Annotated in this window: 52 protein-coding genes and 2 tRNA genes (2 of these 54 only partly in view); 36 read left to right on the plus strand and 18 right to left on the minus strand. The window is 45.8% G+C overall.

Annotated features, from left to right (window positions below):
- The 8 genes from BBC0122_RS05185 to BBC0122_RS05220 form a co-directional block, all read left to right on the plus strand.
- Positions 1-141, plus strand: the final stretch of a protein-coding gene (locus tag BBC0122_RS05185) for an MFS transporter (RefSeq protein ID WP_077991922.1). Its footprint begins 1,164 nt before the window's first position; only the last 141 of its 1,305 coding nucleotides appear in the window; the start codon falls outside the window, past its left edge; it ends in the stop codon at positions 139-141.
- Between the two features lie 50 nt (positions 142-191).
- Positions 192-1,358, plus strand: coding sequence for a M20 aminoacylase family protein (locus BBC0122_RS05190; protein ID WP_198240585.1), 1,167 nt, complete (start codon positions 192-194; stop codon positions 1,356-1,358).
- A gap of 480 nt (positions 1,359-1,838) precedes the next feature.
- A complete protein-coding gene (locus BBC0122_RS05195) occupies positions 1,839-2,633 on the plus strand; it encodes a thymidylate synthase (protein ID WP_077991924.1) in 795 nt (264 codons plus the stop codon).
- Positions 2,633-3,139, plus strand: a complete 507-nt coding sequence (locus BBC0122_RS05200) for a dihydrofolate reductase (protein ID WP_077991925.1) — start codon at positions 2,633-2,635, stop codon at positions 3,137-3,139. The genes BBC0122_RS05195 and BBC0122_RS05200 overlap by 1 nt, the downstream gene beginning before the upstream one ends.
- A gap of 112 nt (positions 3,140-3,251) precedes the next feature.
- A complete protein-coding gene (hflK, locus tag BBC0122_RS05205; protein ID WP_077991927.1) occupies positions 3,252-4,439 on the plus strand; it encodes an FtsH protease activity modulator HflK in 1,188 nt (395 codons plus the stop codon).
- A complete protein-coding gene (hflC, locus tag BBC0122_RS05210; protein WP_077991928.1) occupies positions 4,439-5,335 on the plus strand; it encodes a protease modulator HflC in 897 nt (298 codons plus the stop codon). The genes hflK and hflC overlap by 1 nt, the downstream gene beginning before the upstream one ends.
- Entirely contained in the window at positions 5,335-5,520 is a 186-nt protein-coding gene (locus BBC0122_RS05215; RefSeq protein WP_077991929.1) for a DUF2065 domain-containing protein, read from the plus strand. Before hflC ends, BBC0122_RS05215 begins: the two co-directional genes overlap by 1 nt.
- Positions 5,521-5,675: 155 nt before the next feature.
- Entirely contained in the window at positions 5,676-7,154 is a 1,479-nt protein-coding gene (locus BBC0122_RS05220) for a Do family serine endopeptidase (protein ID WP_225868154.1), read from the plus strand.
- A 430-nt stretch (positions 7,155-7,584) separates the two neighbouring features.
- Here the strand turns inward: BBC0122_RS05220 and serB are convergent, their stop codons facing one another.
- Entirely contained in the window at positions 7,585-8,484 is a 900-nt protein-coding gene (serB, locus tag BBC0122_RS05225; RefSeq protein WP_077991931.1) for a phosphoserine phosphatase SerB, read from the minus strand.
- A 14-nt stretch (positions 8,485-8,498) separates the two neighbouring features.
- Here serB and miaA point away from each other — a divergent pair, with 14 nt between their 5' ends.
- Entirely contained in the window at positions 8,499-9,368 is an 870-nt protein-coding gene (gene miaA, locus BBC0122_RS05230; RefSeq protein WP_077991933.1) for a tRNA (adenosine(37)-N6)-dimethylallyltransferase MiaA, read from the plus strand.
- 367 nt (positions 9,369-9,735) lie between these two features.
- Here the strand turns inward: miaA and BBC0122_RS05235 are convergent, their stop codons facing one another.
- The 3 genes from BBC0122_RS05235 to BBC0122_RS05245 form a co-directional block, all read right to left on the minus strand.
- Positions 9,736-13,491, minus strand: a complete 3,756-nt coding sequence (locus BBC0122_RS05235) for a vitamin B12-dependent ribonucleotide reductase (protein WP_077991934.1) — start codon at positions 13,489-13,491, stop codon at positions 9,736-9,738.
- A gap of 1,279 nt (positions 13,492-14,770) precedes the next feature.
- Positions 14,771-15,247 (minus strand): NUDIX hydrolase, encoded by a 477-nt coding sequence (locus BBC0122_RS05240; protein ID WP_077991936.1) that lies wholly within the window; start codon positions 15,245-15,247, stop codon positions 14,771-14,773.
- Positions 15,248-15,387: 140 nt separating this feature from the next.
- Positions 15,388-16,605, minus strand: coding sequence for a UbiH/UbiF family hydroxylase (locus BBC0122_RS05245; RefSeq protein ID WP_077991938.1), 1,218 nt, complete (start codon positions 16,603-16,605; stop codon positions 15,388-15,390).
- Between the two features lie 179 nt (positions 16,606-16,784).
- Between BBC0122_RS05245 and pcsA the strand changes: the two genes are divergently transcribed.
- From pcsA to BBC0122_RS05275, 6 genes are all read left to right on the plus strand, one after another.
- Complete coding sequence (pcsA, locus tag BBC0122_RS05250; protein ID WP_077994519.1) at positions 16,785-17,552, plus strand: phosphatidylcholine synthase; 768 nt, start codon at positions 16,785-16,787, stop codon at positions 17,550-17,552.
- Between the two features lie 130 nt (positions 17,553-17,682).
- Positions 17,683-18,732 carry an enoyl-CoA hydratase/isomerase family protein gene (locus tag BBC0122_RS05255; RefSeq protein WP_077991939.1) on the plus strand — a complete coding sequence of 350 codons (1,050 nt, stop codon included), beginning with the start codon at positions 17,683-17,685 and terminating at the stop codon, positions 18,730-18,732.
- Positions 18,732-19,148, plus strand: coding sequence for a DUF6163 family protein (locus BBC0122_RS05260; RefSeq protein WP_077991941.1), 417 nt, complete (start codon positions 18,732-18,734; stop codon positions 19,146-19,148). Before BBC0122_RS05255 ends, BBC0122_RS05260 begins: the two co-directional genes overlap by 1 nt.
- Positions 19,149-19,328: 180 nt before the next feature.
- Positions 19,329-20,618: a L,D-transpeptidase family protein gene (locus BBC0122_RS05265; RefSeq protein ID WP_077991942.1), complete on the plus strand. Its 1,290-nt coding sequence runs from the start codon at positions 19,329-19,331 to the stop codon at positions 20,616-20,618.
- 124 nt (positions 20,619-20,742) lie between these two features.
- The gene (locus BBC0122_RS05270) at positions 20,743-22,512 is read left to right on the plus strand and encodes a hypothetical protein (RefSeq protein WP_077991944.1); all 1,770 of its coding nucleotides are present in this window, start codon (positions 20,743-20,745) and stop codon (positions 22,510-22,512) included.
- A gap of 124 nt (positions 22,513-22,636) precedes the next feature.
- Positions 22,637-23,743: a COX15/CtaA family protein gene (locus tag BBC0122_RS05275; protein ID WP_149866730.1), complete on the plus strand. Its 1,107-nt coding sequence runs from the start codon at positions 22,637-22,639 to the stop codon at positions 23,741-23,743.
- Positions 23,744-23,895: 152 nt separating this feature from the next.
- Here the strand turns inward: BBC0122_RS05275 and argC are convergent, their stop codons facing one another.
- Positions 23,896-24,831: an N-acetyl-gamma-glutamyl-phosphate reductase gene (argC, locus tag BBC0122_RS05280; protein ID WP_077991946.1), complete on the minus strand. Its 936-nt coding sequence runs from the start codon at positions 24,829-24,831 to the stop codon at positions 23,896-23,898.
- A 384-nt stretch (positions 24,832-25,215) separates the two neighbouring features.
- Here argC and glyA point away from each other — a divergent pair, with 384 nt between their 5' ends.
- From glyA to nusB, 6 genes are all read left to right on the plus strand, one after another.
- Positions 25,216-26,523 (plus strand): serine hydroxymethyltransferase, encoded by a 1,308-nt coding sequence (glyA, locus tag BBC0122_RS05285; RefSeq protein ID WP_077991948.1) that lies wholly within the window; start codon positions 25,216-25,218, stop codon positions 26,521-26,523.
- Between the two features lie 20 nt (positions 26,524-26,543).
- Positions 26,544-27,029: a transcriptional regulator NrdR gene (nrdR, locus tag BBC0122_RS05290; protein ID WP_077991950.1), complete on the plus strand. Its 486-nt coding sequence runs from the start codon at positions 26,544-26,546 to the stop codon at positions 27,027-27,029.
- A complete protein-coding gene (gene ribD, locus BBC0122_RS05295; RefSeq protein WP_077991951.1) occupies positions 27,019-28,131 on the plus strand; it encodes a bifunctional diaminohydroxyphosphoribosylaminopyrimidine deaminase/5-amino-6-(5-phosphoribosylamino)uracil reductase RibD in 1,113 nt (370 codons plus the stop codon). Before nrdR ends, ribD begins: the two co-directional genes overlap by 11 nt.
- Entirely contained in the window at positions 28,116-28,724 is a 609-nt protein-coding gene (locus tag BBC0122_RS05300) for a riboflavin synthase (protein ID WP_077991954.1), read from the plus strand. The genes ribD and BBC0122_RS05300 overlap by 16 nt, the downstream gene beginning before the upstream one ends.
- A gap of 206 nt (positions 28,725-28,930) precedes the next feature.
- Positions 28,931-29,386 carry a 6,7-dimethyl-8-ribityllumazine synthase gene (locus tag BBC0122_RS05305; protein ID WP_077991958.1) on the plus strand — a complete coding sequence of 152 codons (456 nt, stop codon included), beginning with the start codon at positions 28,931-28,933 and terminating at the stop codon, positions 29,384-29,386.
- A complete protein-coding gene (nusB, locus tag BBC0122_RS05310) occupies positions 29,383-29,862 on the plus strand; it encodes a transcription antitermination factor NusB (protein ID WP_077991960.1) in 480 nt (159 codons plus the stop codon). Before BBC0122_RS05305 ends, nusB begins: the two co-directional genes overlap by 4 nt.
- A 148-nt stretch (positions 29,863-30,010) precedes the next feature.
- On the opposite strand, the gene BBC0122_RS05315 is transcribed toward nusB, so the two are convergent.
- A complete protein-coding gene (locus tag BBC0122_RS05315) occupies positions 30,011-30,523 on the minus strand; it encodes an outer membrane protein assembly factor BamE (protein WP_369805230.1) in 513 nt (170 codons plus the stop codon).
- Positions 30,524-30,744: 221 nt separating this feature from the next.
- On the opposite strand from BBC0122_RS05315, the gene BBC0122_RS05320 reads away from it, so the two are divergent.
- The 5 genes from BBC0122_RS05320 (at position 30,745) to BBC0122_RS05340 (ending at position 34,616) form a co-directional block, all read left to right on the plus strand.
- Positions 30,745-31,323, plus strand: coding sequence for a YceD family protein (locus BBC0122_RS05320; RefSeq protein ID WP_225868155.1), 579 nt, complete (start codon positions 30,745-30,747; stop codon positions 31,321-31,323).
- 133 nt (positions 31,324-31,456) lie between these two features.
- A complete protein-coding gene (gene plsX, locus BBC0122_RS05325) occupies positions 31,457-32,515 on the plus strand; it encodes a phosphate acyltransferase PlsX (RefSeq protein ID WP_077991964.1) in 1,059 nt (352 codons plus the stop codon).
- 59 nt (positions 32,516-32,574) lie between these two features.
- A complete protein-coding gene (locus BBC0122_RS05330; RefSeq protein WP_077991965.1) occupies positions 32,575-33,549 on the plus strand; it encodes a beta-ketoacyl-ACP synthase III in 975 nt (324 codons plus the stop codon).
- A 74-nt stretch (positions 33,550-33,623) separates the two neighbouring features.
- A complete protein-coding gene (locus BBC0122_RS05335; protein ID WP_077991967.1) occupies positions 33,624-33,935 on the plus strand; it encodes an integration host factor subunit alpha in 312 nt (103 codons plus the stop codon).
- 174 nt (positions 33,936-34,109) lie between these two features.
- On the plus strand, positions 34,110-34,616 hold the full coding sequence (locus BBC0122_RS05340) for a MerR family transcriptional regulator (protein WP_077991968.1): 507 nt from the start codon (positions 34,110-34,112) through the stop codon (positions 34,614-34,616).
- A gap of 1,034 nt (positions 34,617-35,650) precedes the next feature.
- Here the strand turns inward: BBC0122_RS05340 and BBC0122_RS05345 are convergent.
- Positions 35,651-35,725, minus strand: a tRNA-Val gene (locus tag BBC0122_RS05345).
- 102 nt (positions 35,726-35,827) lie between these two features.
- Positions 35,828-36,190 (minus strand): cell cycle two-component system response regulator CpdR, encoded by a 363-nt coding sequence (gene cpdR / locus BBC0122_RS05350; RefSeq protein WP_075870787.1) that lies wholly within the window; start codon positions 36,188-36,190, stop codon positions 35,828-35,830.
- 197 nt (positions 36,191-36,387) lie between these two features.
- Between cpdR and BBC0122_RS05355 the strand changes: the two genes are divergently transcribed.
- Both BBC0122_RS05355 and hisN read left to right on the plus strand, forming a co-directional pair.
- A complete protein-coding gene (locus tag BBC0122_RS05355; protein ID WP_077991973.1) occupies positions 36,388-37,266 on the plus strand; it encodes an N-formylglutamate amidohydrolase in 879 nt (292 codons plus the stop codon).
- Between the two features lie 155 nt (positions 37,267-37,421).
- Positions 37,422-38,258 carry a histidinol-phosphatase gene (gene hisN / locus BBC0122_RS05360; RefSeq protein ID WP_335617822.1) on the plus strand — a complete coding sequence of 279 codons (837 nt, stop codon included), beginning with the start codon at positions 37,422-37,424 and terminating at the stop codon, positions 38,256-38,258.
- Here the strand turns inward: hisN and BBC0122_RS05365 are convergent.
- Positions 38,248-39,117 carry an alpha/beta hydrolase gene (locus tag BBC0122_RS05365; protein ID WP_188318086.1) on the minus strand — a complete coding sequence of 290 codons (870 nt, stop codon included), beginning with the start codon at positions 39,115-39,117 and terminating at the stop codon, positions 38,248-38,250. The genes hisN and BBC0122_RS05365 overlap by 11 nt on opposite strands.
- A gap of 313 nt (positions 39,118-39,430) precedes the next feature.
- On the opposite strand from BBC0122_RS05365, the gene BBC0122_RS12975 reads away from it, so the two are divergent.
- The 4 genes from BBC0122_RS12975 (at position 39,431) to BBC0122_RS05380 (ending at position 46,774) form a co-directional block, all read left to right on the plus strand.
- Positions 39,431-39,580, plus strand: a complete 150-nt coding sequence (locus BBC0122_RS12975; RefSeq protein ID WP_188318087.1) for a hypothetical protein — start codon at positions 39,431-39,433, stop codon at positions 39,578-39,580.
- Positions 39,568-40,056, plus strand: coding sequence for an Hsp20 family protein (locus BBC0122_RS05370; RefSeq protein ID WP_077991977.1), 489 nt, complete (start codon positions 39,568-39,570; stop codon positions 40,054-40,056). The genes BBC0122_RS12975 and BBC0122_RS05370 overlap by 13 nt, the downstream gene beginning before the upstream one ends.
- A gap of 518 nt (positions 40,057-40,574) precedes the next feature.
- Positions 40,575-45,272, plus strand: a complete 4,698-nt coding sequence (gltB, locus tag BBC0122_RS05375) for a glutamate synthase large subunit (protein WP_335617826.1) — start codon at positions 40,575-40,577, stop codon at positions 45,270-45,272.
- A gap of 47 nt (positions 45,273-45,319) precedes the next feature.
- Positions 45,320-46,774, plus strand: coding sequence for a glutamate synthase subunit beta (locus BBC0122_RS05380; protein WP_077991979.1), 1,455 nt, complete (start codon positions 45,320-45,322; stop codon positions 46,772-46,774).
- 310 nt (positions 46,775-47,084) lie between these two features.
- On the opposite strand, the gene BBC0122_RS05385 is transcribed toward BBC0122_RS05380, so the two are convergent.
- Positions 47,085-47,161 (minus strand) — tRNA-Pro (locus tag BBC0122_RS05385).
- Positions 47,162-47,332: 171 nt separating this feature from the next.
- Here BBC0122_RS05385 and BBC0122_RS13090 point away from each other — a divergent pair.
- Positions 47,333-47,518 carry a hypothetical protein gene (locus BBC0122_RS13090; protein WP_077991984.1) on the plus strand — a complete coding sequence of 62 codons (186 nt, stop codon included), beginning with the start codon at positions 47,333-47,335 and terminating at the stop codon, positions 47,516-47,518.
- A 256-nt stretch (positions 47,519-47,774) separates the two neighbouring features.
- On the opposite strand, the gene BBC0122_RS05395 is transcribed toward BBC0122_RS13090, so the two are convergent.
- Positions 47,775-48,173, minus strand: a complete 399-nt coding sequence (locus BBC0122_RS05395; RefSeq protein WP_225868156.1) for a c-type cytochrome — start codon at positions 48,171-48,173, stop codon at positions 47,775-47,777.
- A gap of 175 nt (positions 48,174-48,348) precedes the next feature.
- Between BBC0122_RS05395 and BBC0122_RS05400 the strand changes: the two genes are divergently transcribed.
- Positions 48,349-48,720 carry an iron-sulfur cluster assembly accessory protein gene (locus BBC0122_RS05400; protein WP_077991986.1) on the plus strand — a complete coding sequence of 124 codons (372 nt, stop codon included), beginning with the start codon at positions 48,349-48,351 and terminating at the stop codon, positions 48,718-48,720.
- Positions 48,721-48,875: 155 nt separating this feature from the next.
- Here BBC0122_RS05400 and mazG read toward each other — a convergent pair whose 3' ends face one another.
- Entirely contained in the window at positions 48,876-49,700 is an 825-nt protein-coding gene (gene mazG, locus BBC0122_RS05405) for a nucleoside triphosphate pyrophosphohydrolase (RefSeq protein ID WP_077991987.1), read from the minus strand.
- 113 nt (positions 49,701-49,813) lie between these two features.
- Between mazG and galE the strand changes: the two genes are divergently transcribed.
- Together galE and BBC0122_RS05415 are read left to right on the plus strand one after the other, a co-directional pair.
- On the plus strand, positions 49,814-50,821 hold the full coding sequence (galE, locus tag BBC0122_RS05410) for a UDP-glucose 4-epimerase GalE (RefSeq protein WP_077991989.1): 1,008 nt from the start codon (positions 49,814-49,816) through the stop codon (positions 50,819-50,821).
- 23 nt (positions 50,822-50,844) lie between these two features.
- The gene (locus BBC0122_RS05415) at positions 50,845-51,054 is read left to right on the plus strand and encodes a TOBE domain-containing protein (RefSeq protein WP_077991991.1); all 210 of its coding nucleotides are present in this window, start codon (positions 50,845-50,847) and stop codon (positions 51,052-51,054) included.
- Positions 51,055-51,662: 608 nt separating this feature from the next.
- On the opposite strand, the gene BBC0122_RS05420 is transcribed toward BBC0122_RS05415, so the two are convergent.
- The 6 genes from BBC0122_RS05420 to BBC0122_RS05445 all read right to left on the minus strand — a co-directional run.
- Positions 51,663-52,595 carry a lipid A biosynthesis lauroyl acyltransferase gene (locus BBC0122_RS05420; RefSeq protein ID WP_077991992.1) on the minus strand — a complete coding sequence of 311 codons (933 nt, stop codon included), beginning with the start codon at positions 52,593-52,595 and terminating at the stop codon, positions 51,663-51,665.
- Positions 52,595-53,623: a zinc-binding dehydrogenase gene (locus BBC0122_RS05425; RefSeq protein WP_077991999.1), complete on the minus strand. Its 1,029-nt coding sequence runs from the start codon at positions 53,621-53,623 to the stop codon at positions 52,595-52,597. Before BBC0122_RS05425 ends, BBC0122_RS05420 begins: the two co-directional genes overlap by 1 nt.
- A gap of 50 nt (positions 53,624-53,673) precedes the next feature.
- Positions 53,674-54,951 carry a beta-ketoacyl-ACP synthase gene (locus BBC0122_RS05430; protein WP_077992001.1) on the minus strand — a complete coding sequence of 426 codons (1,278 nt, stop codon included), beginning with the start codon at positions 54,949-54,951 and terminating at the stop codon, positions 53,674-53,676.
- Between the two features lie 10 nt (positions 54,952-54,961).
- Positions 54,962-56,155, minus strand: coding sequence for a beta-ketoacyl-ACP synthase (locus BBC0122_RS05435; protein WP_077992003.1), 1,194 nt, complete (start codon positions 56,153-56,155; stop codon positions 54,962-54,964).
- A 9-nt stretch (positions 56,156-56,164) separates the two neighbouring features.
- Positions 56,165-56,452, minus strand: a complete 288-nt coding sequence (locus tag BBC0122_RS05440) for an acyl carrier protein (RefSeq protein WP_077992005.1) — start codon at positions 56,450-56,452, stop codon at positions 56,165-56,167.
- Between the two features lie 234 nt (positions 56,453-56,686).
- Positions 56,687-57,671: the 3' end of an NADP-dependent malic enzyme gene (locus tag BBC0122_RS05445; RefSeq protein WP_077992007.1), read on the minus strand. 1,331 nt of this gene lie beyond the right edge of the window; only the last 985 of its 2,316 coding nucleotides appear in the window; its start codon lies beyond the right edge, outside the window; the stop codon is at positions 56,687-56,689.

Here is a 57,671-nt window from a genome sequence, read left to right on the forward strand (position 1 = left end):
GGTGGCTTTTCTGCGGCAATATCTACCGCTCTTATCGGTATAACCGGAGACAATAGAGCAATCGCCTATTATATCATGTTCGCCGCTTTTGTGAGTATTATTGCGCTTTTCTATGCTGGTAAAATATTGAAAATGAAATAGGAGAAAAATCTGTTACGTTTTTTCATAAGGCGCAACAGATATAATCGAAAATGATAGAAGATAGTCGTGAAGTCGCCCATGCCATCAAGGCGTATTTGCCGGAAATGACCGAGTTGCGACATCAAATCCATTCTAACCCTGAAACAGGTTTTGAGGAAAAGGCTACATCGGCCATTGTCGGTAAATTGCTTCAGGAATGGGGTTATGAATTGTCGCACCTTGCCGGAACCGGCATTGTTGCGACTTTGAAAGCAGGCGAGGGGAAAAAAACGCTCGGTCTTCGTGCCGATATGGATGCTCTACCGGTCAATGAACAGACAGGATTGCCCTATGCCAGCAAAAATGCCGGAAAAATGCATGCATGCGGCCACGACGGGCATACGTCCAGCCTGTTGACGGCAGCGCGCTATCTTGCGCGCACAAAACAGTTTTCCGGAACGCTTCATCTTATTTTTCAACCGGCAGAAGAAGGCCTTGGCGGCGCGCGGCGCATGGTTGATGAAGGAATTTTCGACAAATTCCCGTGTGATGCCATATTCGGCTATCATAATGTGCCCGGTATTCCGGCCGGTAATTTCTGTTTTATACCGGGGGCTGCAACCGCCGCTTCCGACCGTGCAAGAATTATCATCAAAGGAAAAAGCGGACACGGAGCCCAACCCGAAACGGCGATTGATCCTATTGTTGTCGGTGCGGCTATTGTCAGTTCGTTGCAAACCATTGTTTCGCGCAACGTCTCGCCGTTGCAATCTGCCGTTGTGACAGTTGCAAGTTTTCATGCCGGTGAAGCCTATAACATTATTCCGGCAACGGCCGAATTGAAACTTACAATCCGCAGCTATGATGAAAAAATACGCAATCTTTTAGAAAAACGCATTAGGGAAATTGTCGAATTTCAGGCCAATGTGTTCGGTGCAAAATGCGAAATTGATTATTTTCGTCTCAATCCGGCATGCGAGAATGATAAAGCTTTAACAGAATTTGCACGCCGCGTTGCTGAAGAAGCATTCGGTAAGGAGGCTATAGAAGAACGTTCACAACCCTTTACGTTTAGCGAAGATTTTTCCTACATGCTTCAGAAAAAACAGGGCTGCTATCTCTTTATCGGCAACGGGAACACAGCAAATCTGCATAGCGACCATTATAATTTCAACGATGAATTGTTATTGCGGGCAAGCACTTACTGGGTTCGACTTGTGGAAAGTTATCTCTGTTGAGAAATTTCATTATCCATTAGCGTTCTATCGCCGATTTCAGAAATAGAATTCCAATCTCATTCAATGACAGAACGGCAGAAGGGTGTTCATTCGGTTATTCCGGTATTTTTAATCTCGAATGCCGGAATAATCGATTTTCTGTCGATCGAATAGATGCAACAACATACAGTGTTTTTTCAGCCGACTTATAGCGCTTTATTCCTGTCAGCATCGAAAGACTTCCCAACAATGAATATCCGGTCTTGATTTTTTGAAGCGTATTTTCTTGACGATAAACGATTGCGTTTCTGCTTCAATAAATTGAAAAATCAAAGAAATAGGCACGCAAAGCCCGTGAAAAATCGTGAACCGGCAAAATTTCCTTCCGGAGTTTTCGATTAGGAATAATAGCTTTTAAAGCGTTATTTATTGTTGAAACCGTGTTTCAAAGGCGCGGGATGTCTATTCCCTTGAGCGACAAGAATCTGTTATCAAAGCTTTATGAAAAACTATCTCGACCTTCTGTCTTATGTTCTCGTCAACGGTATTGACCGTTCCGATCGGACCGGAACCGGTACGCGTTCTGTATTTGGTTACCAGATGCGATTTAATCTTGCCGACGGCTTTCCGCTGCTGACAACCAAAAAGCTTCATGTCCGCTCGATTATCTATGAGTTGTTGTGGTTTTTGCGGGGTGATACCAATATCAAATGGCTGAACGAACACGGCGTATCCATCTGGAATGAATGGGCGGATGAAAACGGTGATCTTGGGCCGGTTTACGGTTATCAATGGCGGTCATGGCCATGCCCTGATGGTCGTCATATTGACCAGATAGCCAAGCTTGTCGATATGATTATCAAGACACCTTATTCGCGCCGTTTGATTGTTTCAGCCTGGAATCCTGCGCTGGTCGACGAGATGGCTTTGCCTCCTTGCCATTGTATGTTCCAGTTTTATGTTGCGGACGGAAAATTGTCTTGCCAACTCTATCAACGTTCGGCCGATATATTTCTCGGAGTACCTTTCAATATTGCTTCATACGCCTTGCTAACAATGATGATTGCCCAAGTCACCGGTCTGAAAGCGGGAGATTTCGTCCACACATTCGGCGACGCCCATCTTTATTCCAACCATTTCGAGCAAGCAAAGCTGCAACTCACGCGAAAACCCTTGCCATTGCCAACCATGAAACTCAATCCCGATGTCAAAGATCTCTTCAAATTTCAATATGAGGATTTTTCACTCGAAAACTATGTAGCCGCGCCACATATCAAAGCACCGGTGGCCGTGTAATGGCGAAGATCAGTCTTATTGTTGCTGTTGCGGAAAATGGCGTGATTGGTCGTGATGGAACAATGCCATGGCGCTTGTCGACGGATTTGAAGAGATTTAAAGCGCTCACCATCGGTCATCCGGTGGTTATGGGGCGTAAAACATGGGATTCTCTAAAAAAGCCACTGCCGGAGCGCGCCAATATTGTTATCACCCGCGATAAATCTTTTGCCGGAAATGGTGCAATTGTGACGCATTCTTTTTCCGAAGCCCGCCAAATAGCCGAGGCGGAAGCGGATAAAACAAAGACGGACGAAATTTTTATCATCGGAGGAGGGGCAATCTTCAAGGAATTTTTGCCCTTTGCCGATCGCATGTATATCACGGAAATACTTGCGGCTGTCGAGGGAGATACATTTTTTCCGACTTTTGATCCGCAAAATTGGCGCGCTTTGTCGAGTGAAATGGTACCGGAAGGGTCGAAAGACACATTTCCTACCAGATTTGTTGTCTATGAACGCCAATAAGTTTTAAAAAAAGGACAATTGGTCGATCATTGCGTTGAAACGTGATGTCGACATCCCTATAACAGTGGAACGATAAATATTGCGCAAATGTTGCGCTGAGCAAGAGGTGATTATGCCCTGGAGCAATCAGAATGGCGGCGGCCCCTGGGGAGGCGGCGGAAATAATGGTGGAAGCCCGTGGAGTGGTGGCGGAAACGACAATGGCAGCAATAAAAACCCGTGGGGGAAAAAGCCGCTCGGTTCGGGTGGCAATGGCGGCGGAAATAATGGCGGCAACGGTCCCGATATTGACGATATTTTACGCAAAGGTCAGGATACGCTCAAGCAATTCGGCGGTGGTGCCATTGTCCTTGTCATAATCATCGTTGCAATCATATTCTGGCTTTTTCAATGTTTCTATATTGTCCAGCAGAATGAGCAAGCTGTCGAATTGCGGTTCGGTGTGCCGAAACCCGGCATTATCAATGACGGCCTTCACTTCCATTTCTGGCCAATCGAAAATTATTTGAAGGTACCGCTCACTGAAAAGTCGATCGCAATAGGTGGCAAACCCGGCCAACCCCAGCAGAGCGACGGGTTGATGCTATCAAGCGACCAGAATATCGTTTATGTAAATTTTTCAGTATATTATCGCATTTCGGAACCTGATAGATACCTCTTCAATGTCAACGAGCAGGAAGGAACCGTTCGTCAGGTTGCCGAAAGCGCCATGCGCGAAGTTATCGGTCGGCGTCCTGTTGATGATGTTTTGCGCGATAAGAAGGAAGAGGTCGCGGATAATGTGAAAAAAATTATCCAGTCGACTGTTGATAAGTATCAGCTGGGTGTTCAAATCAATCGTGTTTCGATCAGTGAGGCAGCTCCGCCTACGAAAGTTGCTGCTGCGTTCAATTCTGTTCAGCAAGCCGAACAGGAACGGGGGCGCATGATTGAAGAAGGTAATCGGGTGCGTTTCCAGAAATTGGGACAAGCCAATGGTGAGGCCTCAAAAGCGCGCGAGGTTGCGAAAGGTGAAAAGGCGCAGACTGTGGAAGAGGCCAAAGGTCGTGCAGAACGATTTGAAGCGATTTCCCATGAAGCCGCGGTTTCACCGGAAGCAAGCCGTTATCGCCTCTATATGGAAACAATCGGAAATATTCTGAATGCGCCGAATAAACTTGTAATCGATCAAAAAAATGGTGGTCCTGTGTCTTATCTGCCTTTGAATGAATTGATGTCGGGGCAAAACAAATCGCCGGCAACTTCTAGCGCAACAAAGTCTTCCCCTTCCGACTCTGATAAGACAGGAGGTCAGCAATAATGCAACAAAACCGTTTGTTCATTGGCCTTGGTGTCATTATCGTCGTATTGTTGGCAATCTGGATGTCGGTGTTTATCGTCTATCCACGTCAACAGATTGCCGTCAAACGTTTCGGACAGATCGTAAGAGTTGAACAGGAACCGGGGCTATATTTCAAAACGCCCTTTATCGACCAGACAGTGATTATCGATAATCGTCTGTTGCGGTATGATGTCCCGACACAGTCTGTTCAGGTTCGTGGCGGTGCTTATTATGAAGTCGATGCCTTCTTCATCTATCGTATCACCGATCCCAAACTGTTCTTGCAACGCATCAGCTCCGGCCGTCCGCAAGTCGCAGCCGAAGAAAACCTTGCCCCGCGTTTTATAGATGCACTACGTGCAGTTTACGGAAAACGTGAGTTCAAAGCGGCTCTTTCTGATGAACGCGGAGCCATGATGGAAGAAGTCCAACAACAATTTTCTGCTGATGCCGGTTCACTCGGTATTACAATTGTTGATGTGAGAATTCGCAAGACCGATTTGACAGATGCCGTATCGGAAGATGTCTATCGCCAAATGGCGGCTGAACGCGAGGCTGCAGCTGAAAATATTCGCGCACGTGGCCAGCAGGAACGCGATCGCATTGTCGCGGAAGCCAATCGTGAATATGAAGAAATCGTTGCTGCTGCCAAGCGTGATGCCGAAATCACCCGCGGTGAAGGGCAGGCAGAAAGTATCCGTTTGTTACTGGAAGCAAGGAAAACCAATCCGTCATTTTATGATTTCTGGTTGGCAATGGAAAATTATAAGAAGTTGAAAACCACTCCGATGGTGATTTCGCCTAACGAGGATTTCTTCTATTATTTCCACAATCCGCTGGCTACCGGTAAAATTAATTCACCGGCAAACAACTAATGAGCTTGTTGGTTACGGCTTTCGGGCTTGTTCTGTTTATCGAGGGGCTTGTTTATGCAGGCTTTCCGGGACTTGTAAAAAAGATGGCGTCACAAATACATGTGACGCCTGAACATATTTTACGGATAAGCGGTTTTTGCGCGATGCTTATCGGTTTAATTATTGTATGGCTTTCGCGATCGTAAATGATAGGATAAAAGCCAAACATTATTAAAAGGGATAAAGGTTGTTTTAGGTAAAATTCGGTCTTTCCCCTTAGCTTGAAAATGTTTTAAACGGTTTGAGCCTCGTTGTTTTGGTCGCTCTCGGATGGGATGCTAATATGTTGTTAAAGCGCTTTATGCTAGCTGTCGTTCTTTGTTCGGCATTCGGGTTTTCTCATTCCGAAAGTTTTGCAGAAGTCGCGCTTGAACATAAAGCACCGGAATCGGTAGCAAATCTTGCTTCCGGATTACTTGATGCAGTTGTCAATATTTCTACGTCGCAGACGGTGAAAGGCACCGAGCAGGGTGACAAGACGGCTTTGCCCAAAGTGGAAGAGGGTGCACCGTTTCAGGAGTATTTCAACGACTTTTTTTCACCCAAAAATGACAAGAGCGAGTTGAATCAATCAAGGAAAGTTCAATCGCTCGGCTCGGGTTTTGTTATTGATGCCGAAAAAGGACTCATCGTTACCAATAATCACGTTATCGCCGATGCCGATGAAATCGAGGTCAATTTCACTGACGGCTCCAAGCTCAAAGCCAAACTCTTAGGCAAGGATGCCAAGACCGATCTTGCTCTCTTGCAAGTCGATCCAAAGGCAAAAAAGCTTACTGCGGTTTCGTTCGGTGACTCGGATAATGCGCGTATTGGCGATTGGGTGATGGCCATAGGTAACCCGTTCGGTCTTGGTGGAACAGTCACCGTGGGTATTATTTCCGCACGAAATCGCGATATTAGCGCTGGCCCCTATGATGATTTTATCCAGACGGATGCGGCCATAAATCGCGGCAATTCCGGCGGGCCACTATTTGATATGAATGGCAAGGTTATCGGCATCAATACCGCGATCATATCACCATCCGGCGGTTCGATCGGTATCGGTTTTGCTATTCCCTCCGATATGGCAACCAGTGTCCTTGACCAATTGAAAGAGTTTGGCGAAACAAGGCGCGGTTCGCTTGCGATAAGAATACAACCGGTAACACAGGAAATTGCTGATAGTCTTAAATTGCCGAAAGCCCAGGGCGCGCTGGTTGCCGGAAAAATCGACGACAAAACAGTCGATAACTCCCAGTTAAAAGATGGCGATGTTATTATCCGCTTTGGTAACCACGCTATCAAAGACGCCCGTGAACTGCCACGGATTGTTGCAGAAAGCCCTGTGGGCAAGATTGTTGATGTAACAATTCTTCGTAATGGTCAGGAAAAAAGTGTGAAAGTCAAGCTTGGTCGTTTGAAGGAAAAAGAAGTAGAAAGCGACTCGTCCGCAGACAATGACCATGAAGGCGGCAATAAGAAGGCCGATGAGGCGGATACCATCCATGCAATGGGCATGACGTTGTCGGAAATAACGGACGAATTGCGTAAACGCTACCATATCAAGGATGGTGTTAACGGCGTACTTGTCACAGCGGTTTCGCCGAATAGTGCCGCCGATGAAAAGCGTATCCGTGCAGGTGAGGTTATTGTAGACATTAACCAGCAGCTTGTTAAAACGCCAGAAGATGTTTCCAAGCAATTGGAGCAATTGCGCGCCAACGGTCGTAAAAACGCCTTGTTAATGGTTGCGGGTGAAGATGGTGAATTGCGTTTTGTGACCTTGCGGCTTGATTGAAAATCCGCTCTTGAGCAGAAATATCGGCAATTTGCATCACAATCGGTAAGCAACTGACCGCGACTTGGCCATCTCATTGACCGCTAGAATGATTGACAACAACCGGATTATAAAAATGGCTATACGGAGTTTCTTTTTCGGAAACTTCTAAGCATAAAACCCTGTTCGTATAGGGGTTAGATCAATATTTTTGAATTCAACAACACAAGTTCCGATAGGGTATATTTTGATTTATCGACAAAAAAGATGTTTTTGTCCCGCGTGCCTTACAAAATTCTGTCCGGTTTTGTTGAGTAAATTCAACGTGTTTTGGAAATATTTTACCAGATTGGATGAGGGGCGAGTTCAGTAATATACCCTAGCTGTTTTTAGTTGCCCGTTTTATCGAATAATGTCCAAAACATCGGATATGCGATAATTCAGCTTGCTTTCATTCGACAAAGTCCGATTTACGATAGCCTTGCAAATAAAGAAGGGCCGTCAGATCACCGTAATCAATGCGAATGGAAGCGGCTTCTGCAACAATCGGTTTCGCATGAAGAGCAACGCCGGAGCCTGCGCGTTGAAGCATTGCAAGGTCATTGGCACCATCTCCGACCGCCATCGCATCATCGGGCGAGATGTGTAACCGTTCACAGAGTTCTTCCAATTTTTCAAGTTTTGCTTGTTTGCCTAAAATAGGTTCGTTCACCCGTCCTGCGAGATGATCTCCTTCGACGACGAGTTCATTGGCATTATGTTCGTCAAAACCGATGGCACTTGCAATTTTCGAGGTAAAAAGTGTAAAGCCACCGGAAACAAGTGCTGTATAGGCGCCATTTTTACGCATGGTGGCAATCAGTGCTTTGCCGCCATTTGCCAGTGTGATGCGCTTTTCAATCACATCGTCTATGATCGACAATGGCAGCCCTTTTAATAAAGCGACACGTTCACGAAGCGCCGGTTCAAACGCAATTTCACCATTCATTGCACGTTTCGTTATGTCGGAAATATAGTCGCGCAAGCCCGCAACATCGGCTAGCTCGTCGATGCATTCCTGACCGATCATGGTTGAGTCCATATCGGCGATCAGAAGTTTCTTTCGCCTGTTGTCTTGTCGTTGAACAGCAACATCCACAGCTTCGCCGTGAAGGGTGTTTCGTAAAGTGGCTTGTGCTTCATCCGGCGCGATATTGTTATTCAACGGGATGTCGCAGGCTATTCCATCACAAAGCCAATAGACATTGCTTGCATTAATGCTATCAGTGGCTTTATCAACGAGCTGTGGTGTCAATACCGGTTTTTCGGGATTGGCGATCAACGTGGCTACAAGTAACTCGCTATGGGACATGGAAAACTCCGTTCATGAAGAAAAGAACAATTACTTTGATAGCGGGGCCTACGGCAAGCGGCAAGTCGGATTTTGCGCTGAAATTGGCACAAGAAAATGAAGCGGTGATTGTGAATGCCGATTCGATGCAGGTCTATAGCGTTCTGGACATTATTACAGCACGGCCAAGCCGTGAAGATATGGCACTTATACCACATTATCTCTATGGTTATATCGCACCCGACGAACACTATTCGACCGGCAAATGGTTGAAGGATGCTATTGCGATTCTTGAAAATATCGAGCTTCCGCTCATTTTTGTAGGGGGTACAGGGCTTTACTTTAAAGCTTTGACAGAAGGTTTGGCAGAAATTCCCGATATTCCTGATTGTATACGCGAAAAATGGCGTGACAAATTGAAAAATGAAGGCTCGCTAACCCTCTATAAGATGCTTGAGACGATTGACGAGCCGGTAGCTCGCAGGTTGAGCGATCGTGATGGGCAAAGAATTATTCGTGCCTTGGAAGTTTATGAAGCAACGGGAAAAACCTTGAGTTACTGGCAAAGTCGGAAGACCAGACCCGCATTCGAAAATGAAAATGTTGAAAAGTTGCTGTTACTCCCCGATCGCAACGTGGTTTATGAGCGTATCGAAAAACGTTTCGATAAAATGGTTGAAAATGGTGCTTTGAACGAAGCGCGGGCGTTGGATAAATTGGGGTTAGCCCCGTCAATGCCTGCAATGAAAGCGATCGGTATTCCGGAATTTATTGATGTTCTGAAAGGCCGAAAGACAATTCAGGCTGCAATCGAAGAAGCGAAAACCAATACACGCCGTTACGCAAAACGCCAAATGACATGGTTTAGACACCAATTAGGGGATGACTGGAAAAAAGTCCCGTAACTTTATAGAGAAAAAGTCCGGTAACTTTATGGAAATGACTGGCACATCTTTCTTAAAAGGGATTGGCAACTCTTTCTTGCCAGAGAAATGATATTCATTTTCGGGACATGATAGAACAGTCAAAACTCCAGAGTTTTATTGGTAAGCGGCAAAGAACAATTAGTCGGATTTGCTATTTTACCTCAGTGAGGAGAGGCATTTATATAGAATTTGGCGGGTTCAGGCTTTGTTTTTGTCCTAATTTTTATTCCGTATTTTGAATTTACCGCTTGATGAAACGGTTTTATTTATCAATGCTTCACGGCATTTAAAAAAAAACGGCTCCTGAAGAGGAGCCGCTTAAAAGATCAAATGACGTATAAAACGGTCAACTACATCCGCTTGTTGCACCACATGTGTCGCATTTCAGGCAAGTGCCGTTACGCACCATTGTAAAATTCTGACATTCCGAACACATGTCTCCGGTATAGCCTTGCATCATCGCTTGTTTTCTACGGTCGGAGGCAAGCTTTTTTGCTTCAGCCACTTCATTGGCCATTTCTTCGGCCTTGGCTTCATCCGAAGTGTCGGCATCGAACAAATTATTTATCTTGTTCTCTTCCTCGGACAAGTCGGGTTTCAAAGCCGTAGCACCATGTGTTTCCAGCGAGGGTGAGGCCTTTGCCTGAACTGACGCTGCTGTCTTCAATGTCGTAACATTCGACTTTGCAGAAGGTGTCGCAGAAGGCGTTGCAATTTTGGCAACCGGCCCTTTGGTTTCGGTAAGCTTCAACTTGTACCCGCGTGTCCAACCTGTTGAAATAAGATTGGTTTTTCCTTCCTTTACACCTTTGCCCAAGGCCGTATTTGAAAAATCCGACATATCGACATGGGCAAGATCATAACGTCCAAGATAAGAAACCGCGAGTTCACGGAATACATAGTCAAGAATTGATGTCGCGTTTTTGATTGCATCATTTCCTTGAACCATTCCTGCCGGTTCAAATTTGGTGAATGTAAATGCATCGACATATTCTTCCAACGGTACGCCATATTGCAGCCCCAGCGAAATAGCGATGGCAAAATTGTTCATCATAGCGCGGAAAGCAGCGCCTTCTTTATGCATATCAATGAAGATTTCGCCCAAACGGCCGTCGCCGAATTCACCCGTTCTAAGATAAACTTTATGCCCGCCAACAATGGCTTTTTGCGTGTAACCTTGCCGACGGTTGGGGAGTTTTTCACGTTCATGAATATATTTCTCGACAACCTTTTCGACGATCTTTTCGGTAACCTTCGCAGTACGGGCAGCAGCCGGTTGTTCAATCAGATTATCGACAGCATCGTCATCATCGTCATCGGCAATCAGGGATGCATTCAAGGGTTGCGATAATTTCGAGCCATCACGATAAAGCGCATTGGCTTTCAATGCGAGTTTCCATGACAACATGTAAGCATTGGCGCAATCTTCGACAGTTGCATCATTCGGCATATTGATCGTTTTGGAAATAGCCCCTGAAATGAAAGGCTGAGCTGCCGCCATCATGCGGATATGACTTTCAACCGAAAGATAGCGTTTGCCAATCTTTCCGCAAGCATTGGCGCAATCAAATACCGGATAATGCTCTTGTTTGAGATGGGGAGCACCTTCCAGTGTCATCGCACCGCAAACATGGAGATTGGCTGCCTCGATATCTTTTTTCGAGAAACCGAGAGCCGGTAACATCTCAAAAGAAACATCATCAAGCTGCTCTTCGGTAAAGTTCAAGACATTTTTGCAGAAATCTTCACCAAGCGTCCATTTGTTGAAGACAAACTTGATGTCGAAGGCACTTTTCATTGCCTCGTTCAAAACTTCTATCTTTTCGTCGGAAAAGCCTTTTGCTTTTAATGTCGTAGGATTGATAGCAGGAGCCTGATTGATATTTCCGTGGCCCACCGCATAAGCTTCGATTTCGGCGATCTGGCTTTCCGAATAGCCTAAAGTGCGCAAAGCTTCGGGAACTGCACGGTTGATAATCTTGAAATATCCGCCGCCAGCAAGCTTTTTGAACTTGACCAAAGCAAAATCAGGCTCGATTCCTGTCGTATCGCAATCCATAACCAGACCGATTGTTCCGGTCGGAGCGACAACTGTGGCCTGCGCATTGCGATAGCCATAGAGCTTGCCGAGTTCCAACGCTTTGTCCCAAGCCTTACGGGCGCGTTCAATCATCTTATGATCTGGACAATCTTTCTCGATTAAGGCGACCGGATTGACCGACAATCCTTCATAGCCGGTCGTTTCACCATAGGCAGCACGGCGATGGTTGCGAATAACCCGCAACATATTTTCCTTATTCGGCTTATATCCTTTGAATGCACCAAGTTCCTTGGCCATTTCGGCAGATGTCGCATAGGCAACGCCGGTCATGATCGCTGTAAGCGCTCCACAAATTGCGCGCCCTTTGTTGGAATCATAAGGAATACCGGATGTCATCAACAGGCCGCCAATATTTGCATAGCCCAGACCGAGTGTGCGATATTCATAGGAACGTTTGGCAATTTCTTTTGACGGGAATTGCGCCATCATGACCGATATTTCAAGAACAATCGTCCATAGGCGAACGCTATGTTCATAAGCATCAAGATCATAGGAGCCATCATGATTCCGATAGGTCAACAGATTGATAGATGCAAGATTACAGGCTGTATCGTCGAGGAACATATATTCGGAACACGGGTTCGACGCGCGAATCGGCCCCTCAGCCGGCGACGTATGCCAATCATTCATTGTTGTGTTGAAGTGAACTCCGGGATCAGCCGAAGCCCATGCTGCGTAGGAAATACGATCCCACAAATCACGGGCGCGCACTGTTTTGTGCACTTTTCCGTCTGTGCGGCGAATAAGGTTCCAATCGCTATCATTTTCGACAGCACGCAAGAACTCGTCCTTCAAGGAAACCGAATTATTGGAGTTCTGGCCTGATACTGTGAGATAGGCTTCTGAATCCCAGTCTGTATCATATGTGTCAAATTCCATATCCCGAAAGCCTTGGCGGGCAAACTGGATCACGCGCTGGATGTAGTTTTCGGAAACCTGATCTTTTTTGGCTGCACGGATTTCACGCTTCAAAGCCGGATTTTTATTAGGATCAAAACAATCTCCATTATCTGCCTCGCAATTGATGCAAGCTTTCATAATGGCCGTAAGATGTTTTTTGACAATCTTGGAACCGGTAACCAGAGCAGCAACTTTTTGCTCTTCATGCACCTTCCAGTCGATATAGGCTTCAATATCGGGATGGTCGATATCGACAACAACCATCTTGGCGGCGCGCCGTGTCGTACCTCCGGATTTGATTGCACCGGCTGCCCGATCTCCGATTTTCAGAAAGCTCATCAAGCCGGAAGATTTACCACCGCCGGAAAGCTTTTCTCCCTGACCGCGTAATTGCGAAAAATTGGAACCGGTTCCTGAGCCATATTTGAATAGACGGGCTTCACGCACCCACAAATCCATAATGCCACCTTCATTGACAAGGTCGTCGGCAACCGACTGGATGAAGCAAGCGTGAGGTTGCGGATGTTCATAGGACGATTTGGACCGTGTCAGCTCGCCGGTTTTCCAATCGACGTAAAAATGCCCCTGGCTTGGGCCATCAATACCATAAGCCCAGAACAGTCCGGTATTGAACCATTGCGGACTATTAGGTGCTACACGCTGGGTCGCCAGCATATAAGCGAGTTCATCGTGAAAAGCGAGAGCATCACTTTCAGTATCGAAATATTTGCCTTTCCACCCCCAATATGTCCATGTTCCTGCCAGACGATCGAAAACCTGACGCGCATCCATTTCCGAACCATAGCGACGGTCTTCTGCCAGCTTTGCAAGTTCTTTTTCATCGGCAACCGAACGCCAAAGCCACGAAGGAACACCGTTTTCCTCGACTTTTTTCAGAACCGCCGGAACACCCGCTTTGCGGAAATATTTTTGTGCCAGAATATCGGCCGCTACCTGACTGAACTGGCTTGGAACATCAATATTTTCGAGCCGGAAAACAATCGAACCATTCGGATTTTTTATTTCACTTGTCGCTTTATGGAATTCAATTCCTGAATAGGGAGATTGTCCCTCCTTGGTGAAATGGCGCGCGATTTTCATAGCCTGTCCTTATTCAATATGTTGTGTTTGTAACTGGTCGGCAAAATCCGCCCGATACAAATCTCTCCAAAACCTCTTCCATCACAAAACCGGATGGCAGAGACTAACCCCCAATTTCAACAACCGGCATGAGATAATGGCAAACAGAAACACTGTTCTGCCCCTATCCGATACCTGTCAAACATCTCGTATAAAAAAGATGCATGCACTACATTCTGTGGTGCTAACGGATAACTAACACAAAATATAGTAAATTTTTCATAAATTTTTAAGTTTTACACAACGCTTAGTGAACCTTTTTATGTGCACACAACAACAAAAATGCGAGCTATTCCTGCTCGCAATTACAACCTTTTGACTGCACACAAAACTACGCATGATTACAGATTTGAAACGTCCTCCATTTTTCAATGCAGGAGCAATTATGCATAAAAGAGCAAAACGCCATTGCCGTCAAGGAGTCGTTTGTTCAAATCACCAAACAACTAGATATGGTATGTTTCACAGTGGAAAAATGATGTGAATAACGGGGACGATATAATTCAACGCTTTATTTTTTTTCAAACAGCGTGACTCTATTCCGTATTAAAAATATGAACGCGATAGGAACATAATTTTAAAAAAATGCTGATAAAATGGTGACATAGGGAAACTCCCGAAACCGAATCAGCATGATTGACCGAATCACCGTGATTGGCCGGATGAATTTGCCGGATTGATTGCTTGACAGCTTCACCGATGAGTCCCGAGAAATTGGGGTGGGGCAGGGCATTTCAAATTTATCTTCACCAGCGCAGACAATAGTGGGATAACAACATTTATTAACGGGACCGGTATTATCTACGCGGACCGTGTTATCAACGCGAGCGGTAATCCAATAACAGTTTTTGAGTTGTGGTTCTCCGACTCGGGTTGCAGTTTCTTCGGGAGTAACCCGTTCAAGAATAGGCGGACGGTGTTATCAACGCGGGCGGTAATCGAATAACAGTTTTTTTGAGTTGTTTTTCCACGACCCGCTTTGCAGTTTCTTCGGGAGTAACCCGTTCAAGAATAGGCGGACGGTGTTATCAACGCGGGCGGTAATCGAATAACAGTTTTTTTGAGTTGTTTTTCCACGACCCGCTTTGCTGCTTCTTCGGGAGTAACCCGTTCAAGAATACGCAGACGGTGTTATCAACGGGGGCGGTAATCCAATAACAGTTTTTTTGAGTTGTTTTTCCACAACCCGCTTTGCTGCTTCTTCGGGCGTAACCCGTTCAAGAATAGGCGGACGGTGTTATCAACGAGGCCGGTAATCCAATAACAGTTTTTTCAGTTGTGGTTCCACAACCCGCTTTGCTGCTTCTTCGGGAGTAACCCATTCAAAAATACGCTGCCCCCGTTCCGGCCATTTTTTTTCTTGATGGGAATAAAGAACGGCAAATACGTCGACACTAAAATTCCCGTTTTCGCCTCCCGGCATGTCATTCTTGGTGTATTGATAGGATCCTATTGATGCGATTTCCACAATGCCGCGCACGCCCGCTTCTTCATATGCTTCCTGAAGGGCTGCCTGAGACAAAGTGCGACCCGGCATGGGCCAGCCCTTCGGTATAATCCAGCGGCCGGTACCTCTACTAGTAATGAGCAGAAATTCGACAGCCCCTTTTTGCAGGCGATAAACCAGTGCACCAACTTGCAAAAAATTGTTGCCGTCGACCACTATCTTCTTATCGGCAGCAACCAGATCACCATTGATACCGGCAGATTGAACCATGTGAAACCTTTTTCGCAATGAGCATTTTGAAAGTAATCAAAATAATTTTCGTATTGTGACAGAGAAAGTTCTTTATTTTCTGTCACTCATAGTACCTCGTTAAGTTTAACACAAAAACTTTTGATATTTTATTACAAAATCTATTTGGGAGACGGGCAAAAAGTCTTGACGATCGCGCGAATACCATTTCCCGGATACATTCCCTCACGCATAAAAATATTTCTGAGCGGCGCAAAATTTCTCAACAATTCGAGGCCGAGACTTCTGACCAGTTGTGCAGGCAACATATCGGAAAGAAGTGCTTTATTGAGAGCGTGGACAGAACCGGTACGAACCCAAATATCGGTTTTTCGATATTTATTGTAGTTTTCCATAACCCGATCACTCCCCGGATCGCTCACGTCGCTCTCTATGGCTTTGACCATATTGATGGCATCGCGAACGCCGAGATTGAGCCCTTGCGCACCGATTGGCGGAAATACATGGGCTGCCTCGCCAACAAGAATTGTTCGTTTTGTCGCAAAGGATTTCGGCACAATACCGGATAATGGCCACGCTTGAGCCGGCGTTATCACGGTCACTTTTCCAAGCATTGCCTGCATACGCTCTTCGATTGCACGGGCAAGTCCTTCCGGCCCAAGACCAAGAATTTTATTGGCGCGTTCGGGATTGAGAACCCAAACCAGACTCGATTTGTTGCCTGGCAACGGAACTTGTGTAAACGGCCCATCTTCCGTATGAAATTCGGTCGATATATTATTGTGTGGAAATTCATGCGAAAAGCTCAGAATAACCGCAGTTTGAGGATAGTTCCACTGGCGACAATCAATTCCGGCAGCAATACGTGCTTTTGAATTTCTTCCGTCGGCCGCAACGACAAGACCAACGTCCAATGTGGTATCGTCGTCAAGAGTGATCGTTATGTGGTCGTTAGAATGCACAACCGATTTTGCGGAAAGTTCCAATCTTTCGACGAGTTCACAGTCAAGAACGGCCTTATTGATTGCGCTATTCAAGGCCACATTCGGCATGTTGTAACCGAATGCGATTTCGCCGATTTCCGATGAACGGAAGCTCACGACCGGACTGCGGATGAGCCTTTTTGTCCCGTCAACGATTCGCATGGTTGAAAGTGCTGCCGCTTCATCTTGCAAATTTTTCCAGATATTAAGAGAATCGAGAATTTTGATAGCCGGCATCATCAAGGCAGTGGTACGTAAATCATTGGCATTTGTATCAGGGCCGATCAAAAACGATCGAAAACCTTTTTGCGCTGCTGCAAGCGCAGAAATCATGCCCGCCGGCCCCGCGCCGATGATTGCTATTGCCTTCTTGTTTTTATCTGCCGGAGCTGCCATTGCCAAGCCTTTCTGCTGGATTATGTTCGGGAACAATCACTTATCAGTGTTAACACAATATGTGGATCAATCCAGTAATTACAATCAATTGTTTCAATTTTTGTGATCGGTGATACAAAGAGCATAAAAATTCATGCAGGAATGTGATAATCACATTTGACAAGAGGGACTATACTGCTTTGAAAAACAAACTTGCCGGCAAAATAAAGAGTGGTGCTGAGAAGTTACGTCATAAAAAAGTAACAATGCCACAAGCACGGGCATTTTCTGTTCATCTTCTTACTGCATCGGGATCGTTTCTGGCTTTCCTGTCATTGGTTGCCGCTTCCGAGAAAGAATGGACAGCGATGTTCGGTTGGCTAGGCCTTGCGCTGTTGGTAGACGGCATTGACGGACCCATCGCCAGAAAACTGCAAGTCAAATATGTTCTTCCGACATGGTCGGGCGAGCTGCTCGACAATATTATCGACTATGTTACTTACGTCCTCATTCCTGCATTTGCACTTTATCAAAGCGGTTTTATGGGCGAAGGATTGTCGTTTCTTTCAGGCGCAATCATAGTCGTCTCTTCCGCGATTTATTACGCCGACACGGGCATGAAAACCAAGGAGAACTTTTTTAAAGGTTTTCCGGTTGTCTGGAACATGTTGATTTTCACCTTGTTTATTGTCAAACCCGGCGAATGGGCAGCGTTCAGTATCGTGGTCATATCGGCGATTATTTCATTTCTCCCGATCTATTTTCTGCATCCCGTCAGAGTGGTTCGTCTGCGCCCGCTTAACCTTACTATTTTTCTAATCTGGTGTGCGCTTGGTATTATCGGCATTTGTTATCGGCTTGATGCTCCCGAATGGGTGAAAATCGGCATGACAATTTCCGGTTTGTATATTTATCTTATCGGTGCGGTCATGCAATTGTTTCCAGGCTTGGGGGCGCGTAGAGCTTAAGCGCCAAAATTTACCAAAAATTAATTTTTGTCGTTTGCGTGCGTTCGGAACTGCCAAGGTCGATTGATTTTGATGTGCATAATGATTTAAATAGCGAAAGCCTTTCAGTTTTCCTAAGGAGTTTTGGGCGATGCAACTTGATTTTGGTGGCGGGAACGAGGTCACGTTTTTGAAAGAAGGTCGCGCCGGAATCATTCGGCTCACACGCCCCGAATCGTTGAATGCATTAAGTTTAAACATGGTGCTTGCCCTTGAAAAAGCGTTGCGCAGTTGGGAAACCGATGATGACGTATTGTGCGTGATGGTCGAGGGAGAGGGGCGAGCATTCTGTTCCGGTGGCGATGTTGTCTCGGCCTATAAAGAAGGCAAGGCAGGGCGTCCGGCATACAATTATTTTTCTTCCGAATATAAGCTTGACGGTTATATCGGACGTTTTCCGAAGCCGTATATTGCGATACTTGACGGGATTTGTATGGGGGGTGGCGCAGGTATTTCGGTTCACGGTTCTCATCGCATTGTTACCGAAAACACACTTTTCGCTATGCCGGAAAGTGCTATCGGTTTTTTCCCGGATGTCGGCGCCGGTGATTTTCTTTCACGCTTGGGAGGAAATTTCGGTATGTATTTGGCGCTGACAGGTGCCAGATGCAAATGGGGCGACTGTTTGCAAACAGGGTTGGCTACCCATGCTGTATCGCAAGAAAATCTGGAAGATTTGCGAGCCAGTATTATCGAACAAGGCAATCCACGTCCGGCTCTGGAAAAATATTCTGTCGAGGTCAATTTTGAAACAGGCGCCGAAACAAGATCGTTAATCGGTGAATGTTTCGGCACAGAGACACTTGAAGAATGTATCAACATATTGAAACAGAAAGCAGGCGAGGGGAACGAGTTTGCAAAAACAACGCTTGAAACTCTCTTGAAACGCTCGCCGACCAGTCTGGCTGTCATTTGGCGGTCGATGACGCAATGTAAGCCGCTGGGACTTAATGATTGCTTGAAAGTTGAAAACAGAATTGCCCATCATATGATGGACAACCATGATTTTTATGAAGGTGTGCGTGCAGTATTGATTGACAAGGACAATGATCCGCATTGGCAACCGGATAGTTTAGCCGGAGTAAGTGATGAAATTGTCGATTCCTATTTTCAGCCGGTCGAGAAAGAATTGGAGATTTGATGGATAACCAGTTGCGTCAAGTGGTTAAACCAAATCTGGTATTATCGGCTTATTCAATTTTTCTTCGCTGTATTGCTGTTATTGCTCTTTTATTTGCAATTTTTTATTGGATCCGACTTGTTGGCGTATTTCCCGGTGAATTGTGGCGTATCGACCGGATGCCGTGGCTTTGGCAAGTTTTGACCGTTGTTTTGTCGGTGATTTACCCGATTGCGGCACTCGGACTATGGATGGGGTCGCTCTGGGGAATTATTTTATGGTTTTTTGCCGCACTGACGGAATCATTGGCATTTACTCTCTATAGCGCGAACTTTGTTTTCTTTCCCTCTCTTGCGGTATTCCATTTCCTGATTCTGTTGCTATTTATTATGATGCAAGTTTTGCTCCACCTCAAAACTAACAAAAAGTTACTCTAGTTACCTATTTTTAACGGGAAGCTGTCTATATCATCGGAATGTTCAAGGTGTACTTTTCGTTAGACATGATAAAGACACAAAAATGTATCAAGCAAAGAAAACGCAACAATACTTCCATTAAATATTTTTTAGCATGGGTGTCGATATTTATCGGCAATGGTGTGCTTGGAAAAATCGGGAATGACACATAAAAATATGACATCTGCCAAAAACTCTCTTATCGGGCGAAGACTTTTTCTGAAATCTCTGGTCACTTTAACGGCTTTGTCCTGTGCACCGACAATTGCTCAGGCGAACAATATGTTGTTTGCCCAATCCGGACGCGCACGTTGGGACGACCAGTTTGACGCTGCCCCTTCCGCCGGAGCAAGAGTTGCTTCAAACCAGCCGGTGTTGAGTTCTGCAACTGTTGAATACACACAAAGGGCAATAGCGCAATATGAAGAGATCGTGAGCCGCGGTGGTTGGCAAAGAGTGCCGACAGAACAGGGGAAATTGCGAATTGGTGTAACACATCCTGCAGTTATTGCACTGCGTCAGCGCCTTGCTGCTTCCGGTGATCTTCAAAGCGGCATCGGGATGTCTCAATCTTTCGATACTTATGTCGATGCTGCCGTTAAACGCTTCCAAGCCCGTCATGGTTTACCGGCAGATGGTGTGACCGGTGAATCAACATATAAATCGTTGAATGTTGATGCCCAGACACGGCTGAACCAGCTTCACATCAATGTCGAGCGTTTGAAGCCGAAAGTCGAGATGACATCGAAAGAACAACGTTTTGTTATGGTCAATATACCCGCCGCTCAAATCGAAGCGGTTGAAAATGGCGTTGTCGTTCAACGTCATACGGCTGTCGTCGGCAAGATTGACCGGCAAACACCATTGTTGGACTCAAAAATCAGTCAGGTTATTCTTAATCCGTTCTGGACTGTACCAAAGTCCATTATCCGGAAAGATATTATTCCGTTAATGCAGAAAAACCCATCCTATCTTTCCGACAACAACATCCACGTCTTCAACAGTCGTGGTGAAGAGGTGTCGCCCGAAAGCATTGACTGGCATAGCGATGAAGCTGTCGGCATGATGTTCAGGCAGGATCCCGGCAAAATCAATGCGATGTCTTCGACGAAAATCAATTTTGCCAATCCTTATTCGGTTTACATGCATGACACGCCAATCCAGACGCTGTTTAACAGTCTGATGCGCTTTGATTCGTCAGGTTGTATCCGCATCCAGAACATTCGCGATCTCAATGTCTGGATTTTGAAAAATACGCCGGGTTGGGACAGAGAACGTATGGAGGCTGTGATTTCTTCCCGCCAGAATACGCCGATTAACATTCCGGATCCTATTCCGCTTCATTTTGTCTATATTTCGGCATGGTCGACAGGCGAAGGCGTGGTCCAGTTCCGTGACGACATCTATCACCTTGATGGCTCGTCACAATTGGCTCTTGATACAGCCGGTTGAGCAAAATTGATAATAAAAACATCAAAAACCGCCTTCAAGGCGGTTTTATTTTGTTTTTTTAAGGGGATAGTTACTCCTTCTGGTCTATCTGGAGCATAACAGCCTTTGTACCAGTTGAACGGGAATGACCAGAAAAGCCGGATCGGATAATTACTTCAAGCAATTTACGCCACAAAACATTGTCATGGTTTTGTTGGCTACAGTCGTTTGTTTTGTTATTGCTCTTCTTTACTGCCTGTCAAAGCCGGAAATCTATGATGCAAAAGCCGAATTTTCAATCCGGCAAAAAGCCGGTTTCATGACATCCGATGGCATAAAAGATAATGTGCCGCCAGTTTTGCCATCCGACACTGTTTATCAAAAAATGGCTCGTTTTTTAAAGGATGCTGCCGTTGGAAATGATCTAACAGCTTTCTATCACTCGCTTTCTGTCAAAGAATATCCCTATCATATCGAATTGGTTTTTTCTGATAAAAGTGGAACACGTGCCCGCTTGATGTTGCAAAATGTGTTGAACATTTTGACAAAAGAATTTTTAGACAGCGATCAGCGCGGGGACGCGAACGAGCTTTCCAAAATACGCAAGGAGCGCAACAAACATCTTGAGTCTGCTCTCGAAAATTTCAAAAACAATTGGAAAACGGACGATTATAAAGCTGGTAACGCAGAACTTTATGGCGCGCTGATTTCCGCAGTCAATAATCGCATTGCTTATATGGCTTCCATCGAAGCTCTGGGAAACTTGCTTGAGACCGGAAAATCGCCGCTCGATCTCGACTTTATTGCAAGAGATCCGGCTGTTCAAAATACAAGGGCCAATTTGAATAAATTGGCAACAGAAATAGCCCATATGGAAACGCAGCTGGGCAGCACGCATCCGCAAATCAAAGCGATGATGAGCGAACAAAATGCGTTAAAGCAGGAACTCGATCGCCATATAAATCTCGCTATTGAACGCCTTTATACCGAAGCCGATCTCTGTGTGAAGGTCGAGAACGGTTTGCGTGACGAGCTGATTAAAGCCGGTGACATAAATAATCAATCGGGTAAACAAGCCTTCGATCAACTGGAAGAAAAGTTGAAGTCTATATGGGCGGATTATGATAAAAAAACAGATGATAGAGGCTTAGCGGACAACCAAAATATTGAAGTCAGTCCGATAAGCGTTGAAAAACGCTCTCTCTTATCCCGTTTTGGGTGGCCACTTTCAATCTTTACACTTGTCATTTTTTTAGTTCTTCTTGTCGCTAGCCTTTTTTTAGCAAAGTGTTGGAAGAGAGAAAGAAAACACGTCTCCGGACAGGAAAAATCGCAAACTCCGGAAAACAATGCAGATATTTCCAACGCGCCGGTAAAAGCACCTGAACAATTAAAACTGGACTTTGCCGGATTGGTTGACGAGATCCGGAAGTTCAATTTGAGGATTGTTACGGTTGTCGGGAAAGACGCGGCCCAAGCCTCGGCACGTTTGTCAATGAAGTTAAGGAGCGTGGAAAAATCTGTTCTGCTCGTTGATATTTCAACCAATGAAATCGGGAATTTGATTGGTCCGCACCGCGGTTTTACCGATGTGCTTACGGGAGATGCGAAGATTTCCGAAGTTATTTATAGCGATTATGACACCGGCGTCGATATTTTGCCGAGGGGGATTGCAAGTCTTCTTAGAGCGAAAGATTTTGCAAGCGATATACCGACACTCATTGACGCACTGAAAGAACAATATGCGGTTATTCTGATTGCAATGTCAGAGGTGTCCGAATTCGGTGTCGAAGAGATATTCAAACAAAGCAATTGCCTTATTATTTCCTGTCATGATTTGAACGATCAGGATAGCTGGCGCAATTTGTTTTCAAAATATTCGGATCAACCGCTGTTCACGCTGATCGACAGTTGATAAACTCGCCGGACGCGACGGCTTGTCGCGGATTATACCCTTGTTTTCTTGAGAACATTGCTGCACCAATAGGAAAAAGAACCGGATAATTCCGGCGCATATTATCAAGTGAAAGCGTCTGATGATGACTATGACCGCAATTGATGAAACCGTGCCTAATGCCAGACAGGCACGCAATCGCAAGATGATACAGCTTTGGCTTTATGCGGTTTTAATTCTATGTTTGGCAATAGTCATTGTTGGCGGTGCCACGCGTTTGACCGGATCGGGATTGTCGATCACCGAATGGAAGCCGGTTCACGGTGTCATCCCGCCAATTGGTGAAGCCGAATGGCAGGACGAATTCGAGAAATATCAACAGATAGCCCAATATAAAGTCGTCAATCACGGAATGACACTTTCTCAATTCAAGGGAATATTCTGGTGGGAATGGGCGCATCGCCTGTTGGCACGTCTTGTCGGCGTTATTGCTTTATTCGGTCTTATCTGGTTCTGGGCAACGAAGCGGATAGAGAAAACCTTTCTTCCGCAATTGATAGCCGTTCCGGTGATTATTGCCGTTCAGGGTGCAATTGGCTGGTGGATGGTTGCTTCCGGTCTCGGTGCCAGTGATTTGACGAGCGTCAGTCAATATCGTCTCGCAATCCATCTTGTCACGGCTTGTATTGTGGTGATTTTTGTCACATATGTTTCACGCGGACTTGCCGACTATAGCGACAAGCCTGCCAATCGCAGCATACAGAAATTTGCCGGTTGGCTGGTGTTGATGGTGCTTGTACAAATTTACCTTGGTGCGCTTGTCGCAGGATTGCATGCCGGCAAGGTCTATAATACCTGGCCTTTGATGGATGGGCAGTTGGTGCCGGAAGGCTTGCTTGCCGATCAACCGACGTGGCGGAACTTTTTCGAGAACAGACTGACTGTGCAATTTGTTCACCGTTGTTTTGCCTATCTTCTGTTGTTGGCAGCGCTTGTCCATGCTTTGAAAGTTGAAAAGCTCGCTTCGGGAACAACACATGCAAGGCGTGCAATGCTGCTGCTTGTAGCAATCATTGTGCAGGCTGTTTTCGGCATCATCACCTTGTTGCTGGAAGCTCCGATCAGTTGGGGATTGATCCATCAGGGCGTAGCGTTACTGGTTCTTGTATTCGCTGTTGCCCATTGGCGTGCGACCAAAGGTGCCTATCCGGCGGAAACAAGCGTAAATAAAGCCAGAGAGTTAAGCGCATAACCGGAACCATGGCTATTGGAACTGACCAGAAACGCTGTTTTTCTAGTCCGCTGGAAAGCCGAAGAGTGAATTCTTAAATAAAAGGCCGGCTAAAGAAATAGCCGACCTTTATTTTTACATTTTAATTTTTTGACCTTAGTGATGTTACGGCGTCAGGATTTTCCGATCATCAGATCAAGATTCTGCACAGCAGCACCGGAAGCACCTTTACCCAAATTATCAAGTACCGCCGAAATATTGTAAATTCCGGCAGCATCATCGCCAAATACAAATATTTTCAGCTTGTCGGTGTTAGCAAGCAGCTCGGCATCAAGGCGTACCAAACGGTTATTTTCTTCTTCTGTGGCGACGCTGATAAGTTTGCTATGACGATAATGGTCATTGAAAATTGTTCTTAGGTCATTGCCGGTGACGTGTTTTTTCAAAAGAGAGTTGTGAAGAGGTATATTCACAATCATACCTTGAGGAAACCGTCCGACACTGGGCACAAAAAGCGGTGTTTTTGCCAGTTTCCCATGAACCCGAATTTCCGGCACATGCTTGTGTCGGAGATTGAGTCCGTAAAGGAAATAATTGGCAGTAATCCTGTCATCGCCGTTCTGATTTTCCATCTGGCTTATCATTTTTTTCCCGCCGCCGGTATATCCCGACACGGCATTGATGGAGACCGGAAAATTCTCGTCTATAATATTTGCTTCGCGCAATGGCCGGATGATACTGAGCGCTCCGGTTGGATAACAACCGGGATTGGCGACGAATCGTGCGGAACCAATCCGCTCTGCTTGCCCTTCGGTAAGTTCGGCAAAACCATAGACCCACTGTGGCGAAATACGGTGAGCGGTCGAACTGTCAATAATGCGTAATTTGTGGTTTTCAGTAACGGCATTGACTGTTGCAATCGCCGCATCGTCGGGAAGACATAAAATGGCAATATCGGCTTCGTTCAAACGCTCGAAACGTGCAGCATCATTGTGCCGGTCTTCCAAAGGGATGGAAAGAATTTCGAGATCATCGCGTGATGCCAACCGCTTCCTGATTTGTAAGCCGGTTGTACCATGTTCACCATCAATAAAAACTTTTGTCCGCATTGTTTTGTACCTGAGCGTCTTGGCGATATGTTCCAAATGATTGACCGGATTGAAGTAAACCGGATTTTGGAAATTTGGAAGAACATATAACCTATGAACATTGCCATTATGGAGAAAGCCAATATACCTGCTTCAGGGAATAAAAAAACAATTCTTTTTTCAATATTTGCGCGTTTTTCAATATTTGTGCGTTTATATCAACAGGACTGCTAACAGGGGTGTGAAAACTGCAAAAAGATGATTGCCAAATAAAATTGGTAAAAACCGGCCATTTTTGTGAAGAATTTTTGCTAAATATTGGCTATTGGCTGTGAAAGCGTATAACATATTGTAACGCTGTGATAATTATTGAGCGGCTATTTTTCATTGTTAGGAATATTTCCCATGAGCGACCAAGTGGATGTGGCGCAAAAGCGCTTTTTTAATGACGATCTTCAAACAACTGATTCCGAGATCTATGATGCCATTCGCGGCGAGCTTTCCCGTCAGCGCGATGAAATCGAGTTGATTGCATCGGAAAACATCGTATCGCGTGCTGTACTTGAAGCACAAGGTTCGGTTCTTACCAATAAATATGCCGAAGGTTATCCTGGCAAACGTTATTATGGCGGCTGCCAATATGTTGATGTGGTTGAAAATCTTGCAATAGAACGGGCCAAAAAACTGTTTGGCGCAGCCTTTGCAAATGTGCAGCCGAACTCCGGTAGCCAGATGAATCAGGCGGTCTTTTTCGCGCTTCTGAAACCGGGCGATACATTTATGGGTCTTGATCTCAATTCCGGCGGGCATTTGACCCACGGTTCACCGGTCAACATGTCAGGCAAATGGTTTAACGTGGTTTCCTATGGTGTGAGACGCGACGACCAGAAAATAGACATGGACGAAGTCGCCCGTATTGCCCGCGAAAATAAGCCCAAGCTTATACTTGCTGGCGGCACGGCCTATTCCCGCTTTTGGGATTGGAAGCGCTTCCGTGAAATTGCCGATGAAGTCGGCGCTTATCTGATGGTCGATATGGCACATATTGCGGGCTTGGTTGCAGGCGGTGTTCATCCTTCACCGGTACCTTTTGCCCATGTTGTAACCTCGACAACACATAAATCCTTGCGTGGACCGCGTGGTGGCATGATTTTGACCAATGATGAGGCAATCGCAAAAAAGATCAACTCGGCTGTGTTCCCCGGTATTCAAGGCGGGCCGCTCATGCATGTTATTGCTGCGAAGGCTGTTGCATTCGGTGAAGCATTGCGCCCCTCTTTCAAAACTTATGCGAAAAATGTTGTTGCCAATGCGAAAACATTGTCGGCTCGCTTGATTAAAAATGGCCTTGATATTGTATCGGGTGGCACTGATAACCATTTGATGCTGGTTGATTTGCGGCCGAAAAACGCTACAGGTAAGCGTGCGGAAAGTGCTTTGAGCAGGGCGCATATCACCTGCAATAAGAACGGCATTCCCTTTGATCCCGAAAAACCGTTCGTTACATCGGGTGTAAGACTTGGTACACCGGCTGGAACAACACGCGGTTTCGGTGAAAAAGAGTTTGATGAGATAGGCGAGCTGATTTCCGAAGTTCTGGATGGCCTCAAAGCTGCAAATTCGGACGAAGGCAATGCTGCTGTTGAAGCGCATGTACGCGAAAAAGTTCATGCATTGACTGAACGTTTTCCGCTATATCCTTATCTTGGTTAATGATTTGAACGGAGTAAAAAATGCGGTGTCCTTACTGTCAATCGGAAGATACCCAGGTAAAGGACTCGCGTCCGGCCGAAGATGGCTCGGTTATCCGCCGCCGTCGCATATGTCCTGTATGCGGCGGGCGGTTTACCACATTCGAGCGTGTGCAATTGCGCGAATTGATGGTGACAAAGAAAAGTGGACGACACGTCCCCTTTGATCGAGACAAGTTGATGCGGTCTGTCGAAGTTGCGTTGCGCAAGAGGAATGTTGATCCCGAACGGGTTGAACGGGCAATATCCGGTATAGTTCGCCAGCTTGAAAGTTCCGGAGAACCAGAAATATCGACCGAACAGATCGGCCACCTTGTCATGGAAGCTTTGAAGGGCATTGATGACATTGCCTATATCCGTTTTGCTTCGGTCTATCGCAATTTTCGCAATGCCAGTGATTTTCACGATGTAATTGATGAGCTGTCGGATCGTGACGGAGATAAAGACAACATTAAAAATGGCAGATAGAGCTGACGATTATCGTTTTATGGCGGCTGCCATTCGTCTGGCGCGTCGGCATCTTGGCGAAACGGCTGAAAATCCTTCTGTGGGTGCTATTATCGTCGGGACTGATGGCACGACGATTGTCGGCCATGGAGTAACGGAAACCGGTGGCCGACCACATGCGGAAACACAAGCGCTAAAAATGGCCGGTGAAAATGCCCGTGGCGGCACAGCTTATGTAACGCTTGAGCCTTGTTCACATTACGGGAAAACGCCACCATGTGCGAATGCATTGATAAATGCAGGAATAAAACGTGTCGTCATATCCATTCGCGACCCTGATAAAAGAGTTTCCGGACGCGGGATAAGAATGTTGGAAGATGCAGGGATTGTTGTTGAAACCGGCATATTGGCAAATCAGGCCTATGAAGGACTGAGTGCATATCTTGTAACAAGACAATTGGCCCGTCCCGAAGTCACTTTGAAAATGGCTATTTCGGCAGATAACGGTATCGGTGTGGAAGGCGAGCGAAATGTTCAGATCAGCAATGGAATATCGCATTCCATAAGCCACATAATGCGCGCTGAAAATGCTGCAATCGCAGTTGGAATAAAGACTGTTTTTGCCGACAATCCCGAACTTACCTGTCGTTTGCCGGGGTTGGAAGAACGCTCGCCAATACGCGTTGTGATTGATCGCAAGCTTTCGATTGATGGGAATTGCCGCTTGGTCGAGACGGCAAAGCATGTACCAACCTGGATTATCGCAGGCAAAAATGTGGATCCCAAGAAAAAGGCGGGCCTTGAAAAGAGTGGAATCGATATTTTTGAACTTGATGATAAGGATGGTGAATTTGCACCGCGAGATATTCTTAACACATTGTATCAAAAAGGTATTTCAAGCCTTTTGCTGGAAGGGGGAAGGGCAACGGCATGTTCTTTTCTCGATCATGGGCTGGTTGACAGGATTGCACTCTTCCGTTCAAAACTTATATTGGGAAAAAAAGAAATAGCTGCCCCCGATTTCAGCAAGTACCTTGTGAACTTCAACAAGGTCAATGAGGCCAATTTTGGCGAGGATAGTTACAGTGAATGGAGATGTCGTCGCGAATGTTTACCGGAATAGTAACGGATATAGGCGAAATAGCCGATTTAGAGCCTCTCAATGAGGGACTGCGGATCAAAATCCGCAACCATTATGATGTAAACACAATCGATATTGGTGCGTCGATTGCCTGTTCCGGTATTTGCCTGACGGTGGTCGATAAATCGGGAGATCATGCGCCAGAATCGTCATTCACTGTTGAAGCATGGGAAGAAGCTTTGCGCCTTACCAACATTTCAAGCTGGAAGGTTGGAAGTCATGTCAATCTTGAACGTTCATTGAAACTTGGCGATGAAATGGGCGGGCATCTTGTTTCCGGCCATGTTGATGGTCTGGCTGAAATTGTTGAAACTTCGGAAGAAGGCGACGCCAGAAGGTTTCAACTAAAAGCACCGGACGAATTGGCCCGTTTTATTGCCCGTAAAGGTTCTGTTGCCCTGAATGGCACATCTTTGACAGTCAATGCTGTCAAAGACAATTTGTTCGATGTATTGATTATTCGTCATACGCTGAATGTAACGACCTGGGGCGAGCGGAAAACGGGAGATCTCGTCAATCTTGAAATAGACCAGTTAGCGCGTTACGCCGCGCGACTTTCCGAATTTGTCAGGTAACCGGTTACTATACAGTCCGATATTCATTTGTATCCATTTACCCTTAGTCCTTAAATATCCTTTTCGTTGGAAGCAATTTAAGAAAAGCAGCTTTCGCATTTTCAAAAACTGTTCTAAATGAAGGGATATTGGCTCAACCTCATTGTTGTGATGGGCTTTGAGGGACGTAAAGTGCCAACCCGATTGTTGAGTTATAGGATCAGATTATGACAAAGAAAAACGTAAAAAAGGCTCATCTCCTTATTGTAGAAGCCCGGTTTTATGAAGAAATTTCGGACGCCTTGCTGAAAGGTGCAACAGAAACACTTGAACAGGCTAACGCAGATTTTGATGTTGTAACTGTTCCGGGAGCTTTGGAGATTCCGGCAGCGATTGCATTTGCCGAAAAGGGTGAAAAAAAATACGACGGTTATGTCGCATTGGGATGTGTTATCAGGGGTGAGACATACCATTTTGAAATCGTTTCTAACGAATCATGTCGGGGCATTGCGGATTTGAGCGTTCGCAAACGATTGGCTATCGGCAACGGTATTATCACAGTCGAAAATGAAAAACAGGCATGGGCTCGCGCTCTGCCGGATAAGAAAAACAAGGGTGGCTTTGCCGCCGAAGCCGCATTGCATATGATCGCACTGAAAGACAAATTCGGAGCAAATCGTTGAGTAACACTTATGCCAATAATCGTAATGGGTCGCGCCGTGCAAATAAACGCGGCGCGGCACGTTTGGCTGCTGTCCAGGCTCTCTATCAGATGGATGTTGCCGGTACCGGTATTCTTGAAATAACCTCGGAATATGAAACTTATCGGTTGGGACAGGAAGTCGATGGCGAACAATATCTTGAAGCCGACCCGCAATGGTTCCGTGCTATTATTGCCGGTGTGGTGGAAGAGCAACGCCAACTTGATCCTATGATTCGTCAACATTTGCCTGAAGACTGGCCGCTGTCACGTATTGATTCAACTTTACGTGCGATATTGCGGGCCGGTGCCTGGGAAATAAAAAACCGTAAAGATGTACCGGTTGCTGTCGCAATCAGCGAATATGTCGATATTGCCAAAGCATTTTTTGATGGTGATGAACCGAGGATGGTCAATGCCGTGCTTGATAGAATGGCAAAAGAATTGCGCGAACAATAAAGTTGCAAAAGCTGAAATTGCATTCAATATTTAAAAAAAGCTCTATCGGAAGATAGAGCTTTTATTTTTGTCTGCCGGTTTTTCGTTTTCAGTAAACGGGTTGAAAGCCTTAATTTACTGTCGAAATCGGCTTTGCGGGCAGGAAAATTTACCTGCCCGTTTGTGGCAATTGGGGAACGCCCTTCGAGCCTTTAATCAATTGCGACAGGAACGACTGGTCATGACCACCTGTTGGCGTTGTCTGGGTGATCGTATCGATAACTTTTCCGTCTTGCAGGCCATAATTCGCTATCCGTTCAACCTGACCGTTCTTGTTGAAATAGATAGCCAGAATTTTACGATCAACAATCTTGGGCTTCATGAATTGTGCACCGCGATAGCGCGTTTGCGAGATGTAATAGAAGACCTCGTTATCATACATTGCAGTCATTGAAGGTGAACCGAGGGCGAGCAAAACCTGATCGCGGCTTGAACCCACCGGCACAGAAGCAAGTGCCGACTCGTCGAGCACATAACCTTCATTGTAAGTTTGGCTTGTCTTGAGGAAATCATGGGATTTGCAGCCACTCAATGTGATTGCCGTAGCAGCGATTAAACCGATAAGTAACCCATGCTTAGCTTGGGTTTTAATGCGGATCGTGTGAAACAATGACATCTCCATCTAACGCATGGCGGGGGAAAAACTATTCTTCAATCTTTTTGCCTAAACCACCTTAAAGCCGTTTGCAATAGATTGCATCGTTGCCGACTTCTATTTATTAACAATGAGTATGGAAAACAGGAAACATTTTACGTCGTTTTATACACCTCATCTTGCCTATGCAGAAAAAGATGCATGTATCAAACACAGTTTTAAAGTTGAACACTGGAATGAGGCCCATTATGCACAATAATGACCACACAAACGAAAACGATTGCCATCTCATGAGTTTTGCAATCCATTATCCGGTCAATGTTCGTTCATTGCCGGTGAAAGGTGTGCGAATAAAAATTGATGCAGACGAAAAAGAACGCCAAAAACTCAAGGAAAACCATGGTCTTTTAAGCGTCGATTCATTTCATGCGGATGTCCATGTTTCGCCGTGGAAAAAACGGGGTGTTCGTATCAAGGGAAAGTTTGAAGCAGACATTGTCCAGGCCTGTGTCGTTACACTGGAACCAATTCCCGAACATGTTGAAGAGGAAGTTCAATCGGTTTTTATTCCCGAAGACTCCAAGCTTGTGAAATATGAAGAGCTGGATCATACGGGCGAAGTCTTCATTGATGCGGAAGGGCCTGATACGCCGGAAGTATTTCATGGGGATAGCATAGATGTCGGTGCTTTTCTGGAGGAATTCTTCGAGCTTTCTTTAAATCCCTATCCACGAAAGGAAGGGGTTGATGGCAACTATATTGAAGACACCGGAAATGAAGAAAAAGAACCTTCCCCTTTTGCTGTTTTGAAACAACTGAAATCGTAATGGTCGTCGAAAAAACAAATTTTATAGTTGTATAATGGCTTAAAACCGGTATTTTCGGCTTAAAGTTTCATGCGCCATCGCAACCAAGTGACGCGGCCTTATATAGAATTAGAAACTAATAGGACATTTGAGAGTGATCAGAATTTCTGTGGATGCAATGGGCGGCGATTTCGGCCCTGAGATCACAATTGCCGGTGCTGCAATTGCGCAGAAGCGTTTTCCTGAAATACGTTTTATTTTTTATGGTGTGGCAAGTGCGGTAGAACCGGTTTTGAAACGTTATCCGGAGCTTGGTTCTTCTTCGACATTCATTGCAACCGAAACCTACACACGGATGGATGAAAAACCCAGTCAGGCTTTGCGTAACGGCCGTGGCAAATCATCCATGTGGGCAGCAATCGAAGCTGTTAAAAAAGGCGAGGCGGATGCTTGTGTGTCGGCCGGTAATACCGGCGCGTTAATGGCAATGTCCTATTTTTGTCTAAGAATGATGGAGGAAGCCGATCGGCCGGGTATTGCGGGCGTGTGGCCGACTTTGCGCGGTGAAAGCATTGTGCTCGATATTGGTGCGACGATCGGTGCTTCCTCGGATCAGCTCGTTGATCTGGCAGTGATGGGGGCAGGTATGTTCCGCGCTCTTTATAATGTCAAACGGCCAACGGTAGGCTTACTCAATATTGGTGTCGAGGAAGTCAAAGGTCTGGATGAAATCAAACAAGCCGGTATGATGTTACGCGAAATTGGTCTTGATGGACTGGAATATAAGGGCTTTGTCGAAGGAAACGATATTGGTAAGGGAACGGTAGATGTCGTGGTGACAGAAGGTTTTTCCGGAAATATCGCTTTAAAAGCGGCTGAAGGAACAGCGCGGCAAATGGCAAAAATTTTGCGGGAAGCCATGTCCAGTTCATTGTTGACAAAGATCGGCTATCTTTTATCAATTAGTGCTTTTCGTAAACTCAAACAGAAAATGGATCCTGGCCGCGTGAATGGCGGTGTATTACTGGGACTTAACGGAGTTGTTATCAAAAGTCATGGCGGAACCGATGCAGATGGGTTTGCTTCTGCTTTGCGTGTAGGCTATGAAATGGTTAACAACAAGCTTTTGGAGAAAATTGCAGCGGATTTGAGGCATTTTCACGATAAAAAACCGGAACTTCTCGACCATGGTGACCACACGGTACATGATTGAAAACATAAACAAACGCATTGATAACTGAACATTGATTCGCTGGTTAAGGATAGAGCTGAATGATTCGATCTGCCATATGCGGCATAGGCAGTGCGCTGCCAAAAAAGAAGATGTTGAACAGCGAGCTTGAGGGGATTGTCGAGACATCCGACGCATGGATCGTTCAACGAACAGGAATCCGCCAGCGTTATATAGCCGGTGAAGGCGAGACAACGGTCTCTCTGGGGACTGCCGCCGCAAAGGCCGCTCTTGATAATGCAGGGCTTACAGTTGCCGATATTGACTGTATAATCCTTGCCACGGCTACGCCAAACCACACATTTCCTGCGTCTGCTGTCGAAATCCAGAACGCCTTGGGGATGTCACACGGTTTTGCTTTTGACGTGCAGGCTGTCTGTTCGGGTTTTATTTTCGCGCTCACAACTGCCGACCTTTATTTAAAAGGCGGCATGGCAAAGCGGATATTGGTTATCGGTGCGGAGACATTTTCCCGTATTCTTGATTGGAATGATCGTTCGACTTGCGTGCTTTTCGGTGATGGCGCCGGTGCCGTTATCCTTGAAGCAATCGAAAGCGCAAATGGCGATAATAGTGACCGGGGTATTCTTGTTTGTAAACAGCGCTCTGACGGTGCATTTGTTGACAAGCTCTATGTTGACGGGGGGCCATCAACAACGCAAACAACCGGTCATTTGCGAATGGAGGGGCGCGAAGTCTTCAAACATGCGGTCGGAATGATTACCGACGTTGTGGACGATTGTTTTTCGGCAACCGGCATTTCTCCATCGGAACTTGACTGGTTTGTTCCGCATCAGGCTAACAAACGTATTATTGATGCTTCGGCTAAAAAACTCGGCATTGCTGACGAAAAAGTTGTTATCACTGTCGACCAACACGGGAATACTTCTGCTGCGTCGGTTCCCCTGGCACTTGCAGTCGCTGTTAATGATGGTAGAATTAAAAAAGGTGATCTTGTCATGTTGGAGGCGATGGGTGGCGGATTCACATGGGGAGCAATTCTTATCCGCTGGTAACCGTAAGACGGGTTGACCGATCATAAATATAACGTATATGTTTTTTGTACTTCAATTTAAAGAAGGCGATAGTTATGTCTGGTACTACAGTGACGCGCGCAGATTTGGCGGATGCAGTTTGCAGAAGAGTTGGCCTGTCACGTACAGAGTCGGCTTCGTTGGTTGAAATGATCCTTGACGAAGTTTGCGATGCAATCGTTAAGGGTGAAACTGTCAAATTATCTTCATTTGCAACTTTTCATGTTCGCAATAAAACCGAACGCATTGGCCGTAATCCGAAAACCGGTGAAGAAGTTCCGATTTCACCGCGTCGCGTCATGACATTCAAAGCATCCAATGTTTTGAAGAAAAAAATTCTGGATGGCCACCGTTCAAAAAAATCCTAGATCGGCATAACAGTTTCAGTTTTGCCAAGTTCGTGTTATTGATAGCTATTGTGATAATTATCTATCAATGAAGCTGCAAGACTTTCACATAGGCTTGAAAGGCTGAAAGCGTTTGAGGGCGCCGGAACTTAATATCAGGCCAAACATCAAGTTGCAGTCGGCAAAGGGCAAAAAATGGATAAAAGTCCGGATGCTTTCCGTACCATCAGCGAAGTTGCTGAAGCGTTGGATCTTCCCCAACATGTTTTGAGATTTTGGGAAACACGTTTTTCACAGATAAAACCGTTAAAGCGCGGTGGTGGCCGTCGTTATTATCGTCCTGCCGATGTTGATTTACTGAAAGGCATTCGCCAACTCTTATATGAACAGGGCTATACCATTAAAGGCGCGCAACGTCTGTTAAAAGACAATGGCATCGCTTTTGTTGTCGCGTTGGGTAACGGTGATATTGCGGCGATTGATGCGATTACGCAAAAAAAGAAAGCCGAGGAAGAGGCTGAAAATACCCCGATTCCAGCAAAGCCCCAGCAATCCAAAGGCTTATTCAGCTTCATGAAGTCCGATTCGGATGCCGAAGTGGGCGGCAGCAATATCGGAAAAGGCAAAGATAACAAAACGCTTCTGCAAGAAGCGCTGTTTGAATTGATTGAATGCAAAAGAGTGCTCGACCGCGCCCGTTAAATGAGGGCAGGGGCGAGAAATCTTCGGCTAAACGGTTTCCTGTTATTGAAATCTCCTCTTTTGCATTAAAAGGCTGCTTTCGTTCTGAATTCACGGTTTTTGCGAGCAGCCGCCACCGTTCTTTAAAATTAATTTTTCCGAACAGTCGCTACAGTCTCGGCAATGAATAATTCAGTTCTGTCATTCATGAAACAGTTTCAATAACAATATATTTTAATAACATTATAGGCGCAGAATTTAATCAGGCATTATCCATTTCAATTATAGGTTATTGTTTAAAAAATACCATTATAAAACATGTATAATAAAAAATAATATAAATTATTTTATATTATGTTATTAAGTATATATAATGTAAATTTATAAAATTGTTTTTTATATTGAAAAGCTATTTTTATTTACTGGTAAGAGTTTAATAGTTTTTAAAATATGCACCTTATGAAATAAACCGGACAAAAACGTAATAACAGCCATCCGGTTGGATTTGGCCGCAAGTAAGCGGGTGAAAAAGTCATTTTCTTGTTCTGACAACTATCAGCGGATCAAAACCGGTTCCGATATTCTTTCTATTGAAAATTATTTTAGTCCTGTCACAGCGGTGAAAACTCGGTGATTTTTGCAATCAAGCATTCTGAGGCTCATTCTTTATATAAACGTTACCGCTCACCAATTTTTGTATTCGTCGTTGTCTTGCTCGTTATCGTCCCGACCGGCTGATATTTTGCGAAAAAACCGGTGGTAGCTTTGAGAAAAAGCTGAAAATTTATCAGCAATCCTATTCCGTGATAATCCGATATATCTTTAAGTTCGACCGTTCTTCATCGGCAAGAATCGTTACTGATTTCGGGAACACAGTCGCAGTTTTAATGCGACCTTCTAATGTCGAGAGACTGAATTTTAAAATTGTTGGAATTGCCTCGTCAGTCATTGAAGAGGGGGTTTCAAAAAAAGCTTTTAAAGTCGGGAAGCAATAGAGCCGATAATCGGGACTGATGCCGAAACACAATCGGAAAAACGGATAAATGGAAAACAGATGGTGGGCGTGACAGGGATTGAACCTGTGACCCCTACAATGTCAATGTAGTGCTCTCCCTCTGAGCTACACGCCCATCTGATGTTGGTGCATACACCATATCAATTCAGTCAGGTCAATGCCTTTTTAAAAAAAATAGTTCATAATCCGGAAAAAATGGAAATTTAAAACCTGTTTCCTAGGCTGCTATCAACATTTTTTCGACTTCCGAGACGAGTTCTCGCAAATGAAACGGTTTTGATAGTACTTTTGCGTCGCGTGGTGTGTTGCTATCGGAATTGAGTGCGACCGCTGCAAATCCGGTAATGAACATGACCCGTAAATCCGGATCTATTTCGGTTGCGCGGCGCGCCAGTTCGATGCCATCCATTTCCGGCATAACAATATCGGTCAGGAGCAGCGAAAAGGGTTCTTCCTGTAGGCGTTCATAAGCGCTTGCACCGTTATCGAAATCGGTAACTTCGTAACCGGCCCGTTCCAGGGCTTTTGCTAAAAATCGACGCATATCGTTATCGTCTTCGGCAAGCAAAATTCGTTTCATTATAGTGTCCAGCAGTTGTTTATTTGAATTGGATGCTTATCTCTTTCGTATTCATACAATAAATTAGGTTCGTAAAAAAAGCGATAAAGGCTGTCGGTGCAACTTTGTTTCTCATAATGGTTAATTCGCGGTTGCGAATGAAGGTGCATTCGGTTTACGGTTTTTATTGAAAAAGACATTGATTGCAGGTTTTGGAAATGGATTTAGATGGTGTTGCAGCGTTCCAATATTTTGAACCGGCTGAACTCAGAGTTCCGTTTCTCTTCAACTCGCCCCATTCGGGGCGTGTTTACCCCAAGAGCTTTTTAAAGCAGTCGAGTCTGGACAATTTTACAATCCGCATATCGGAAGATTGTTTTGTCGATCTTCTCTTCCGCAATGTCGTCGAGCTTGGTGCAGCTCTCATGGCGGCAAATTTCCCGCGCTCCTTTCTGGATGTCAATCGCGAGCGCGATGAACTTGATGGCGACATGTTTTTCGAGCCATTGCCGGAAGATGTTCCCAAGCCTTCGACACGTGTTCTTGCGGGCTTGGGAATCATACCGAGGATTGTTGCAACTGGCGTTCCGATTTATGACGGGCGTATTCACTTGAGCGATGCTTTGGAGCGTATCAACGGGCTTTATGTACCTTATCATGAACATCTCGCAAGGAAACTTGACGAGATGCGAGAACGTTTCGGATTTGCAGTTCTTATCGACTGTCATTCAATGCCGGGAAAACTGAGATTTTTTAATGGCGGTCAACAACCCGATTTTATTCTGGGCGATCAATATGGCCAATCCTGTGCGAATGCTTTCGTTGAATATGTAACTGATAGATTGGAGCAAAAGGGTTATAATGTCGCTCTCAATCGGCCTTATTCCGGAGGTTTCATCACCGCAAATTACGGTCGACCTTGCGAAAATATTCATGCTCTTCAAATAGAAATTAATAGAAGCCTTTATCTGGATGAAATTACGTTGGAACCCAATCATAATTTTCCGGTCCTGCAAAATGACCTCACGGGGCTTGCTTCGGATATTATGGCCTTTCCCGAAGGTCATTTCATGACCACGAAAGTGGCGGCAGAATAATTATTTTTTAAATTTGAGACAGATTTTCAAATCGGTCGAACGGTTGAATAATATAGAAAAATTGTCGGGATAAGAATATCGCAGGTGGAAATTCACGCGCAATCGGAAATGTAATGCCCGACATTGAGTTTTCCGACAAAGCCGGTTAAAACTTTTTGTCTAATCCGTGCCGTAATGACCGTAATACAAGTGATCGGGAGCAGATGATGACCAATCTTCCAGGATTTGATTTCTTTGAAAAACTTGCGCAAATCGCTGCCGATACATCGCTTCCCTTTTTTCGGCATTCGCTGTCGATAGACAATAAGGATAAAGAGGGGTTTGATCCGGTTACAATTGCCGATCGCAAAACCGAAATCGCTTTACGGGAATTTATTCATCAGGAACGTCCGGATGATGGAATATTGGGAGAGGAATTTCCCACCTTGAAAGGACTGAATGATAATGTCTGGGTCATTGATCCGATTGACGGAACGCGCTCTTTTATTACCGGAATGCCAATTTGGGGAAGTCTCGTCGGCCTCATGAAAAGTGGAAAAGCAGTTGCCGGCATGATGGCTCAACCTTTCACCCGTGAAATATATTATAGCTGTGGCAAGGGAGCTTATCTGAATACGCTGCTTGATGGTAGCCATCGTAAACTGGCCGTCAGCGACTGTAAAACACTTGATAAAGCCACAATGTTTACAACCGCTCCGGAGCTGTTTGAAGGTGAATCAAAAACACGTTTTGAAAAGCTGGTAAAGAAAGTCCGCTTAACGCGTTACAGTTCGGATTGTTATGCCTTTGCTATGCTTGCTTGCGGTTTTGTCGATCTGGTAGTGGAAACAGGGCTGGAGCCATATGACATTATGGCGCTCATACCTATTGTCGAGCAGGCAGGCGGCGTTATCAGGCAGTGGAACGGTGGTGGTGCGGAAGAAGCCGGAAATATTATTGCAGCTTCAACGCCGGAATTGTTCGATGCAGCGTCATCTATCCTCAACGGGTAATATCGTAAGCATTGGTGCCCGGTATAAAAGCATCGAATAAAGCCCAGAATTGTTTTTTGTGCCAATCACTTGCGTGAAATAGGTCGTGGCTTGCTCCCGATAGTGTGATTGTATCTGCAAGCCTGACATCATGACAAAATCTGCGCACCTCAGATGCGCTAGCCAGGCTGTCATTATGGCTGGTCACAAACAATGCCGGAAAGCGCTGGTCGTTTTTTTGTAAACGTTGTTTTGCGTAAGCAGCCGTTTCAAAGATGTCTGCCAACCAGTGCCTGTCAAGCAGCGGGGTCTGCTTTTCTTCATTATAATCCGATCCAGCGGTTAAAGGGGAGCAGGATTTACGAACCAGACATGCGCTTTGTTTCAATTTCATCCTGCCCAAACCGAAATCGCTCAGTGTTTTGTTGATTTTGTAATGAATGCCGCCGATTCTATAGCCTAACGGGCTAAAAAGGGGTGAAATACCGATGAGGCGGTCGCACTGATTGTTAATGACATCAATCGCCGAGATAGCGATGAGACATCCCGTTTCATAGCAGAGAAAATAATAAGGAGGCGGGCAGTCGGTATAAACAATTCGATGGAGGAATTCATCAAGGTCACCTATATGCCGGTTAATGTCGAATCTGTGTCGGAAATTTTCATGTTTGCCTTTATTCGGCGGCAGAGAACCGCCTTGCCCGTACCAGTCGAATGACGCATAGGAAAAACCACGCTCGCCAAGCTTTGAAAACAGTTCTTTATATCTTGCAACATTGTCGGCTACGCCTTGCAGGAAAATAACCGTACCTTTTTGATAGCCGGATTTTCTCGTATATTTGATAACTCGTAATTGTCTGTTATCCGACGTCTCAAGCATAGAAGTATGCAGGAGCGGCATCGGCATTTCATTTTTCAAAAGGCAGGCAGGCAATTATCGCATCTTTCTTTGCTGGTCATTGACGAACAACAATTATCTATTCCGCAAAATTTAAAAAAGCATTTCTTGTTTGCCGGAAATATCCGGTTGCCGTTGCAATTGCCTGCCGAAGACGTGGATTGACGTGCGGAATTTGAAGCTCCATGAACCCACACTTCGATAAGCCCGACCTGATCGCGGAATTTTTCAGTAACAGCTTATAGTTACGAGATTTTTTCAACATTTTCTCTGAAAAAAATTAACAGGACAAATAATGGCACTTGAAAGTCGGCTAACGGATAACCACATCATTAATGCGATCGCCGATACGGGGTCGCTGGTTATATTGATCTGCCTTTTTGGAGATCGTGATAACCAAACAAATCGTCGCTCTGAAGGAGGGCAATTATTATGCGTCAAGTAGACTTTTCACCATTATATCGTTCAACTGTCGGTTTTGATCGTTTGTTCAATATGTTTGATACAATGACCCAGCCGGAAAGCGTTCAGACTTATCCGCCTTATAATATTGAACGGTTGAGCGAGAATTCTTATCGGATTTCTATGGCTGTTGCCGGTTTCTCCGAAGATGAAATTGATATTGAAGCACAAAGTCATCAACTCACTGTCAAGGGCGAGAAATCGCATGAGGAAGAAAATGACGAAGGCGATTTCCTCTATCGCGGAATAGCATCGCGGTCCTTTGAACGGCGTTTCCAATTGGCCGATCATGTTGAAGTGGTTGGTGCGCAACTTCAAAACGGCTTGCTTCATATCGAATTGAAACGGGAAATTCCCGAAGAGATGAAGCCACGTAAAATTACGGTTGAAACGCCGAAAGCTTCCAATAGCAATAAACGTGCACAAAAACATGATATTCAAGTTGAAGCTGCTGAATAATTATTCTTGAACTTTGTTCTTTAAGGGCGTGTCCCATGTGTTTAACATGGGGCACGCCTTTTTTATTTCTGCCATTTTGAGAGGACAGTTAGAAAATGTCCCGAACAATCTCCGAAACAGATTTATCGGGTATGAGGATGTGTATAATGTTTCTTCATGTATCGGCCCGTTGCAGCACCATGCCGGAAGAGAAGGAGTCCGGATAAAACCGGGGCGAACTTCCGGAATTTTGTTATTATCACCGTCTAAAAAAACGCTTAAAAAATAATATGAATTAAAAACCACTTTTAAAACAATAAAAATAAAAAATAACTAAAATTATTGAAATAAAATTTCAATTTTAACATTTGCCAGTTGAAAACTTAGAACCTTTCTGACATAGCTTTAAAAAAGAGAGATTATGCAGTGCCATTCACAGTTTTTGCAGAATGGATCAGCAATTTTCTGTCATAATTTCTGGATCGGTTTTCGGAAAAAGGGCTTTCTAAATGTCGGATAGCGTTACTTCAGGTAATAATATTACTCAAAAGGGGTCGATAACGTCATCATTATCGAGTGGGGGTGCTACGGCCGCTTATGGACTTCCTGCTGCGCAGGGGTTGTATAATTCCCGCAATGAGCATGATGCCTGTGGCGTTGGATTTATTGCCCAGTTAAAAAATGTAAAGTCGCATAAAATCATCGAAGACGGGCTTTTCATGCTCGAAAATCTGACCCATCGCGGCGCTGTCGGGGCTGATCCGCTAGTCGGCGATGGTGCCGGTATATTGGTACAGATACCGGATCGTTTTTTTCGCGAAGTTATGGCTGAACAGGGTGTAGAATTACCGAAGGCCGGCCAATATGCTGTCGGACATATTTTTATGCCGCGTGACGAAGCCATGCGCGCCCATATCGAACAGATCGTCAAGGAAGTGATTGCTTCCGAAGGGCAGCATTTTATAGCGTTTCGCGATGTGCCGGTTGATAATTCTTCGCTTTCCAAGGCTCCGGCGATTGTTGCAACCGAACCTGTTCACCGGCAGGTTTTTATCGCTCGTGATCCGTCGATCAAGTCGGATGATGATTTTGAACGTCGTCTTTTTGTATTACGTAAAGTCATATCAAACCGTATTTTCCATGAAACCGGTGGCAGGGATAACGGTTTTTATGTTGTTTGTTTGTCATCGCGCACGGTTATCTATAAAGGCATGTTCCTGGCTTTTCAGGTCGGTGCTTATTATAAAGACTTGCAGGACGAGCGTTTTGAAAGTGCTTTGGCGCTTGTTCACCAACGCTTTTCAACCAACACGTTTCCATCATGGAAGCTTGCCCACCCTTACCGTATGATTGCCCATAACGGTGAAATCAATACGTTGAGGGGAAATGTGAACTGGATGGCTGCCCGTCAGGCTTCGGTCGACTCGGAACTTTTCGGTAACGATATTTCCAAGCTCTGGCCTATCTCTTATGAAGGCCAGTCGGATACTGCGTGTTTCGACAATGCTTTGGAATTTCTCTGTCAGGGTGGATATTCGCTTCCACATGCAATGATGATGCTTATTCCGGAAGCATGGGCGGGCAATAGTCTGATGAGTGTCGAAAGACGCTCGTTTTACGAATATCATGCAGCGCTGATGGAACCATGGGATGGACCTGCCGCAATAGCGTTCACAGATGGCCGCCAGATTGGTGCTACCCTTGACCGTAACGGTTTGCGTCCTGCACGTTATATTGTCACAGATGATGATTATGTCATTATGGCTTCCGAAGCCGGTGTTATTCCGGTGGAGGAAAAGCACATTGTTCGCAAATGGCGTTTGCAGCCGGGAAAAATGCTGCTTATCAACCTCGAAGAAGGGCGCATTGTTTCTGATGAAGAAATAAAGTCGGAAATTGCTTCCAAACATCCTTATCGCAAATGGCTTGATAATACCCAACTTATTCTGGAAGATCTGGCTCCGGTCGAACCTCGATCACTGCGCAAGGATGTTTCGCTCCTCGACCGTCAGCAGGCGTTCGGTTATACGCAGGAAGACAAGAAATTTCTGCTTTCTCCAATGGCAACAACCGGACAGGAGCCGGTTGGTTCGATGGGTGTTGATACGCCGATTTCGGCAATGTCCGACAAGTCGAAATTGCTTTACACCTATTTCAAGCAGAATTTTGCGCAGGTAACGAACCCCCCGATTGACCCGATACGTGAAGAACTGGTGATGAGTTTGGTTTCATTTATCGGTCCGCGGCCGAATATATTCGATTTGATCGGAACATCCCGTAGGAAGAGACTGGAAGTTCGCCAACCGATTTTGACCAATGGTGATCTTGAGAAAATCAGAGCGATTGGCCAGACGGAAGATCATTTTGATACCAAGACAATCGATATTACCTATTCTGTACAGGAAGGCGCAGCCGGTCTTGAAGGTGCGGTCGAGCGGCTTTGCGAGCGCGCCGAGGCTGCAGTTCATGGCGGTTACAATATTATCATCCTCTCCGATCGCCAGATTGGACCGGATCGCATACCGATACCGGCATTGCTTGCAACGGCTGCCGTGCACCATCACTTGATCAGAAAAGGGTTGCGCACTTCCGTCGGCTTGGTTGTCGAAACCGGTGAACCGCGTGAAATCCACCATTTTTGTTGTCTTGCCGGTTATGGCGCGGAAGCAATCAACCCCTATCTCGCATTTGATACTTTGATTGATATGTTCGAGCGCGGCGAGTTTCCGAAGGAAGTCGAAGAGCATGAAGTTATTTATCGTTACATCAAGTCGATCGGTAAAGGCATGCTCAAGGTTATGTCCAAGATGGGCATTTCGACTTATCAGTCCTATTGTGGAGCGCAAATTTTCGATGCGGTCGGTCTGAAGCAGTCTTTTGTAGACCGTTTCTTTACGGGAACAGCCACAACAATCGAAGGTGTTGATCTCGATCAGATTGCAACCGAAACGGTAAGACGGCATACGTCGGCGTTCAGCAATGATCCTGTTCTTCTCAACTCTCTGGATGTCGGTGGTGAATATGCCTATCGTATTCGCGGTGAAACACATATCTGGACACCGGATGCGGTGGCAAGCTTGCAGCATTCTGTTCGCACATCCAATCCGGCACTGTTTACGGCTTATTCACAACGTATCAATGGTGAAACAGCGCGCGCCAAGACGATACGTGGTCTCTTCAAGATCAAAAGTGCCGAGGAACGTGGTGCTAAACCGGTTGCTATCGAGGATGTCGAACCGGCATCCGAAATTGTAAAGCGTTTTTCAACGGGCGCTATGTCTTTTGGCTCTATCTCTCGTGAAGCTCATACCACATTGGCTCGCGCCATGAATAAAATTGGCGGAAAATCCAATACCGGTGAAGGTGGAGAGGAACCCGATCGCCTCTATCCCTTGCCTGATGGCACACAAAATCCTGAACGTTCCTCTATCAAACAGGTAGCGTCGGGGCGTTTCGGTGTTACTGCCGAATATCTGGTGAATGCAGATGTCATCCAGATTAAAGTGGCTCAGGGTGCAAAGCCCGGAGAAGGCGGACAATTGCCGGGACATAAAGTTGACGCAACAATTGCCAAGACCCGTCACTCGACGCAAGGTGTCGGCCTGATTTCACCGCCCCCTCACCATGACATTTACTCGATTGAAGATCTGGCACAACTGATTTTCGATTTGAAAAATGTTAATGAATACGCTGACATTTCTGTCAAACTCGTCTCCGAGGTTGGTGTTGGAACAGTCGCTGCTGGCGTTGCAAAAGCACGTGCGGATCATATCACCATATCGGGTTATGATGGCGGTACGGGGGCAGCTCCATTGACATCGGTCAGAAACGCCGGTTCTTCTTGGGAAATGGGGCTCGCCGAAACCCAGCAAACCCTGGTACTTAACGGTTTGCGTTCGCGTGTGGCATTGCAGGTCGATGGCGGTTTGCGCACCGGTCGTGACGTTATTGTAGGCGCACTTCTGGGGGCAGATGAATTCGGCTTTGCAACAGCTCCGCTGATTGCGGCAGGCTGTGTCATGATGCGGAAATGCCATCTTAACACATGCCCGACCGGCGTTGCGACGCAGGATCCTGTATTGCGCAAGCGTTTCAAAGGAACGCCTGAACACGTTATCAACTTCTTCTTCTATCTTGCTGAGGAAGTGCGCGCTATTCTGGCACATATGGGCTTCAAAAAGCTTGATGATATTATCGGTCAGTCGGATTTTTTGGATAAACAGCCGGCAATCGACCATTGGAAGGCAAAGGGGCTCGATTTCAGCCGGATATTCTATAAACCGGATGCCGAGAAGAAGCAGATAAGGCACACTGAACGTCAACATCATCCGATTGAAGATATTCTCGATCGCAAGCTTATCGAGAAAGCACAGGCCGCTTTGAATGATAAAAAGCCTGTCGAATTCGAGACATTGGTACGCAATGTTGACAGATCGGTTGGTGCGATGTTGTCGGGAGAAGTTGTGCGGCATTTCCGCCATAAAGGTTTGCCCGACAATACAATCAACATCCACTTCAAAGGCACAGCCGGTCAATCTTTCGGTGCGTTTCTTGCCAAGGGGATAACCTTCGATCTCATTGGTGACGGTAACGATTATGTCGGCAAGGGTCTTTCTGGCGGCAGGATAATTGTTCGTCCTCCGGAAGATAGCAATGTTGTCGCCGAAGATTCGATCATCGTTGGTAACACCGTGCTTTATGGCGGCATTGAAGGTGAATGCTATTTCCGTGGCGTTGCGGGAGAGCGTTTTGCTGTACGCAATTCCGGCGTGGCTGCGGTTGTTGAAGGCGTCGGCGACCACGGTTGTGAATATATGACCGGTGGCATTGTTGTGGTGATCGGCAAAACCGGACGCAACTTTGCAGCAGGTATGTCGGGCGGTGTTGCCTATGTGCTTGATGAGGCAGGCGATTTTGCACAAAGATGCAATATGGCTATGGTCGAACTTGAGCCGGTTCCCGAAGAAGACGATATGCTTGAAAAACTTCACCATCATGGTGGTGACCTTATGCATAAAGGCCGTGTCGACGTATCGGCCAATATGACCCACCACGATGAAGAACGGCTGGCGCAGATGATTGCCAATCATCTTCACTATACAGGCTCTGAAAGGGCAAAAGAGATCCTTGATAATTGGGATCAATATCGCCCGAAATTCGTCAAAATCATGCCGGTCGAATATCGCCGCGCTTTGGAAGAAATGGAACAGATGCGTATGGAAACGGCTGCCGAATAATCGGCAGTCCGGATACATCGTTCAAAAGTCAGATACGGAAACAACAAATGGGTAAAGTAACCGGTTTTCTTGAAATAGATCGCCAATCGCAGAAGTATCAACCAGCTTCTGATCGCATCCGTCATTTTCGTGAATTTACAATTCCGATGTCCGAGGCAGAGGTGCAAAAACAGGCTGCACGTTGTATGGATTGCGGAATTCCTTTTTGTCACGGTTCGACAGGGTGTCCGGTCAATAACCAGATACCCGATTGGAACGACCTCGTTTATAAGGGGAATTGGAAAGAAGCGATCAGCAATCTTTTGTCCACCAACAATTTTCCTGAATTTACAGGTCGCGTTTGTCCGGCACCTTGTGAGGAAGCATGCACGCTCAACCTTGAGGATATGCCGGTCACCATCAAAACAATCGAGCAAACACTGGCAGACAAAGCTTTTGCACTCGGTTTTTTTGCGCCACGCCCCAATGAATCAAAAACGGGAAAGAGGGTTGCGATTATCGGATCGGGACCATCAGGTTTGGCTGCTGCACAACAACTTGCCCGTGCCGGCCATATGGTCGACGTTTACGAAAGGGAAAGCCGCCCCGGTGGGCTGTTGCGTTACGGTATTCCCGATTTCAAGTTGGAAAAACATCACATCGACCGCCGTGTCGAGCAATTGGAAGGTGAGGGCGTCACTTTTTACTGCGGTGTCAATATTGGCGTGGATAAGGCTGTCGACGATCTGTTAAACGAATATGATGCCGTGCTTTATTGCGGTGGTTCCGAGACTCCGCGCAAAATTGACATACCCGGCGTTCATTTTCATGGTGTACATGATGCTATGTGCTATCTTGTGCAGCAAAATAAACGGGTCGGTCGTGAAAATATTGAATCGGTCGGTTGGCCTTCACCGTCTATTACTGCCGACGGAAAGCATGTCGTTGTTGTTGGCGGTGGTGACACGGCATCCGATTGTGTGGGAACGGCCTTCCGTCAGGGTGCGGTTAAAGTAACCCAGCTTGATATTCGCCCGCAACCTCCGGAAAAAGAAGACAAGCTCAGTGTTTGGCCATATTGGGCAACAAAAATGCGCACATCGACAAGTCAGGCAGAAGGGGCCGAGCGCGAGTTTCAGATTGCTACGCTTGAATTTATTGCAGAAAACGGCGAGTTGACCCATGTAAAATGCTGTCATGTCGACGAGCACCGCAAGCCGATAGCCGGTACCGAATTTTTTATTCGTGCCGATCTTGCATTTATTGCTATCGGTTTTGCCGGACCGTTTGAAGCAGGCGTCTGCAGTGAATTGGGAGACCGTTTGAAGCTGAAAGTCGACCGTCGGGGTGCGCACTCGGTTCTGGCTGATACGAATAATTATAAAACCAGTATCGATAAATTTTTTGCTGCGGGCGATGTCAGACGTGGCCAGTCACTTGTTGTCTGGGCGATCAGGGAAGGGCGTCAGGCTGCCCGTGCCATTGATGAATTCTTGATGGGAGAGACATTGCTGCCTCGTTAAATCGACGACAAAGAGCGGGCTAGCCGCGATATATGAAGTGCTTCGAGGCTCCGGAAATTCCGGAGCCTTTTTATATTGAAAATTTCAATGGAAGTTTTTGTTTACTCGACTACACCTGAGTCACGGGATTGACCTGACCGGAGTTATATGTGGTCGGCCACGCGGGTGCTACAATTGTTTCATGCGCATATCAGAAACTGATTGAAATAAAGAAAGAATAATGAATTTTGCATCTGCAGCACCGTTTTACGGCGAGCAATCGAAAACGATTCTATCTGTCAGAACAACGACCAATATCTTGGAAAAAGAATGGTCGGAGCGGCGGGATTCGAACCCACGACCCCTTGACCCCCAGTCAAGTGCGCTACCGGACTGCGCTACGCTCCGAGCCGTGAAGATGGCCTAAAATACTAGCGTTATAAAGGCAAGTGAAAAATTCTTAAAAAATATCAAAATCGGGAAAAACACGATTTCAATTCATTATTGAGGGTTAAATTAGCCGCAAAACTGGCCGGAACACGAGCTATCGAGCCTGTGGAATTTTATGATTGAAAGCTCTTGGCTTGCGAACGCGGGCTTGCCGTTAACTTCGTTGATCGCATTATTGGAGCTATGTCGGGTGATAGAATGTTTTTGGCAACGGGGGGGGCGGCAAGCGAGGCTGCCAGACGTGTTGCCGACAATGGGGAGTTCTGGCAAAATGGGGCGCTGCTAAAAAAGGGGGGCAAAAGGGAGTTTCAGTAAAGGGAAATTTTTAAAATTTTGAATTAGCACTTCAAAAAGTCTAATCCCTATAATTCCAGTTCCGGTTTGTTGGCCGGAAACCGTATAAAATTTTGATAAACAGGGGATTTTCCGGTTGAAAAGTCAGTTTGGCTACTCTGTTTTTGCTGGTCGAATGGTTCTTTAGCTTTAAGTGACGGTTGCCCGATTTTTCGTAAGCGACTTTCCGTAACCTACTGAACAGCTAATCTATTATACCGGATTTTCGTCACGTTTTTTATTTTTCATTTTGACGCGGCAAAACAGATTCGAGATATGCAATAAGGTCATCAATATCCGAATCATCATTGAGGCGGATTGACGCCATGCGGGTTCCCTTCACCATTCCTTGCGGATTATGAAGATAGGTTATGAGTGTTTCTCTATTCCAGACAAGACCATTCCGGCCGGCATTTATCATTGCGGGAGAATAACGGTAACCTTCCAGCGATCCCGCTTTGCGGCCTATGATGCCTTGCAGCGTCGGACCAATACGATTATCGGGTTTGTCGGCATTATGGCAGGCGGCACATCGTTTAAAAACAATTTTGCCGTTTTCTATGTCGGCAGCATGTGTTCCCGTAATGATGTTGGCAAAAGCAATAATTGTGAAACAGAAAATAGTAAAATGATGCATTGGAACAATCAGATTTCAGCTGAAGCAATTTGAACCCATTAGTGATTAGCACCAATTTCGGTTTTTTGGTATTCTAACATTCGTTCAGTTTCGCATCAAAGTAGAACTATACCTTGACGGAAAACGTTTAAGACACCAGATTAGCAGCAATGATTTTAAAGGAGTTATCCATTCTATGGCCGGATTTTCAGTAATCACCATGACAGATGCTGCCAAGGAGCGCATCAAAGATATTATGCATGACAATAATGCATATGGAATTGTCGTCGGCGTAAAAAAAGGTGGTTGTGCGGGCATGGAATACACCGTTGATCTTGCCGAATCGGCTGTTGAAAATGCCGATCTCGCAGAGGATGATGGTGCTCGTGTTTTTGTATCCCGCGAAGCGACGCTGTTTCTTCTTGGAACACAGATAGATTTCGAGAAAACGACTTTGCACACGGGTTTTGTTTTCAATAACCCCAATCAGACATCTGCTTGCGGTTGTGGCCTATCAGTGGAAATTCGGCCTGTCGCCCAAGCCGATCTGGAGATGGCGCAGAAATAACCCGAATAATAATAACCTGAATTATCAGGTGTTATTCGGTTATCACCGCCCGCCAAGTGGTGTCGCTGTTCAAGCTTGTTGATTGCCGGTTGCCGGTTCTAATTCCTTCAGTTTCACACGAAAGGTGTTCTTTTCCCGATCACACAATCAGGCGTTCACTGCTTTACAAGTTTGGCTTCGTTCCAAAATTTCTCCATCTCTTCGAGGTTCGCGTCTGACAAGGTTTTATTTTGTTTTGCCAATGCGTTTTCAATAAAATTGAAACGATAACGGAATTTTTTGTTGGCTTTTTTCAAAGCATTTTCCGGTGAAATGTCGAGCGTTCGTGCCAGATTGAGAACGGTGAAATAGACATCACCAAATTCGTCTTCAATATTTTTTTTCTCGCCCGTTTGCAGCGCTTCTTCGAGTTCTGATAATTCCTCGTCAATTTTTTCAAAAACAGGCTCCGGTCTTACCCAGTCAAATCCGGTTTGTGCTGCTCTTTCTTGTAAAGCAATGGCTTCCTTTTCCGGCGGTTGAGCTGTTTTTACGGTTGCGAGGTAGCCTTTTTTAGTGTCATCGGGAAGACCTGCCTTGTTGCGCTTCTCCAGTCTTTCGGCTTTTTCTTCTTTTTTTATACGTTCCCATTCCCCTTTGATAAGTCCGCGCTCTTTTTGTTCGGCTGTTCCGAAAACGTGCGGGTGACGGCGTATCATCTTTTTTGTGATTGCGTAAACGACATCACCAAAGTCGAAACTTCCTTCTTCTTCCGCTATTCGGGCATAATAAACGACCTGCAAAAGCAGATCGCCCAATTCCTCGCAAAGATCATATTTATCGTCGCGTTCAATAGCGTCAGCGACCTCGTAAACTTCCTCGATTGTATAAGGAACGATAGTTTTCAAGTTCTGTTCTTTGTCCCAAGGACAACCGGTTTCAGGATCACGTAAAGACTTCATGATTTCGATGAGCCGGTTTATATTTTTGGAAGGTTCCATTTTATTATCCTTCGGAAGTTAAAAAGCGTTCTAAAATATTCCTTGTTGCGGCTTGTCAGTGATAGAGAATTCTTTCATAAAAGTCACATCTGTTGTGTTTTACGGGTTTTATTATGAATATTCTGGTAACTGGTGGAGCGGGTTACATTGGGTCGCATTGTTGTGTCGCACTTATGAAGGCAGGCTATCGCGTCGTTATTCTGGATAATTTCGGCAACAGTCATCCTGAAGTATTGCGCAGGATAGAAAAAATTACCGGACGTGCTCCGATCAATGAGTCTGGCGATATAAGGGATCGAAGCTTTGTTGAATATGTTCTGGAGCATCATAAGTGTGACGCTGTTATGCATTTCGCAGGGCTAAAATCGGTTGCCGAATCGGAAAAAAAACCTGACCTCTATTACGATTGCAATGTTGTTGGCAGTTTAAGGCTATTGCAAGCCATGAAATCAACCGGCGTCAAGAAATTGGTTTTTTCTTCGACTGCTACTGTTTATGGTGTTCCGAAATATCTCCCTTACGATGAAAAACATCCCCTCAATCCTGTAAGCGTTTATGGTCGCACGAAATTGACAGTCGAGAATATGTTGCGTGACTTTTACGCGAGTGATCCGACATGGGCATTTTCGATTCTGCGTTATTTTAATCCCGTCGGCGCCGACGAGAGCGGATTGATTGGTGAAGATCCTAAAGGAACACCCAATAATCTTATGCCGATTATTGCTCAGGCTGCATCCGGAAGACGCGATAAAGTGATGATCTGGGGGAATGATTATGATACCGAAGATGGAACCGGAGTGCGTGATTATATTCATGTGAGTGACTTGGCAGAGGGGCATTTACGAGCCTTGAAAACCTTGGAACATCCCGGTTGCGATGTCATCAACCTTGGGCGTGGGCGCGGCTATAGCGTGATGGATGTTATCAAGGCATTTGAACATATATCCAACAGGAAAATAAAATATGAAGTCGGGCCAAGACGCCCCGGTGATATCGGGGAATTTTTTGCCAATCCATCAACCGCATTTGAAAAGCTTCATTGGCGTGCCGAAAAAGATTTGGAAAAAATGTGCACCGATATGTGGAATTTTCAGGTCAAGAACCCAGATGGTTATAAATAGGGTTTCATTAAGAAGGAAATATCATGAAAATTAGTGCACGTAATATATTGAAGGGTAAGATTGTAGCCATCAAAAAGGGTGCTACAACCGCCCATGTCCAGATTGATATTGGTGGCGCAATTGTAACAGCCTCCATCACCAACGAAGCGGTTGATGATCTACAGTTGAAGGAAGGTGAACAAGCCGCTGCTGTTATAAAATCTTCCGATGTCATGGTCGCTATTGCTGACTGAGCCGGTTTATTTTCACTCGTCAGCCCGTCACATGTAACGCTCTCGGCTCGCCCGTTTTACTTTAAAAAAGTTTCCGGTTATCAGCTTTCATCCGGAAAATCGGGCGGGTTTCATAGCGGCAAATGGCTGTGTTTGCCCGTAGTGAAGCTGTCATCGGCCTTGTCTACTGACAAGCGTTTTTTGCCTCCTGACAAACGTTTTTGTCTCCTGACAAGCGTTTTTGTCTCACGACAAGCGGTTTTGTTTCCGGATAAGGGGGTTTGTAGCCTGATAAAGACGTGGTTTTCTTGCCGGAGCTTGGCTATTCTTTTTGTTCCGGCACGCTGTTGAGCCAGTGTGTTTGAATTGCGGTCGGAACGACGAAAAGCACAGCACGATATAACAAAAACGAAGCACGATAAAATGTCAGGTCATCATTGAACATTCTGATGGTGTGTTTGCGGGAAATTACAAAAATTATGAAACCCGCCTGAGTGAAATTTATTAGTCACCATAAAGGATTTCGGGTTTTGTGAAATAGCAGCAATATCCGGCAGGTTAAGGGCGGCTTTCCGACACGACAATAAAAAACCAAAGGAAAGGCGATATATCGCTTATCCCTGACGGCTTTAATCGTCCCAGCGTTTATGAAACCACATCCATTGTCCGGGATATTCACGCACCCAGGTTTCGACAATATCATTGAGTTTCTGGGCGGCTTTGACCTCGTCAATATTACCGTCATTATCCTTGGGTAAGTCGAAACGCTCATAAAGCTCAAGGCGATAACGCCCTCCGGGTAGCCGGATAGAGCGGGCAGGGTAGACATCGCAATCATATTGGCGTGCAAGCTTAATCAATAGCGGATTTGTTCTGACAGGTCTGCCGAAAAATGTCCCTTTTATACCGCGCCGAAATTTCTGGTCGACCAGCATACCGACATCTTCACCTTCGGCAAGTTTGCCCGCAAGTGCCCAGGCCGCACCGGCTTTCGAGGGAACGAGATGCCCCATTGCAGTCCGTCTCGCTTTTAAAACGCGTTTGGCAATATAGGGATTGTTGGGGGGGCGAAAAAGCGCAGTAACATTGAGATCGAAAGTTGCGGCACAAATGGGTAAAAGCTCGAAATTGCCGGTGTGCGCTGTGAAAAATATGTGCGGCTTTTTTTCGTCCCGAAGCCGGACAAAAATATCAATTCCATCAACTTCAACGAGGCCCGGTTTTTCATCATTCGGATTGAAGTCGAAAATTTTGTCAAGAAACACATATTCGGCAAATAAACGCCCCATATTTTCCCACATTTCAAGGGCGGTTTTGCGGATCCATTGCGGATCTTTATCAGGATATGCCTTGTGCAGATTTTCCAGCGCTATTTTGTGGCGCGGCAGTAACGGCCCGACAGTGCGGGCAAACCACGCGAAAAAGCCGATACCGGCCTTTGCAGGCAGGTGGCTGACAAGTGCCATCAATCCGGAAACAAAATGAGCCCAAGACCAGTCCCACCAGTCTTTCAGCTTTGCCCGCAGACGAAAAAGGATAAGCTTTAAACGCAATTTCTGCATCAATTGATTTTCAGGATGATTTTACCGAACACTTCACGACTTTCCATCCGTTCCAGTGCTTTTTCAATATCGTCAAAATTAACAATTGTATCGATAACGGGGTGGACAATGCCCTGCGCCATTTTTTGCATGGCATTGGCCATATTTTCCATGCGACAGCCAAAAGAACCGAAAATCTTCAATTGTTGTTGGAAGAGCTGCATCAGGTTCATTTGTGTGGAGACGCCGGAAGTCGAACCACAGGTGACAAGACGACCGCCCCGTTTCAGACTAAGCATGGAACCGGCCCAGGTATCGGCACCGACATGTTCAAAGACCACGTCAACGCCTTTTTTCTTGGTCAATTTCCGCACAACATGTTCAAAACGATCATCGCGATAATTGATGACAACGTCTGCGCCAAGAGCTTTTGCTTTTTCCATTTTGCTGTCGGAGCCGACCGTCGTATAGACGGTGCAGCCCATGCGCTTTGCCAACTGGATAGCCGCAGAACCGATACCGGAGCCGCCAGCATGGACCAGAATGGTTTCACCGGGTTGAAGTTTGGCATTGTCGAACAACATATGTTCGACTGTACCGAATGTTATGGGAGCAACGGCTGCGTCAATTTCGTCGCAATCAAGTGGTGCCGGTACCAATAAACGAGCAGGCAAATTCACCGCTTCGCAGGCAAAACCGTCAATATGAAAGCCGTGAACACCACTTACATGCGTGCAAAGATTATCACGTCCTTCACGACAAGCTTTACAAAGTCCACAAGTTTTTGCCCCGTAAATGGAAACGAGCTGGCCAACCTGAAGATTGCCGACGCCCGCACCGACTGAGCGGATAATTCCGGAAGCTTCAGCACCGATCGTCAGTGGTAACTTACGCTTTGCAAAGGCCATTCCGCGCCAGCCCCAAACATCAATATGATTGAGTGCTACCGCTTTTATCTCGACCGTAACTTCACCATTACCAGGAGCCGGAGGTGGTGCTATTTCGGTTAATTCAAGACGTTTGTCGTCAAGCAATTGCAATGCGCGCATGACCAATCCTTCTTAAAATAATTTGCCAGAGAAGAAAACTAAACGGTGAGTTACCCGTTATAGCCTCTGATGACAAGACTTTCGTTTTGACCACCAAACCCGAAAGAATTTGAAAGAACAGATGTCACCTTCGCCTTGCGGCATTTGTTTGGAACAACATCAAGCTGGATAGCCGGATCAGGTTCATCATAATTGATGGTCGGTGGCATAATTCCTGTCCGGATGGTCAAAAGCGAAAAAACAGCCTCTATAGCACCGGCCGCGGTCAATGTGTGGCCGATCATGGACTTGTTCGATGACACCGGAACCTTATGGATATGTTCGCCAAATACATTCGACAAAGCGAGATATTCCATTTTTTCATTTTCCGGCGTGGAAGTCCCATGGGCGTTGATATAATCAATATCATCAATGCCGATGCCCGCATCTTCCAATGCTTTGCGCATTGAGCCGGTTGCGGGTGACGCGTCGGGTTTGGAACGGGTGCGATGAAAATCGTCAGCCGTTTCACCGCATCCTGCAAGCAGCCCCAGAACCTTCGCGCCGCGTTTTAATGCGCTTTCGAGAGATTCAAGAACAAGTGCTCCCGCACCTTCAGCCATGACAAAACCGTCACGGCCTTTGCTGAAAGGTTTTGAAGCCTTTTCAGGTATCTGGTTCTGGGTTGATAAAGCCGATAGCAGAGAAAAGCGTATCAACGCTTCGGCAGATACCGAACCGTCGGTACCAATTGTCAATGCACGATCGGTTTCGCCGCGTCTTATCGCTTCAACACCAAGTTGGATTGCTGTTGCTCCGGACGCACAGGCAGTAGATAAGGTGATTGGCAAACCAATTGTTCCAAACCGGTCTTTCAATCGTTCGGCTATATATCCGAATTGGGTTGTCTCGAAGAAACTGTGATGGGGATTTTTGGCACAAACTTCCAAAATAGCCTGATAGGAGGGAGCTTTTTCGTGATCGACTTCAGCATCAAGTGCAAAACGTGATTTCCAATCCAGTTCTACCGGCGGAGCAGCCAGAAACAATGGACCGTTAAATGCAGCTTCATCAAGCCCTGCTTCGTTGATTGCTTCGCTTGCTGCAATAGTTGCCAGTTTTTCTGATAAAGCGGAAGCACCGACATGGCTTTCTTCAAGAAAATCGACAGTGCCGGCTATTTGTGTTGTCAACCCGTCGATCGGAAAACGTGTTATCCGGTGGATACCGCTGACACCATTGATAAGCTTTTGCCAATTTTCTTCTTTACCTTGGCCTAAAGAGCTGATGACACCAGCCCCTGTAATTGCGACAAGTGGCCGCCCCAGATGATCGGTATATTTGTCCATTACAAATCCTTTAGCCAGCTATAAGCCGTGCCATACCTTCGGCTCTCGTTGTGCCAACTGTTGAAACAATGACGCTTTCAAGATTACCGTCGAACGGTTTTTCATCTTCACTCAAGGCTTTGAACGCTTGTTTTTTCTTTATCGCTATAGCACCTAGAGCCAAAGCCAGAGGAAACTGGGCTTCACGCCAATGACCGAACAAAGTGGAAATACCACGATAAGGAAGTCCGCTTTTATCCCATAAAGCTTTTTCGGTTCCGGTGATGCCTTTCACACCTGACGCACCCGATACAACCAGATCATTTTGTACTGGCCCGCCGGTTCCTTTGACATGTTCAAACATTCTCTCCAATGTTTTATCAAGGGAAGCGGTTTTTCGGTTTGTTTGATCGGTCACAAAGTCGGAAACAGTGGCGTAAATCTTTGCGCCGCGTTTTTTGGCATATTCCAAACTTTCAAGAACGAGGAAAACACCGCCTGAGCCGGTAACAAGCCCGCCGCCTTGGGAATTTTCCCGCTGCCAGACCGGAGACCACCCGTCCCGTTTCAAAAGTTGTCCCAGTTCCTGTCCCAAAAGCATATCATAATGTTGGGAATTATAAGACCCTCCAACAAGAGCATGAGTGCTCTGGCCGGATTGAATTCTTGCAGTTGCAACCATAAAAGCCGCAAGACCGCTTGCCTCTTCCCCCATGAAGCTGCGGGAAGAACCGATAACCTTGTGAACAATAGAGATATTGCCAGCCAAAAGATTGGATAATTGCGCCAAAAAAAGAGTTGGCCGTAATTCGGTTGAAAGCGTTTCATTCAACATGACACCACGGTTTGTTGATGTCCTGCCTTTGTTGAGAATTTCAACATCGACATTGATGTCGCGCTCGCCGCCACCGGCAGCAACAATCATATCCATGGTTGAAGTTACCGGAAGGTCATCTTTGACACCGGCATCTTCCAATGCGAGACCGGCTGCATAAGTGCCCAATCTCTGCCATGTTTCCATCTGTCGCTGATCGCTGCGCTTGGGAATTTGCAGGCTCCAGTCAACTTCACCAAGAGCGTGAACTGTATAAGGAGCAAAGCTTTCCTGATCGAGGTGGGGAGCGAGCGGAGACGCATTCAACATCTCCCAATGTTTCTCGACACCCTCTCCAAGGGAGCTTATCAGACCTATACCGGTAATGACGACAGAATGGTTGTTTGGCATTATATAAGATTATCCGGCGTTTTTCTTGGCTTCAACGAGTTCGTCAATCTTCTTGCAAAGATTTTCCAGAACAAAATATTCATCAGTTCCGACTTTGCCTTCATTAACATCCTGCGTCCATTTTTCCAGCGGTATTTTGATACCGAAATCTTTGTCTATAGCAAAAACAATATCCAGAAAGTCAAGACTATCAATGCCCAGATCGTCGATGGCATGGCTATCCGGCTTAATCGTATTGCGATCGATCTCGCTTGTTTCAGCGATGATGTCGGCAACTCTGTCAAACGTAGAGGTCAATGTGCAATTCCTTTTAATTGTTATGGCTGTCAACCAGCCTCTTAGCGAATCTTTCTAGCGTCTTTCTCGATTAAAAAAAAGACTGAAAGCAGAATTAACATTTCTTATTGCTTCACGGAAACAATATTCCGCCTCTTCCACTATAAAGCCCGTTCTAATTAGGCTTTTTTATGAAAAAAGAGACGGAATACGGTTTACAAAGACAAGTCAGGTAAAAAATGAACAGGATGAAACCTATCCGTTTTGTTTTTGATTCCTTTTTGTATTTGCTTCAAGAACAGCCAATGCAGTCATATTGACAACGCCGCGCGAGGTAACCGAGGTTGTTAAAATATGGGCCGGTCGTGCCGTACCTAACAGGATTGGCCCTACATGCAGGGCATCTGTCAGATTTTTCACGACGTTGAGCGTGATATTGGCAGCGTCTAGATTCGGAAAAACAAGAAGATTTGCTTCCCCTTTCAGTCGGGAACCGGGAAAAACACGATCACGCAATATTTGCGAGAGAGCAGCATCACCATGCATTTCACCATCCGATTCAAGATCGGGAAAACGTTCGGCGAGAATTTCCGAAGCCTTACGCATCTTTTTCGCAGAATCTGTATCCTTGGAACCGAAATTGGAATGTGAAAGCAGTGCGACTTTCGGCTCTATACCAAAGCCGCGAACCTCTTCGGCAGCAAGCGCGGCCATTTCGACAATTTGTTCTGCCGTCGGATCGGTGTTCACATAAGTATCGGTAAGAAACAGCGTTCCGCGCTGTGAAATTAACAAGCTCAAGGCAGAAAATTGCCCGACTTTGTTTTCAAGGCCGATAATCTGGTCCACAAGCTGGAGATTTCGGCTAAACCGCCCGCCAAGGCCGCAAATCATCGCGTCTGCTTCGTCACGCATGACTGCCAGCGCGGCAATAGCGGTTGTAGATGTCCGGACAATGGTTTTAGCTGCTTCCGGTGTGACACCACGCCGCCCTGTGTAATGGAGAAGCAGATCAACGTAATCGCGGTAGCGCGGGTCGTTTTGCGGGTTAATCAGCTCGAAATCTTTGCCGGGTCTAATTCTTAGGCCAAAACGTTTCAATCGTGCTTCGACAACTTCCGGACGACCGATCAGAATAGGAACAGCAGTCTGGTCTTCAAGAACAATTTGGGCGGCACGAAGTACACGCTCGTCTTCACCGTCAGCATAAATAACGCGCTTATGTTGGGCAGATTTGGCA

It is taken from the genome of Ditibartonella choladocola (genome assembly GCF_002007565.1).
GTDB classification, from domain to species: Bacteria; Pseudomonadota; Alphaproteobacteria; order Rhizobiales; family Rhizobiaceae; genus Bartonella; species Bartonella choladocola.

What these genes read in the sequence shown, in the direction of transcription:
- BBC0122_RS05370 (WP_077991977.1), top strand. Translation starts at nt 39,568, where the DNA reads ATGCGTCAAGTAGACTTTTCACCATTATATCGTTCAACTGTCGGTTTT.
- BBC0122_RS05340 (WP_077991968.1), top strand. Translation starts at nt 34,110, where the DNA reads ATGGATAAAAGTCCGGATGCTTTCCGTACCATCAGCGAAGTTGCTGAA.
- hflC (WP_077991928.1), top strand. Translation starts at nt 4,439, where the DNA reads ATGCAACAAAACCGTTTGTTCATTGGCCTTGGTGTCATTATCGTCGTA.
- mazG (WP_077991987.1), bottom strand. Translation starts at nt 49,700, where the DNA reads ATGGAACCTTCCAAAAATATAAACCGGCTCATCGAAATCATGAAGTCT.
- BBC0122_RS05265 (WP_077991942.1), top strand. Translation starts at nt 19,329, where the DNA reads ATGACACATAAAAATATGACATCTGCCAAAAACTCTCTTATCGGGCGA.
- BBC0122_RS12975 (WP_188318087.1), top strand. Translation starts at nt 39,431, where the DNA reads ATGGCACTTGAAAGTCGGCTAACGGATAACCACATCATTAATGCGATC.
- BBC0122_RS05305 (WP_077991958.1), top strand. Translation starts at nt 28,931, where the DNA reads ATGACAAAGAAAAACGTAAAAAAGGCTCATCTCCTTATTGTAGAAGCC.
- argC (WP_077991946.1), bottom strand. Translation starts at nt 24,831, where the DNA reads ATGCGGACAAAAGTTTTTATTGATGGTGAACATGGTACAACCGGCTTA.
- BBC0122_RS05335 (WP_077991967.1), top strand. Translation starts at nt 33,624, where the DNA reads ATGTCTGGTACTACAGTGACGCGCGCAGATTTGGCGGATGCAGTTTGC.
- BBC0122_RS05315 (WP_369805230.1), bottom strand. Translation starts at nt 30,523, where the DNA reads ATGGAGATGTCATTGTTTCACACGATCCGCATTAAAACCCAAGCTAAG.
- BBC0122_RS05245 (WP_077991938.1), bottom strand. Translation starts at nt 16,605, where the DNA reads ATGGCAGCTCCGGCAGATAAAAACAAGAAGGCAATAGCAATCATCGGC.
- BBC0122_RS05260 (WP_077991941.1), top strand. Translation starts at nt 18,732, where the DNA reads ATGGATAACCAGTTGCGTCAAGTGGTTAAACCAAATCTGGTATTATCG.
- BBC0122_RS05355 (WP_077991973.1), top strand. Translation starts at nt 36,388, where the DNA reads ATGGATTTAGATGGTGTTGCAGCGTTCCAATATTTTGAACCGGCTGAA.
- BBC0122_RS05240 (WP_077991936.1), bottom strand. Translation starts at nt 15,247, where the DNA reads ATGGTTCAATCTGCCGGTATCAATGGTGATCTGGTTGCTGCCGATAAG.
- miaA (WP_077991933.1), top strand. Translation starts at nt 8,499, where the DNA reads ATGAAGAAAAGAACAATTACTTTGATAGCGGGGCCTACGGCAAGCGGC.
- BBC0122_RS05400 (WP_077991986.1), top strand. Translation starts at nt 48,349, where the DNA reads ATGGCCGGATTTTCAGTAATCACCATGACAGATGCTGCCAAGGAGCGC.
- ribD (WP_077991951.1), top strand. Translation starts at nt 27,019, where the DNA reads ATGGCAGATAGAGCTGACGATTATCGTTTTATGGCGGCTGCCATTCGT.
- BBC0122_RS05190 (WP_198240585.1), top strand. Translation starts at nt 192, where the DNA reads ATGATAGAAGATAGTCGTGAAGTCGCCCATGCCATCAAGGCGTATTTG.
- BBC0122_RS05380 (WP_077991979.1), top strand. Translation starts at nt 45,320, where the DNA reads ATGGGTAAAGTAACCGGTTTTCTTGAAATAGATCGCCAATCGCAGAAG.
- cpdR (WP_075870787.1), bottom strand. Translation starts at nt 36,190, where the DNA reads ATGAAACGAATTTTGCTTGCCGAAGACGATAACGATATGCGTCGATTT.
- hflK (WP_077991927.1), top strand. Translation starts at nt 3,252, where the DNA reads ATGCCCTGGAGCAATCAGAATGGCGGCGGCCCCTGGGGAGGCGGCGGA.
- BBC0122_RS05215 (WP_077991929.1), top strand. Translation starts at nt 5,335, where the DNA reads ATGAGCTTGTTGGTTACGGCTTTCGGGCTTGTTCTGTTTATCGAGGGG.
- BBC0122_RS05275 (WP_149866730.1), top strand. Translation starts at nt 22,637, where the DNA reads ATGACTATGACCGCAATTGATGAAACCGTGCCTAATGCCAGACAGGCA.
- BBC0122_RS05330 (WP_077991965.1), top strand. Translation starts at nt 32,575, where the DNA reads ATGATTCGATCTGCCATATGCGGCATAGGCAGTGCGCTGCCAAAAAAG.
- BBC0122_RS05435 (WP_077992003.1), bottom strand. Translation starts at nt 56,155, where the DNA reads ATGCCAAACAACCATTCTGTCGTCATTACCGGTATAGGTCTGATAAGC.
- glyA (WP_077991948.1), top strand. Translation starts at nt 25,216, where the DNA reads ATGAGCGACCAAGTGGATGTGGCGCAAAAGCGCTTTTTTAATGACGAT.
- serB (WP_077991931.1), bottom strand. Translation starts at nt 8,484, where the DNA reads ATGTCCCATAGCGAGTTACTTGTAGCCACGTTGATCGCCAATCCCGAA.
- galE (WP_077991989.1), top strand. Translation starts at nt 49,814, where the DNA reads ATGAATATTCTGGTAACTGGTGGAGCGGGTTACATTGGGTCGCATTGT.
- nrdR (WP_077991950.1), top strand. Translation starts at nt 26,544, where the DNA reads ATGCGGTGTCCTTACTGTCAATCGGAAGATACCCAGGTAAAGGACTCG.
- BBC0122_RS05320 (WP_225868155.1), top strand. Translation starts at nt 30,745, where the DNA reads ATGCACAATAATGACCACACAAACGAAAACGATTGCCATCTCATGAGT.
- BBC0122_RS05430 (WP_077992001.1), bottom strand. Translation starts at nt 54,951, where the DNA reads ATGGACAAATATACCGATCATCTGGGGCGGCCACTTGTCGCAATTACA.
- BBC0122_RS05255 (WP_077991939.1), top strand. Translation starts at nt 17,683, where the DNA reads ATGCAACTTGATTTTGGTGGCGGGAACGAGGTCACGTTTTTGAAAGAA.
- BBC0122_RS05235 (WP_077991934.1), bottom strand. Translation starts at nt 13,491, where the DNA reads ATGAAAATCGCGCGCCATTTCACCAAGGAGGGACAATCTCCCTATTCA.
- BBC0122_RS05200 (WP_077991925.1), top strand. Translation starts at nt 2,633, where the DNA reads ATGGCGAAGATCAGTCTTATTGTTGCTGTTGCGGAAAATGGCGTGATT.
- BBC0122_RS05195 (WP_077991924.1), top strand. Translation starts at nt 1,839, where the DNA reads ATGAAAAACTATCTCGACCTTCTGTCTTATGTTCTCGTCAACGGTATT.
- BBC0122_RS05420 (WP_077991992.1), bottom strand. Translation starts at nt 52,595, where the DNA reads ATGCAGAAATTGCGTTTAAAGCTTATCCTTTTTCGTCTGCGGGCAAAG.
- BBC0122_RS05220 (WP_225868154.1), top strand. Translation starts at nt 5,676, where the DNA reads ATGCTAGCTGTCGTTCTTTGTTCGGCATTCGGGTTTTCTCATTCCGAA.
- BBC0122_RS05270 (WP_077991944.1), top strand. Translation starts at nt 20,743, where the DNA reads ATGACCAGAAAAGCCGGATCGGATAATTACTTCAAGCAATTTACGCCA.
- BBC0122_RS05300 (WP_077991954.1), top strand. Translation starts at nt 28,116, where the DNA reads ATGTTTACCGGAATAGTAACGGATATAGGCGAAATAGCCGATTTAGAG.
- BBC0122_RS05425 (WP_077991999.1), bottom strand. Translation starts at nt 53,623, where the DNA reads ATGCGCGCATTGCAATTGCTTGACGACAAACGTCTTGAATTAACCGAA.
- BBC0122_RS05365 (WP_188318086.1), bottom strand. Translation starts at nt 39,117, where the DNA reads ATGCTTGAGACGTCGGATAACAGACAATTACGAGTTATCAAATATACG.
- BBC0122_RS05395 (WP_225868156.1), bottom strand. Translation starts at nt 48,173, where the DNA reads ATGCATCATTTTACTATTTTCTGTTTCACAATTATTGCTTTTGCCAAC.
- BBC0122_RS05415 (WP_077991991.1), top strand. Translation starts at nt 50,845, where the DNA reads ATGAAAATTAGTGCACGTAATATATTGAAGGGTAAGATTGTAGCCATC.